Raw genomic sequence first — 57,671 nt, forward strand, 5'->3', positions numbered from 1 at the left:
TCCTCGTCAGGGGCATCCGGGTCGCCGAAGCGCAGGTTGTGCGCGATGGTTCCGGAGAACAGGTAGGGCCGCTGCGGCACAATCGCCACGCGCCGGGTGATCTCCTGGCGCGCAAGCTCGGTGACGGGAACGCCGTCGAGCAAGACCTCGCCGCTGCCGGCGTCGAACAGCCGCGGCAGCATGGAGACCAGCGTGCTCTTGCCGGAGCCGGTACTGCCCACAATTGCCGTCGTCTGGCCCGGCCGCGCGGTGAAGCTTACATTGCTCAGCACCGGAGCCTCGGCCCCGGGGTAGGCGAAGGAGACGTTGCGGAATTCGACCGCGCCGGCCGCCTCCGCGGGTACCGTCGGCCGCTCGGGTTCGTGGATCGAAGCGGCCGCCTTGAGCACCTCGCCGATCCGCTCCGCGCACACGGCGGCGCGCGGGATCATCATCGCCATGAAGGTGCCCATCATGACCGCCACCAGGATCTGCAGCAGGTACTGCAGGAACGCGGTCAGCGCGCCGACCTGCATCTGTCCGGCATCGACCCGCAGGCCGCCGAACCACAGCACGGCGGCCGTCGCCAGGTGCAGGATCATGCCGATCGCCGGGAACATCAGCACGAACAGCGCTCCGACCGCCAGGGACACGTCGGTCAGTTCACGGTTCGACTTGTCGAAGCGCCGGGCCTCGTACGGTTCCCGCACGAAAGCCCGGACCACGCGGATGCCGGTGATCTGTTCCCGCAGCACCCCGTTGATGCCGTCGATCTTGGTCTGCATGGTGCGGAACAGCGGCATCAGCTTCCAGACCAGGAAACCGACGACGACGAAAAGCGCCGGCACCGAGACCCAGACCAGCCAGGACAGCTGCAGGTCCTCGCGCACCGCCATAATGATGCCGCCCACGCACATGATCGGCGCCGACACCATGAAGTTCAGGCCCATCAGCACCAGCATCTGCACCTGCTGCACGTCATTGGTGCCGCGGGTGATCAGGCTCGGCGCGCCGAACTCGTTGACCTCGCGCGCGGAGAACCCGGCCACCTTGTGGAAGACGCCCTTGCGCAGGTCCCGGCCGACTGCCATGGCCGCCTTCGAACCGAAGTAGACGCCCGCGATGGCGGTGGCCACCTGGACGAAGGCGACCCCCAGCATCACCGCTCCGGTGTTCCAGATGTAGTCGGTATCGCCCCGTGAGACGCCCTCGTCGATGATCTGGGCGTTCAGGCTGGGCAGGTAGAGGGCCGCGATGGTGGACGCCAGCTGCAGCACCACCACCGCCAGGACATACGGAAGATAAGGCCGCGCATAATGGCGGACCAGTTTGATCAGCATGAGCCGCTTTCTGGGACGTTTCGGAAGACGATGTTCCCGAAGACAACAAGGTGGAGTGACGGCGCCCTCGGTGTGGCGTTCCGGCGCAGGAATCGGGCGCCGCTCGAAGAGACCGCAATTCAGATTAAGCCCCTGCCCGGGCCGCGTCTATCCGTCCAAAGGCGTATTCCGGACAGCTACCGCCCTGATCATGCGGCCCCCTCCCCGCGCGGCTCCTGCGCGGAGTACCCTGAGGGCAGCGTGGCCGCTTCCGGTATGGGGCAAGACCGGAGCAGCGTTCAGGGCGCGGCCAACGGGCATCTTGAGGCGGGGGTCGGATCATGGCATTCATCAAGGACCTGGCGGACGTCGGCCGGACGGATCTCGCCTCCGCGGGAGGGAAGGGCGCCAACCTGGGTGAACTCGTCCGGGCCGGCTTCCCGGTGCCGCCCGGCTTCATCGTGGAAACCGCGGCCTATGTTGCCTTCGTGGCGGCCAACGGCTTCGGCCCCCGGATCCTGGCCGCGGCCGACCTCCCGGCCGACGCGCCGCCACAGGCCTACGAGGAGGCCTCCGCCCGCATCCGCACCCTGTTCACCGGCGGCACCGTTCCCGCGGACATCGCTGCGGAGCTGGCCGAGGCACTCAGCCGGCTCGGCGCCGACACGGCGGTGGCGGTCCGGTCCTCCGCCACCGCCGAAGACCTGCCGGGCGCCAGCTTCGCCGGGCAGCAGGAGACCTACCTCAACGTGCGCGGGCAGCGGGAGGTGGCCGCCGCCGTCGTTAATTGCTGGAGCTCGCTCTGGACGCCGCGGGCGATGGCCTACCGTGCCCGCGAGCGCATTGCGCCGTCCGACGTCCGCCTGGCGGTGGTGGTGCAGAGCATGGTCGACGCCGACGCGAGCGGCGTGCTGTTCACCGCCAACCCGGCGGATGGGCGCCGCGACCGGCTTGCCATCAGCGCGGCCTGGGGACTGGGCGAGGCGGTCGTCGGGGGCACCGTGGGCACCGATGAACTGATTGTCGACGCCGGAACGCGGCGGGTGCTGTCGCGGCACGCGGGCGGGCAGCAGGCGAGGACCGTACCGGCCGGCAGCGGGGTGCGGAGCGAGGAGCTGCCGGAGGCGCTCCGCGGCAAGCCCGTGCTCGATGACGCAGCGGCGGCCGGGCTGGCGGACCTGGGGGCGCGCATCGCCGGGCTGTTCGGCCCGCCCCAGGACATTGAATGGTCGCTGGCCGGCGGCCAGCCGTGGATCCTGCAGGCACGGCCGATCACCGCCCTGCCGGAACCGGGCGCCGCACCGCCGACGGACTGGGGCGTCCCCTACCCCGGCGGCATGTACTTCCGGGCCAGCATCGTGGAGCAAATGCCGGATCCGCTCACGCCCTTGTTCGCGGACATGGTCGACGGTTCGGTGACCCGCTCGCTGGGAGCCCTGATGGAGCGGGTCATGGGGCGCCAGCTGCTGAACGACGGCGATGTCCGCTTTCCGACCGTGAACGGCTACGCCTATTACTACTACCGGAATTCGGCGATGCTGCGGATGACGGCCAGGACACTGCCGGCGATGCTGAAGCTGGCGCGCGGCGGGGCCAACATGGGCCTCAAGGGCTGGCACGAGTACGGCCACCCGCGCTACGTGGCGACGGTCCGGGACTGGGCCGGGAAGCGGCCGGAGGAGCTCGACGGCGGGGAGCTGCTGGACGGCGTCGGGACGCTGCTGGACGCCGGCACCGAGTACTACACGGCCGTGCAGTCCGTCATTCCGGCCGCCGCCTCCAGCGAGATGGCCTTCACCGCCTTCTATAACAAGCTGGTGCGCCGGGACGGGGATCCGCCCGCTTCCGCGTTCCTGCTGGGCTTCGACAGCGCCCCCATCCGGGCCGAGAAGTCGCTCTACGACCTGGCCGAGTGGTCGCACCGGCAGCCCGGGCTGGCCGAGGCACTCCTGGCGGTTCCAGTGTCCGAGCTGGCGCGGGCGCTGGCAGACGGGACCGCCCCTGCGGGCATTTCCGCGAACCTGTGGGATTCCTGGCAGGAGCGCTTCGCCGGGCACCTGGACCGCTTCGGGCATGCCGTCTATAACCTCGACTTCGCCGTGCCGGTGCCGGCAGACGACCCGGCCCCGCACCTGGAAACCGTGCGGTTCTACCTGGGCGGCCGGGGCCGGGACCCGCACCGGCGGCAGCAGCTCTCGGCCGCCCGGCGGGACGAGCTGACCGCCGCGGTGCTGGCCCGGCTCGGGTTGGCGCGACGCCGCAGTTTCCTAAGGCTGCTGCGCTGGGCCCAGGCGGCCGCCCCGGTGCGGGAGGACGCGCTGGCCGATGTCGGGCTGGCCTGGCCGCTGCTGCGCCGGATGCTGCGCGAGCTCGGCCGGCGCCTGGCCGCCTCCGGCGTGATCGCCGAAGCGGAAGATATTTTCTGGCTCCGCCACAGCGAGCTGCGCGCGGCGGTGGACTTCGGCCTGGCGGACGCGGCCGACAGCGGCGGACCCGCCATCACCGGGGCCGCAGTACCGGTCCGGGCGGGCGCCGTCGAACAGCGCAGGATGCTCTGGCGCGCCCGGCGGCGGGCCACCGCGCCCCAGATGCTTCCGCAACGGCCCTGGATGAACCGGCTCTTCGGCTCCATGATGCCCGCCGGCGCCCAGGACCAGCAGGGGGAAACCATCCGCGGCATCGGCGCCAGCCCCGGCCAGGTGACGGCCGCGGCCAACGTGCTGGGCGGCCCGGAGGACTTCGGCCGGATGCGCGCGGGGGACGTCCTCGTCGCGCGGATGACCACGCCGGCCTGGACCTCGCTGTTCGCCATGGCTTCTGCCGTGGTGACCGACGTCGGGGGTCCGCTCAGCCACAGCTCCATCGTCGCCCGCGAGTACGGCATCCCCGCTGTGCTCGCCACCGGCGTCGCCACGCAGCAGCTCGCCGTCGGCGACCTCGTCCGCGTGGACGGCGACGCCGGCACCGTCGCCGTCGTCAAACGCTCCGGCGAGTAGACCTCCCCTGCCCAGGCACCGCCTCCGGGAACCAAGCGAACCGGCCGCGGAAATGCGCCCCTCAAGCCGAAGCGCAAGCGGTCTCGGAAGCGTGGTTGGAAAAACGTTCTGACTGGCAAATATGTCCCGAATCACTTATATTTCTGCCTAAGTCCGGACGATGCCGGACGCGGGGCACGGAATTCACCGGATTGGCGCGGTGGCTGCCCTGCCTGCACAGCCAAGTTGGGGACAGGACTTCCACGTGACATCACGACTGCGCTCTGCGCTGCTCACCGGCACCGTTGCCGCCGCTCTCGCCCTCGGTGCCGCGCCGGCCCAGGCCATCGGCACGGATGCCGCCGGACAGCCGGCCCAGGCGGGCGAATCCGCGCCCGCAGCCACCTCGGACGTGAACGTCGCCGAGGCCCTTGCCCCGGAAGCAGCGCCCATCGACGCGGCCGCACCGGCTGACGCTTTGTCGGCTCCGGAATTGGTTCCCGCCGGGACCGAAGAGGCCGTCGCGGACGCCGTGATTCCCTTGCTGGTCGAGGACTCCCCTGCCGCCAGCAACGGCGAAGCACCGGACGAAACCGGTGGCGAGGCCGCAGGCGAGGTTATCGGCGAAGCCGCTGAAGAGGAAGCCCCGGCAGAAGACGGCAATGGGGGAGAATCCGTTCCCGCACCTGCCCCGGCCGTGCCCGGGACGGATCCGTCGTCCGGTGCCGGCACCGACCCCGCACCGGAGACCGGCGCCGCCGCTCCCGAGACCGCGCCGACCACCCCTGCAGAGGAGCCCACGGCGCAACCGGCGCCGACTCCCCCGGCCGCGAACCCCGGGATGGTCGAATCCGTCGTGGTGGGCGGACGCACTCTGACCCATGCCGACTTCAATATCCCCGATGACGTCGCCGCCGGCGACGAGGAAACGATCACCCGCTGGATGGAGGAGAACATCGAACTGGTGCTCGAGTCCGACGGCATGCAATACCTCGTTGACCTCATGCTCGGCTACCTCATGGCGGGCGACCTGAACGGCCTGGCCGACCTGATCCGCGAAATGAGCGTGTCCGACCCGGCCGCCGGCGAAGAACTGATCCAGTGGATGTACGAGCTGTTCCAGGACTTCGGTGAATGGCCGGTTGACTTTGAGGACTGGCCCGGTGACGCAGAGCCCGGATTCGCGCAGGCTCCGAGCAGCGAGCCCGCGCCAGTCGTCAGCCCGGCCAGCCTGGATGTAGCTCCGGCCGACGGCCTGGCGCCGGAAGCACCCGCTACGGACCTTGCGTTCGTGGGCGCCCCGGCCACCGAGTTGGCGCGGACCGGCACCTCCGGCGGCACCCTGTGGCTCGCCTCCGGCGGAGCAGGGCTCTTGCTGCTCGGCGGCGCCCTCCTCGGCTGGCGCCGCCGCAGCATCAGCGCTGCCGCGATTCGGTAATCGGCCCGGCCGGCCAGCAGGCAATAGCGCAGGGGCCCTCCCCTGCGCAGCCCGCTCGTGGTCAAATGGGAGGGTTAGACCCGGCTGTCCGAGTCCGACCACGGCCTCGGCCATATGGAAGGAAACTCATGACCGATCGCCAGGACCACCCCCCGATCCCCACTCCGGGTAGCGCCCAAGGCCTGGATCGCAAGGTCGAGGGCGGGTGCCCGGTCGCCCCCGAGAGTGTGACCTCGCACGGCAGCGAGAGCGAGAATCCGGCGATCGACTCGCCGCAGCCCAAGGCCCACCGCCCGCGGACCGTCGCGGACTGGTGGCCGAACCAGCTCGACCTCTCCGTGCTCCACGCCAACCACCCGGCAGGCAACCCGCTCGGCCCCGCGTTCAGTTACCGCGAGGAGTTCCAGAAGCTCGACGTCGAGGCGCTCAAGCAGGACATTATCCAAGTCCTGACCACTTCCCAGGACTGGTGGCCGGCGGACTTCAACCACTACGGCGGCCTGATGATCCGGATGAGCTGGCATGCTGCCGGCACCTACCGCGTCCACGACGGCCGCGGCGGCGCGGGGGACGGCACTCAGCGGTTCGCGCCGCTGAACAGCTGGCCCGACAACGCCAACCTGGACAAGGCCCGGCGGCTGCTGTGGCCGGTGAAGCAGAAATACGGCCAGAAGCTCTCCTGGGCCGACCTTCTCGTCCTCGCCGGCAACGTCGCCCTCGAGTCGATGGGCTTCAAGACCTTCGGCTTTGCCTTCGGCCGCGAGGACGTGTGGGAACCCGAGGAGATCTTCTGGGGCCCGGAGGACACGTGGCTGGGCGACGAACGCTACATCGGTGAGGGCACGATGGCCCCCGAAGTCGGCTCGACGGAAATGGGCCTGATCTACGTCAACCCCGAGGGTCCCATGGGCAACCCGGATCCCGAACTGGCAGCGTCGTTCATCCGCGAGACCTTCAAACGGATGGCGATGAACGACGAGGAGACCTTCGCACTCATCGCCGGGGGCCACACCTTCGGCAAGACGCACGGCGCAGCCGACGCCGACGAACACGTGGGCCCCGAGCCCGAGGCCGCGAACCTGGAAGACCAGGGTCTCGGCTGGCTCAGCACCTACGGGACGGGCAAGGGCAACGACACGATCACCTCCGGCCTCGAGGTCACCTGGACGGACCGGCCGACGGAGTGGAGCAACCGCTTCCTGGAGATCCTGTTCGAGCACGAGTGGGAGCTGGTCAAGAGCCCCGCCGGCGCCCACCAATGGGTTGCCAAGGATGCGCCGGAGATCATCCCGGATGCCCACGACCCGGAGAAGAAGCACCGCCCCACGATGCTCACCACGGACCTGTCGCTCCGCTTCGACCCGGTCTACGAACAGATCGGCAGGCGTTTCCTCGAGAACCCGGACGAGTTTGCGCTGGCATTCGCCAAAGCCTGGTACAAACTGCTGCACCGCGACATGGGTCCTGTGGGCCCGCACATGCTCGGCCCGTGGGTCCCGGAACCGCAGCTGTGGCAGGACCCGGTCCCCGCGGTGGACCACGACCTGATCGACGAGCAGGACATCTCCTCGCTCAAGACCCAGCTCCTGGATGCCCTCTCCGTCCCGGAGCTTGTCAGCACTGCCTGGGCATCGGCGTCCACCTTCCGCAAGACCGACAAGCGAGGCGGCGCCAACGGAGCCCGCATCCGGCTCGAGCCGCAGCGCGGCTGGGAAGTCAACCAGCCCGAGCAGCTGGCCGGCGCCCTGAAGGCGCTGGAGAGCGTGCAGCAGCAGTTCAATGCCGCACAGGCCGGGGGCACGAAGGTGTCGCTGGCGGACCTGATTGTCCTCGGCGGTTGCGCGGCGGTGGAGAAGGCAGCCCGGGACGCCGGCTTCGACGTCACGGTCCCCTTCCGCCCCGGCCGTACCGATGCATCGCAGGAGCAGACCGACGTCGAGTCTGTCCAGTACCTGGAGCCGCGGGCGGACGGATTCCGCAACTATGTCCGTCCGGGCGAGAAGCTCCAGCCGGAGACCCTTCTGGTCGACAAGGCGTACCTGCTGGACCTCTCCGCTCCGGAAATGACGGCGCTCGTCGGCGGCATGCGAGCCCTGGGCGCCAACGTCGGCGGTACCGCCCACGGCGTCCTGACGGACAGGCCCCAGGTCCTGACGAATGACTTCTTCGTCAATCTGCTCTCCCCGGGCACCCGGTGGAAGGCGTCGGAGGCCGAGAACGTCTACGAGATCAGCGACGTCGCCACCGGCGAGCTGAAGTGGACCGCCACGGCGGTCGACCTGGTCTTCGGCTCGAACTCCCAGCTCCGCGCTTTGGCCGAGGTTTACGCGAGCGAGGACGCCGGAGAGAAGTTCGCCAACGACTTCGTCGCGGCTTGGGTGAAGGTCATGGAGCTCGACCGCTTCGACCTGCGCTAAACCGGGCCTCCCGGTCCGGACGCCGCCGCGGCCGGACCGGGAGCACGCACTTCGCAACCGCGGCCCGGCACCGCCGCTTGTCTTCAAGTACTTGAAGTTCCTATCGTTAATGGAGTGAGTGCAACAAGCATCCAGCACACCTACTCGATCAAGGAGGCGTCGGCGCTGACCGGGCTGCCGGCCAGCACGCTGCGCTACTACGAATCCATCGGCGTCATCACCCCGATCCGCCGCGGCGCGAGCAGCAAGCACCGCGTCTACACCAACGAAGACCTGGACCTCCTGACCTGGGTATCGTGCCTCAGCGCGACAGGCATGTCGGTCGCCGATATGCGCCGCTACCTCGCGAACGGTGCCCTCGGTCCCGCCGCCGCCCCGGAGCAGATCGAGCTGCTCAAAGGGCAGCAGGAGCAACTGGCGGCGGAGGCAAAGGCCATCGCCCTGCGCGAACGGTACGTCGCACTGAAAATCGGCTACTGGCAAGCTGTCCACGCCGGCGACGGCGCTCGGGCCGAGCAGCTCTCGGACGAGGCACGCACGCTGGCCGACGATCTCAAGAAAACCAGGAAACAGTAAACAACACGTCCATCTGATCGCGGGCCCAATGGTCCGCCGGTCCGGCGTGCCCAAAAGCAGGAAGGAACAGCTGTGAAGTTCACCCAAAGCGGGGGCCAGACCGCCAGCGGCCCGGAATCATGGTTCACCGGCACCGTCTTTATCGACGGAATACGCAACCCAGACGGGCAGTCGGCTGTCGGCTGCGCGCATGTCCGCTTCACGCCGGGCGCCCGCACCGCCTGGCACACCCACCCCAAAGGCCAGACCCTGTACGTCACGGACGGCATCGGCTACGTCGCCAGCCGCGGCGGCCGGGTGCAGGAAATCCGGCCCGGCGACGTTATCTACATCGAACCCGGCGAGGAACACTGGCACGGCGCCACCGCAGACCGGTTCATGGCGCACATCGCCATCCAGGAAGCCGACGACCAGGGCCAGGTCGTGATGTGGGGCGAACACGTCACCGACCACGAATACGGCCAGCCCGCCACCGCGACCAACTGACCACCCCTAAAAGGAGACAAACACATGACCACCACCGTCCACGCCTACGCCTCCCCCTCGGCCGACGAGGACCTTGTCCCCACGACCATCGAACGCCGCGAAGTCGGCCCCCACGACGTCCTGATCGAGATCAAGTACGCCGGCATCTGCCACTCCGACATCCACACCGTCCGCGGTGACTGGGGGCCCCAGCCGTTCCCGCTGGTGCCGGGGCACGAGATCGCGGGCATCGTCGCCGAGGTCGGGTCCGCGGTGACCAAGCACGCCGTCGGTGACCGGGTCGGCGTCGGCTGCATGGTCAACTCGTGCGGGGAATGCAGGAACTGCAAGGCGGGCGACGAGCAGTACTGCCTCAACGGCATGGTGGGCACCTACGGCGCCACCGACCGCGACGGGACCATCACCCAGGGCGGGTACTCGACCCACGTCGTCGTCACCGAGGACTTCGTGCTCCGGATCCCCGAGGGCATCGACCTCGACGTCGCAGCTCCCCTCCTCTGTGCCGGCATCACCACCTATTCGCCCCTGAACCGCTGGGCCGCCGGGCCCGGCAAGAAGGTCGCCGTCGTGGGCCTCGGCGGCCTGGGCCACATGGCCGTCAAGATCGCACACGCCATGGGGGCCGAGGTCACCGTGCTCTCCCAGTCCCTCAAGAAGCGTGAGGACGGCCTGCGCCTGGGCGCCGACCACTACTACGCGACGAGCGACGAAGCCACGTTCACCGAACTGGCCGGTTCCTTCGACCTGATCATCAACACGGTCAGCGCCGCGATCGACGTCAGCGCCTTCCTGGGACTCGTGACGGTCGGCGGTGCCATGGTCAACGTGGGCGCGCCCGCGGAGCCGCTGCCGGTGAACGCGATGGCACTCATCGGCGGCCGCCGTTCATTCGCCGGATCGATGATCGGCGGCATCCCCGAGACCCAGCAGATGCTGGACTTCTGCGCCGAACACGGCATCGGCGCGGAGATCGAGGTCATTTCCGCCGGCAAGATCAACGATGCCTACGAACGCGTCCTCGCCTCGGACGTGCGCTACCGCTTCGTCATCGACACGGCCACCCTCAGCTAGCGGCCGGTAAAACCGGGGCGCGGCGGTTCCGTACCGCCACGCCCCGGTATGCCGTGCGGTTACGGCAGGCCGGGCCGGCTACCCGCGGTCCGCACCCCGGAAGGCGAGCACCGCCGTCGTCCCCGCAAGCACGGCCAGCGCGCCGGCGAAAACCGCCAGCCCGGTCCAGCCGAACTGCACGAAGAACAGCCCGCCGGCCCAGCCGAACAGGCTCGAGCCGGCGTAGTAGAAGAGGTTGTACAGGCTGGAGGCCTGGGACCGCCCCACCTCAGCCAGCCGTGGGGTCCAGCCGGAGGCCACCGAATGGGCCGCGAAGAAGCCGGCGGTGAACACCAGCAGGCCCAGCAGCACCACGGGCAGCCAGTCGGAGAGCGTGATGGCGAGCCCGCCGAGGATCACCGGGATACTGGCCAGCAGCACGCGCAGCCGCCCGAACCGCACGGTCAGGCCGCCGGCCAGGCGCGAGGAGACGGTGCCGGCGAGGTAGGCGAGGAACAGCAGGCTCGCCAGCGAGGGCGGCAGGTTGAACGGCGGCGCCTCCAGCCGGAAGCCGAGGTAGTTGTAGACGGCCACGAACCCGCCCATCAGCAGGAAGCCCTGCGCGTACAGCGCCAGTAGCCGCGGGGAGCGCAGGTTGGCGAGGATGCGGGCCGGCAGCCCGGGTCCCTCGCCGCGGACCAGCGGCCGGAAGCCGCGCGGCGCCGGGGCCAGCCGGACGAAGGCCAGCGCGGCCAGCGCGGCGAGGATGCTGACGGCGAGCACGCCGGCGCGCCAGTCCCAAAGTTCGGCCAGCGGCCCGGCCACCAGGCGCCCGGTCAGTCCGCCGATCGTGGTGCCGGCGACGTAGGTCCCGGCGGCCACCGCCGCGTGCAGGCGCTGGACCTCCTCGTTCAGGTACACCAGCGCCACGGCCGGAATCCCGCCGAGCGCGGCGCCTTCCAGGAACCGCAGCCCGAGCATCGCGGGGAACCCGGGCGCCAGCGGGAGCAGCAAACCGAGAACGACGGCGGCAGTGATCGCCCAGGTCATCGCGCGTTTGCGTCCGCACCGGTCCGCGATCGCCGACCATGGGATGACCGCGAGCGCCAAGCCGATGGTGGCGGCGGAGACACTGAGGGCGGCGTCCGCGGCGCTGATCCCGAATTCGCGCGCAATGCCCGGCAGCACGGCCTGCACGGAATACAGTTGGGCGAACGTCGCGAGCCCGCCGAACAGCAGCGCCAGCAGCATATTCCGGTAGCCCTGGCTGCCTTTGGGATGCCCCTGCCAGGGCCGCTGGTCTGCTGAAGTCACGCCTTCGATGCTAGCTTTCGCGGCGCCCGGCTCCTCAACGGCGCACAGCGCAGGCGGAACTTCGGCTGCGCGTCACACTACGCGGTGGCGGAGCGCTCGGGCAGGTCTGCACCGACCGGCCCGCTGCCGGCCGCGGTGTCCCAGCGTTGGGACCCGAGGGTATCGACCAGTTCGGTGAGGCTTTCCCGCAGCCCCTCGACGCCGATCCCGGCCTCGGCTTCCAGCTCGGCTTCGAGGCCTGCGGCCCGGGCGAAGGCGGCCTTGCCCTGGGCGCTCATGCTGACGAGGATCGTCCTGCCGTCGGAGGCGTCCTGCTCGCGGAGGACGAGCCCCTGCCCCTCCATCCTGTTCAGGGTGGATCCCAGGGTCTGCGGCTGCAGGCGGAGGTTCTTCGCGAGACCGGCCTGCGTCTTCCGGCCGAGCTGGTCCAAGGCGGCCAAAATCCGCATGCTGGCGTGCGTAAGGCCGAGTTCCCGCAATCGCTCGTTGTAGCGGTTCTCCATGAGGCGGGCGGCCGTCAGGAGCATCTCCGCACATGATCTGTCCAAACCGGACGTCGGGGCCATGACTGTCTTCGCTCCTTTACGCTGTTCGTCTGCTGAACTTTCTTCCATTATCCGCCACTCGTCCCCGCGATCGGGCAATTTGCCAAAAAATAAGACTACTTAGCTTCTCGGAGGGCAGGGATTGGCGGAGAACACGCACTGGACCTGCCCACCGGAGTCAGATACCGTTATGCAATAGTTTAATTCCGCATTACGAAAAAGGAGATATCGTGACCCAGCTTCGTCCCGGCGACCCCGCCCCCACCTTCACCCTCGAGGACGCCGCAGGCGGCAAGGTGTCGCTGGCGGACTACGCCGGCCGGAGCGTCGTCGTCTACTTCTATCCCAAGGCTGCGACCCCGGGCTGCACCACGGAGGCCTGCGACTTCCGCGACAACCTGAACTCGCTCCAGGCGGCCGGCTTCGACGTGGTCGGCATTTCGCCGGACGAGCCGGCGGCCCAGCAGGACTTCAGCGCGGCGGAATCCCTGACGTTCCCGCTGCTCTCGGACCCGGACTTTGCCGTCGCCACGGCGTACGGTTCCTACGGCGACAAGGAGTTCAACGGCAGGACCTTCACCGGGACGCTGCGCAGCACCGTCGTCGTCGATCCGGAAGGCAAGGTTCGCCTCGCGGAGTACAACGTGGACGCCAAGGGCCATGTGGCCCGCCTGCGCGAAGAGCTGAAAGTAACCGCGTAAACTAGTCAGCGCACTCGCACGCGTTTGAGGCCCCTCCCACTGTCGGGAGGGGCCTCATTCAGTTGGACGGGCGTGCCGATCCGGGTCCGCTTGAAACGATTGGGAAACGAGATGCCGCGGACTCTGGCCAGTCCGGGAGCGACGATCTAATCTTCTCTTTATCGACTCCAACTCGGCGAAGGAGGGGTGCGGGAATCCAGCGGCGGACAGGGGTGCGCCCGAAGCTCCCGACGCCGCCCTACGGTCGGGTGGGCACGATGCGCAGGCGGCCGCGGCATCTCCGCGCGACGGCATGATGAGCCTTTTTGCAAAGCCCGAACCGGTCCCCTTCTCTGTGCTGATGACCTCGGCGCGTCCCGACCGGAGCCGCGCCAGGCGCCGCAGCGTCTCCCGGCGGCTGAACTCCTGGATCGTGTGGGTGGCGACCGCCGCCCTTGGCGCCGGGCTGATCGTCGCGCCCGCCTCCGTCGGGCTCTCGTTCGTCGGCAGCGCCGCGCTGGACGCGTGGGAGGGCCTGCCGACCAGCCTGCCGATGAACGTCCCGCTGGCCCAGCAGACGGTGATGCTCGACAAGAACGGCAAAGAGTTCGCCCGCCTCTACAACGTGAACCGGATCGACGTCGAACTGAACCAGGTGTCCCCGGCGTTCCAGCAGACCCTGCTGTCCACCGAGGACGCGCGGTTCTACGAACACGGCGGGGTGGATCCCTACGGCATCACCCGGGCACTGATCCACAACGTGTCCAGCAGCGACGTCCAGGGCGCCTCCACCATTACCCAGCAGCTGGTCCAGAACATCCTGGTCAACAATGCCCGCGACGAGGTTGAGCTGTCCGTGGCCGCCGGGGACACCTACAACGCCAAGATCCGCGAGGCGAAGTACGCCGTCGCGCTCGAGAAGCAGCTGTCCAAGGACGAGATCCTCAAGCGGTACATGAATGCCGTCTACTTCGGCAACGGCGCCTACGGGGTCGAGGCCGCCGCCCGCGTCTACTTCAGCACCACCGCGGCCAAGCTGAACCACGTCCAGTCCGCGCTGCTGGTCGGCATGCTCAAGGCCCCGGTGAGCCTCGATCCCTTCACCCATCCCGAGGCAGCGACCGAGCGGCGGAACACGGTGCTCGGCATCCTCGAGCAGCGGAAGGTCCTGACTGCGCAGGAGGCCCAGTCCGCGCGGGAGTCCGGGCTGGGCGTGAAGCGCGGCTCCGTGCCCTCGAGCTGCGGCGGCTCGAAGTACCCGTTCTACTGCGAGGTGGTCCGCGAGGAGCTGCTGACCAACCCGGCGTTCGGCAAGACGGCCGAGGCGCGCCAGCAACGCTTCAACCAGGGCGGCCTGACGCTGACCACCGGGCTGGATCCGAAGGCGGCGGATGCTGCGCAGGCCGCCGTCGAGAAGGCGCTCGGCAACCGGAACCGCGTCGCGCTGGGGACCGCCGTCGTCGTGCCCGGAAAGGGCCACATCGCCGCCATCGCGGAGAACCGCGATTGGGGCAAGGGCGGCGGCAAGACCCAGGTGGTCTACGCGGAGAATGCCTTCCAGGTGGGCTCGGCCATGAAGCCGATCGTGCTGGCGACCGCGCTCAGCCAGGGCATTCGGCCGTCCCTGCGGCTGAGGGCGGACGGCCCGTACCGCACGGCGGCCCTGGACAACCCGCGCGGCGGCTACATCAACTACAACAACCGGAACTACGGCGTGATCAACGCCTACCAGGCGATCAGGAACTCGGTGAACATCTACTTCATCCGGCTGATCGAGCGCGTCGGCGTCGTCAACACCGCCAAGATGGCGGAGAAGCTGGGGATCACCACGATTCCGGCCGACCGGCTGACCGGGCGGGAGGCCTCGCTGGCACTGGGCGCCTACGAGGTCCCGCCGCTGCAGATGGCCAACGCCTACGCCGCCTTCATGAGCGGCGGCGTGGTCTGCAAGCCGGTGGCGATCATCAAGGCGCAGCGCACCGACACCAAGAAGAACCTTGCGGTGCCGGACCCCGACTGCCATAGGGCGATCGACAAGGACGTAGCCGACACCGTCGCCCACGCCCTGAAGGAGCCGTTCAAGTCGACCGGCACACTGGGCCAGCTGAAGGGACTCAAGGGCCGGGAGGCCGGCGCCAAGACCGGCACCACCAACAGCTTTGCCGCCAACTGGATCGTCGGCGGCACCCCGCAGCTGCTGGCCGCCGTCTGGCTGGGCGACCCGCGCGGCGGCGCCCAGCATCCGCTCAAGCGGGTCGAGGCGTACGGCCGGACCTTCAAGGACCTGACCGGCGCCGAGGTGGCCGGCCCGGTCTGGAAAGCGACCATGGAAGGCGCGCTCAAGGGGGTCAAGCCCGTCCGGCTGCCGGACGCCCCGTGAACCGTAACCCGGGGCGGGCTACGCGGCGCCGCGGCGCAGCAGCCGGCCGGTGGGTTCTGCGCCGTCGATCTCCCCGCCGCGCAGGAAGGTTTTGCGTACGACGCCGGAGAGCACCTTTCCGTCGTACGGCGTGATCGGGTTCTTGTGCTTGAGTTTCTTCGCGTCCACCACGAAGGACTCGTCCGCGGCGAAGATGGAGAAGTCCGCGTCGAAGCCGAGCGCCAGCTGGCCCTTGTGCGCCATGCCGGCGAGCTGTGCGGGCTTGCGGGACATCCAGTCCACCACCTGCTCCAGCTGCAGTCCGCGGCGGCGGCCCTCGGTCCAGATCAGCGACAGCCCCAGCTGCAGCGAGGCGACGCCGCCCCAGGCCACGCCGAAGTCGCCGTTCTCCAGGTCTTTGAGGTCCAGGGTGCTGGGCGAGTGGTCGGAGACGATGCAGTCGATCACGCCCGCCTCGAGGCCCTGCCAGAGCAGCTCGCGGTTGGAGGCCTCGCGGATCGGCGGGCAGCATTTGAATGCCGTCGCCCCGTTGGGAATCTCTTCGGCCAGCAGCGTCAGGTAGTGCGGGCAGGTTTCCACCGTGATCCGGACACCGTCGCGCTTGGCGCTGGCAAGCATCGGCAGCGCGTCCGATGACGACAGGTGCAGGATGTGCGCGCGGGCGCCGGTCCAGCGGGCCCGCTCGATCACCTCGGCGATCGCGACGTTTTCCGCGCCGCGCGGGCGGGAAGCCAGGAACCGGGCGTACTGGTCCCCCTCGGCGTGCGGCGCCCGCTCGATGGCCCGCGAGTCCTCGGCGTGGACAATCATCAGCGAGTCGAAGCCCTTCAGCTCCGCCATGTCCTTTTCCATCTCGTCCGCGTCCAGCGGCGGGAACTCGTCCACCCCGGAGTGCAGCAGGAAGCACTTGAAGCCGAACACGCCCTCGTCGTGCAGCGGCCTCAGGTCCCCGAGATTGCCGGGCACGGCACCGCCCCAGAAGCCGACGTCCACGAACGCCTGGTCCTGCGCGGCGGCGCGCTTCTCCTCCAGCGCGGGCACGTTGACCGTAGGCGGGATGCTGTTCAGCGGCATGTCGAGGATGGTGGTCACGCCGCCGGCCGCCGCGGCGCGGGTGGCCGAGGCAAAGCCTTCCCACTCGGTGCGGCCCGGCTCGTTGACGTGCACATGCGTGTCCACGAGCCCGGGAATCAGCGTCTCTTCCGCGGCGAGCTCGATGGTCCGCCGGCCGCGCAGCCCGTTGCCGAGCGGCTCGAGCGCACGGATGGTCCCGTCAATCACGCCCACCTCGCGGGCGGCGATTCCCGCCGTCGTCAGGATCCGCTCTCCGCGGATGACCAGGTCAAACTCAGGCTCGGCGGCCATGGTCAGGCTCCCTTCATGGTGCTCAGCAGGCCGGCCTCCGCGGGCCGGCGCTTCCCCGGCAGGGCCGCGGCGGCCGTGCCTTCCTTCAGTATTGCGGCGATCGCCGCTCCTGTCTGCTCCAGCAGCTCCGGCGCGGACGCCATGCACCGCTGCACGTCGGGCTCCAGCTCGAGCAGCTCGAACGTGGCGGAAATACCGGCCGCGCGGAGGCGGTCCTCGGTCAGCAGGTTCCGGCCGCAGACCGCGAAGACCTGCGCGCCGGCGGCAGCGGCGGCCTCGGCAACGCCCACCGGCGCCTTGCCCTCCAGCGACTGCGTATCCAGGCTGCCTTCGCCGGTGACCACCAGCCGGGCGCCGTCCAGTTTGCGGCGGAGCCCGGTCAGTCCCATGACGACGTCGATCCCGCGTTCGCGCCGTGCGTTGAGGACGGCGAGGGCGGCGAAGCCCACTCCCCCGGCGGCGCCGGCACCGGGGAACACGGCGGCGGCCCGGGTGCCCGGCCCCAGCTCCCCGGCCAGCACCTGGACGAAACGGCCCAGCGCGGCGTCCAGCAGCTCCACCTGCTCCGGCGAGGCGCCCTTCTGCGGGCCGAAGACTGCCGCGGCACCGTCGGATCCCAGCAGCGGGTTGTCCACATCGGACGCCAGCACGATGGATGCCCGGTCCAGCCGCCCGTCCAGGCCGGACAGGTCCACCGCGGCGAGCCGCACCAGCGCCTCGCCGCCGTGCGGAAGGTCGGCGCCGCCGTCGTCCAGCAATCTGGCGCCGAGCCCCTGCAGCAGCCCCGCACCGCCGTCGGTGCAGGCGCTGCCGCCCACGCCGAGGACGATCTCGGTGCAGCCGGTATCCAGCGCCGCCCGGATCAGCTCGCCGGTGCCGCGGCTGGTGGCGGCCAGCGGTTCCAGCCGGCCGCCGGGCAGCACATCCAGTCCGGACGCTGCCGCCAGCTCGACCACTGCCCGCAGGCCGTCCACCGCGAACGCGGCCTCGAGCGGCCTGCCGGTCGGACCGGTGACGATGGCCCGGTGCCGGCGGTAGCCCGCGCTGATGGCGGCTTCGACCGTGCCCTCGCCGCCGTCCGCCACCGGAACCTTCACGATCTCCAGGTCCGGGGCGGCGGCCAGCAGCCCGCGCTCGAGGGCCGCGGCGACTTCGGGTGCCGGCAGCGAGCCCTTGAACTTGTCCGGTGCGAGCACGACCTTCACGGCCGCCTCCTTGGTTGCCTCCATCGCCTAGTCCAGCAGGGCCGTAATGGCGGTCGGGGCATCGGCGCCGCGGGCCGCGAGCTCCTCGAACTCGGTCACGTTGTCCAGCTCGGTGCCCATCGAAATGTTGGTCACGCGCTCCAGGATGACCTCCACGATGACTGGCACCTTGTACTCGGCCATCAGCGCGCGGGCCTTCTCGAACGCCGCGGCCAGGTCCTCGGGGTCCTCCACCCGGATGGCCTTGCAGCCCAGGCCCTCGGCCACCTTGACGTGGTCCACGCCGTACCCGGCCGCGGTGGCGGACAGGCCGGTCGAGTTGACGTTCTCGAAGGCCAGCGACACGTGGTAGTCCATCTCGAAGCCGCGCTGGGACTGGCGGATCAGGCCCAGGTAGGAGTTGTTGACCACCACGTGGATGTAGGGCAGCTGGAACTGCGCGCCGACGGCCAGCTCCTCGATCATGAACTGGAAATCGTAGTCTCCGGAGAGCGCCACGACGGTCTGCTCCGGCTTGCCGCGGACCACGCCCAGCGCGGCGGGAGCGGTCCAGCCCAGCGGTCCGGCCTGGCCGGCGTTGATCCACTTGCGGGGCCCGAAGACGTGCAGCAGCTGGGCGCCGGCGATCTGCGACAGGCCGATGGTGGAGACGTAAGTGGTGTCTTCGCCGAAGGCCGCGTTCATTTCCTCGTAGACGCGCTGCGGCTTGATCGGCGCCTGGGTGAAGTGGGTCTTGCGCTGCAGCCGGCCCTTGCGGCGGGCACACTCCGCGGTCCAGGCACGATAGTCCGGCAGCCGGTCCGCGGCCTTGCGCTCCCGGGCGACCTCCAGCAGGACGTCCAGCGCGGCGCCGGCGTCCGAGGTGATGCCCAGGTCCGGCGCGAAAACGCGGCCGATCTGGGTGGGCTCGATGTCGATGTGCACGAACTTCCGCCCGGCGGTGTACTTCTCCACGGAGCCGGTGTGGCGGTTGGCCCAGCGGTTGCCGATGCCGATCACGAAGTCCGAGGCCAGCATCGTCTCGTTGCCGTAGCGGTGCGACGTCTGCAGGCCGACCATGCCGGCCATCAGCCGGTGGCTGTCCGGAATGGCGCCCCAGCCCATCAGGGTCGGGATGACCGGGACGTTCAGCAGCTCGGCCAGCTCCACCAGCCGGGCGGACGCGCCCGCGTTGATGATGCCGCCGCCGGCCACGATCAGCGGACGCTCCGCGGCGGTGAGCAGGTCCAGCGCCTTCTCGGCCTGCCTGCGGGTGGCCTTGGGCTTCTCGACCGGCAGCGGCTCGTAGGCGTCGATGTCGAACTCGATCTGCGCCTGCTGCACGTCGAACGGCAGGTCCAGCAGCACCGGTCCGGGCCGGCCGGAGCGCATCAGCTGGAACGCCTTCTGGAAGGCCCCGGGGACCTGGGCCGGCTCCAGCACGGTCATCGCCATCTTGGTCACCGGCTTGGCGATGGACTCGATGTCGACGGCCTGGAAGTCCTCCTTGTGCAGCTTCGCAACCGGCGCCTGCCCGGTGATGCAGAGGATCGGGACCGAATCGGCCCACGCGGCGTAGAGGCCGGTGATCATGTCGGTGCCCGCGGGGCCGGAGGTGCCCACGCAGATGCCGATGTTGCCGTCGGCCGCGCGGGAGTAGCCGTCCGCCATGTGCGAGGCGCCCTCGACGTGGCGGGCCAGCGTGTGCCGAATGCCACCGTGGGCGCGCATGGCGGAGTAGAACGGGTTGATGGCCGCGCCCGGCAGGCCGAACGCCTCGGTGGCGCCCTCCTTGGCCAGGATCGCGATGGCAGCGTCAACGGTGCGCATCTTAGGCATGGGAGTCTCCTTGGAAAGCTTCGAGTGCCCGCGGTGGGGCGGTTTTTGGGTGTGGCTGGCCGGGCCGGCGCCGTTGATTACGACGCCGGCCTGGCGGCTTATGGTGGTGTCCCGCCTTGGCGCGGGGGTGCTTGCCGGGCGGGTTGCCTTACTTGCGCCCGGAAAGCTGCAGGACCTGCTTGAACAGGCCGGAGTGGTCCAGCCCGCCGTCGCCCTGGTTGACGGTCGCGGCGACGAGCTGGGCTACGGCCGCGCCCAGCGTCACGGCGACGCCGGCTTCGCGGGCCGCGGCGGTGACGATGCCCAGGTCCTTGTGGTGAAGGGCCAGCCGGAAGCCCGGGTCGAAGTTGCGGTCCAGCATCTTCTGCCCCTTCTGGTCCAGCACCTTGGAGCCGGCGAGGCCGCCGCCAAGGACCTTCAGGGCGGCGTCGGTATCCACGCCGTAGGCCTCGAGGAAGGCGATGGCCTCGCTGAGCGCCTCGATGTTGACCGCGACGATCAGCTGGTTGGCTGCCTTCACGGTCTGCCCGGAACCGGACGGGCCGACGTGGACGATGGTCTTGCCCACGGCGTCCAGGACCTCACGGGCGGCCGCGAAGTCTTCGGCGGCGCCGCCGACCATGATGGAGAGGGCGCCGTCGATCGCGCCCTGCTCGCCGCCGGACACCGGGGCATCCAGCGGGCGGAGGCCGGCGGCACGGGCGTCTTCAGCGAGGCGCGAGGCTACGTCGGGGCGGATGCTGCTGGCATCGATCCACAGGGCGCCCTTCTTCGCGTTGGCGAAAACGCCGTCGTCCCCGGAAACCACGGCCTCGACGTCCGGCGAGTCCGGCACCATGGTGATGACGACGTCGGCCTCCTTCACGGCTGCCGCGACGCTCGCCGCCCCGCGGCCGCCGTCGGCGACAAGCTTGTCGATCTTCTCCTGGCTGCGGTTGAAGCCGGTGACGGCGTGGCCCGCCTTGACCAGGTTGACGGCCATCGGCAGGCCCATGATTCCGAGTCCGATTACTGCAACGTTCGTCATGATGAAGTCCTTCGTGCGTAGGTTCTGTAGGTCTTAGCGGATCAGCCAGCCGAAGGCCTCGGCCTGCGGCGCCTTGTACTCCAGGCCGATCGGGCCTGCATAGCCGAGCTCGCGGCTGCGGGAGATCCATTCGCCCAGCGGAAGCTCCCCGGTCCCCGGAGCCCCGCGGCCCGGATTGTCGGCGATCTGGATGTGGCCGAAATCCTTGGCGTGGTTTTCGATGACGGCCCCGACGTTGTCCCCGTTGACCGCCAGGTGGTAGAAGTCGGCGAGCAGCTTGATGTTCTGCGGGCCCTCGGCATGGACCTTGCCGATGACGTCCAGCGCGTCCTGCGCGGTCTTCAGCGGGTAGCGCTCGGCCCCCGACACCGGCTCCAGCAGGACGGTTCCGCCGATCCGGGCGACGCCCTCCGCCGCGGCCACGAGGTTCTTCAGCGCCAGCTCGTCCTGCGCTTCCGCGGAATGCTCGTCCATCCGGTTGCCGTAGAGCGCGTTGAAGGCCTTGCAGCCCAGCCGCTCCCCGATTCCGGCCACGACGTCGATGTTGTCCTTGAACTCGGAGCAGCGGCCCTTCCAGGACACCAGGCCCCTGTCACCGGCCGGCATGTCGCCGGCGTTGAAGTTGAGCCCGGTCAGCTGCACCCCGGCGTCCTTGATGGCGGTTTCGAAAGCGTCCACATCCTTGTCCGCGGGGACGGAGTCGGCAAACGGCCACCAGAACTCCACTGCGTCAAAACCGGCCGCGGCGGCGGCAGCGGGTCGCTCCAGCAGCGGCAGTTCAGTCAGGAGGATCGAGCAGTTCACGGTGTAGGTCATGACGGCTTTCCTTAGGCTCATTCCATATTGCGGAAGTTGGCTATTGCGTTACGAAAAGCGTAGTGGATCACCAATGGGGTGGTCAAGAGTTTTTTCGCTTTGTGGAATAAAGTTTTCAAGAAAGACAACAAGCCAGGCACAGCTCCGCCCCCGGGACTCTCGGACCGGGGGCGGAGGGTTTGCGGGCGGCGTGCGGCCGCGGTGCGGACTAGAGCAGCACCTGGCGGTTGACGTCCTTGTAGAGCAGGTAGCGGAAGTTGGACGGCCCGCCGGCGTAGCAGGCCTGGGGGCAGAAGGCGCGCAGGGACATGTAGTCGCCCTCCTGGACCTCGACCCAGTCACCGTTGAGCCGGTAGACGGCCTTGCCTTCCAGCACGTACAGGCCGTGTTCCATCACGTGGGTTTCGGCGAACGGGATGGAGGCGCCGGGTTCGAAGGTGACGACATTGATGTGCATGTCGTAGGCGAGGTCGTCGGCCGGAAGCATCCGGGTGGTGCGCCATTTGCCGTCGGTGTCGGGCATCGGGGAGGGTTCAAGGTCCTGCTCGTTGCCGAACACGGCCTTGGCGGTATACCCCTCCAGCGGCTGGTAGGCCTTCCGGATCCAGTGGAACTGGGCGGGAGCACCGCCGTCGTTCTTCACCTGCCACTGCGCCCCGGCCGGCGCGTATGCGAAGCCGCCGGGCGCCAGGACGCGGTTCTCGCCTTCGATGGTGACGCTCAGCTCGCCCTGGACCACGAAGACAAAGCCCTCGACGCTTTCCTGGGCCTCGGGCTTGTCCGAGCCTCCGCCCGGGGCCACCTCCATCAGGTACTGGGCGAACGTCGTCGCTCCCCCGGCCACCGGACGGTTCAGGACCCAGACGCGGGTATCGGACCAGTCCGGCAGCACGCTGGTGACGATGTCGCGCAGCACGCCGCGCGGGATGACCGTGTAGGCCTCGGTGACGATGGCGCGGTCCGTCAGCAGGTCCGTCTGCGGGGGCAGGCCAGCGGGATTGGTGTAGTAGTGCCGTGGATTCATCGTTGATCCTCAAGGGTGGGAGTGGAGTTGGGATGGGCGAGGGCCGCCAGCTGCCCGGTGCCGATGTCGGCGAGCCGGACGAACTCGGCTTCCTCGACGGCCCCGCAGGCCAGGCCGCGGTGGATGAACCGGGCCAGGGCGCGGGCGGTGGCGGGTTCGTCCAGGATGGTGCTGTCGATCTTGTGGACGTAGTTCTTCAGCCTGACGGCAGCGGCCTCGAAACCCTCCCGGTAGAAGGCATAGGTGGCCAGGAAGCGGGTGGGCAGCTGTGCCGGGTGCAGGTCCCAGCCCTGGTAGATGCCGCGTTCCAGGTGGCGCCGCACCAGGCGGGCGTGCAGTGCCCAGGCCGCCGCGACGTTGTCCGCGTCGCCGAGCGGCAGGATGTTGGTCGAGCCGTCCGAGAGGTGCACGCCCGTGCCGGCGACGGCGACCTGCATGACTGACTTCGCGTAGTCCGCGGCCGGGTGTTCCATCGACTGGTAGGCCGCGGCGATGCCGAGCGAGGCGCTGTAGTCGTACGTGCCGTAGTGCAGCGACGAGACTCGACCGGCTCCCGCGTGGATCAGCTGCGCCACCGGGACCGTGCCGTCCGCGGCCAGGATCAGCTGGGGCGTTTCCATCTGCACCTCGAAGCGCAGCCGGTCGGCGGGGAGCCCGTGGACGCGCTCGAGCTGCTCGCAGGCCGCCACCATGGCGCCGACCTGTGCGACGGTGCTGACCTTGGGCAGCGTCAGCACCAGCCCCTCGGGCAGGCCCCGTGCCCCGGAGTGCTCGAGGAGCGAGGAGAGGAAGAGGTCCAGCGTGCGCAGGCCGCGGGCCCGGGTGGGCGCTTCGAAGCACTTGAAGCGGATGCCGATGAACGGCGGTGCGGTTCCGGCGGCCACGGCCTCGGCGACCAGCCGGCCGGCCGATTCCGCGGCGGCATCCTCCTCGTCCTCCGGGCGGTTGCCGTAGCCGTCTTCGAAATCCAGCCGCAGGTCCTCGATCGGCTCGCTTTCCAGCTTGCGGCGCGCGAGTTCCGCCAGCTGCTCCGGCTGGCCCAGGCCCAGCGTTGCGGCCAGCTGCTCCAGGCCGCCGTGTTCCTTCACCGCGGCCAGAGCTTCGGCGCCCCAGCGCGCGGCCAGGTCCGCGGTGAACGAATCCGCGGGCACGTAGACCGTGTGGACGGGCTGCCGGCCGGCGCCCTCGCCGGGATAGGCGGTGGCCAGCAGCTCGTCGGTGGCGGCGAGTTCCGCGTCGATCCGGGCGAGGGTGTCCGCCCCAAGTGCGAGCTCACGCATCAGGGCACCAGCTCGTAGGCGGGCACGGTCAGGAATTCGACGAAGTCTCCCTCGCCCAGGGTCAGGTCGGCGATGAGCTTTGCCGCCGGAACGTAGAACCGGTTGAAGCGGTCGTCGTCGCCGACTTCGCCGCGCAGCCGCTGGGTCTCCTCGTCCAGCAGATGCCGCACGAGTTCGGGGGTGACGGTATGGCCGGTGTCCGCGAGCTTGACCTGGTTGTGCAGCTGCTGCCAGACCTGCGTCCGGGAGATCTCCGCGGTCGCGGCGTCTTCCATAAGGTTGTGGATGGCGACCGCGCCGTTGCCGGAGAGCCAGACCGCGGTGTAGGCCACGGCCACGTACAGGTTCAGCCGGAGCCCGGCCTCGGTCACTTCGCCCTGGGCCGAGGAGATGTCGAGCAGCTGTTCGGGCGTCACCTCGACCTCCTCGCGGAGCCGGTCCACCTGGTTCGGCTTGTCCCCGAGCACGGAATCGAAGACTTCGCGGCAGGTGTCCACCAGGTCCGGGTGCGCCACCCAGGACCCGTCGAAGCCGTCGTTTGCCTCGCGTGTCTTGTCCGCGCGGACCTTCTCGAAAGCGGCGGCGGTGACTTCCGGCTCGCGCCGGTTGGGAATGACGGCGGCCATCCCGCCCATCGCGAACGCTCTGCGCCGGTGGCAGGTCTTGACCAGCAGCTCGGTGTAGGCGCGCATGAACGGCGCGGTCATCGCCACGGACGCCCGGTCCGGCATGATGAACGAGTCCCCGGCTTCGCGGAAGTACTTGATGATGCTGAACAGATAGTCCCAGCGGCCGGCATTCAGGCCGGAGGCATGGTCGCGCAGTTCGTAGAGGATCTCCTCCATCTGGAAGGCCGCCGGAATGGTCTCGATCAGCACCGTGGCCCGCACCGAACCCTGCGGCAGCCCGAGCTCATCCTGAGCGAATACGAACACGTCGTTCCAGAGGCGTGCCTCCAGGTAGCTCTCCATCTTCGGCAGGTAGTAGAACGGGCCGTCGCCGCGCTCGAGCAGGTACTTGCCGTTATGGAAGAAGTGCAGGCCGAAGTCCACCAGCGCACCCACGGCGGGAGCTCCGTCGAACAAGATGTGCTTCTCCGGCAGGTGCCAGCCGCGCGGACGCACCACCACCGTGGCCAGCGGCGCGTCCGTGCGCAGCGCGTACTCCTTGCCCTCCGGCGAGGTGTAGGAGAGCTTGCCGCGGGCCGCGGCGGTCAGGTTGACGAGCGAGTCGACCACGTTGTTCCACGACGGCGAGCTGGCGTCCTCCAGGTCAGCCAGCCAGACCTTGGCGCCGGAGTTGAGCGCGTTGATGGCCATCTTCACCGGCGAGGCGGGGCCGGTCATTTCCACCCGGCGGTCGCGCAGCTTCTCCGGCGCCGGGGCCACCTTCCAGTCGCCCTCGCGGATCTCGCGGGTCTCGTCCAGGAAGTGGAGGCCGCCGGTTTCGGCGGCGCGGCGCCGGGCGGCCACCCGGTCGGCCAGCAGCCCGTCCCGGGGAGCGGCAAATTTGCGGTGGAGCTTCTCCACGAAGTCCAGCGCCTCGGGGGTCAGGATGCGGTCGGCGCCGGGGACCGGCGAGCTGTGGGTCACGGTGAGAGTCATGGTGTTCGCCTTCCGTTTAGCGGGTTGCTGCAGCGTTGACGACGGCGGACGCAACGTCCGCTGCCACGTGCGGGTCAAAAACACTGGGGATGATGAAGCTGGGGTTGAGTTCTTCGTCCGAAACGCGCTCGGCGATGGCGGTCGCCGCTGCTACCAGCATCTCATCGGTGATCTCGGATGTCCCGGCATCGAGGAGCCCGCGGAAGAAGCCCGGGAACGCCAGCACGTTGTTGATCTGGTTCGGGAAGTCGCTGCGTCCGGTGGCGACGACCGCGGCATATTTGGCCGCGATGCCGGGCTCCACTTCCGGATCCGGGTTGGCCATGGCGAAGATGATGGAATCCGGCGCCATGGTGCGCACCTGCGCCTCACCCAGGACGTTCGGCCCGCTGACGCCGATGAACACATCGGCCCCGGCCACGGCGTCGTGCAGGCTGCCGGTGAAGTTCTCCGGGTTGGTGTTCTCGGCCAGCCAGGCGCGGTGCGGATCGCTGTACGACTCGCCGCGGTTGATGGCGCCGCTGCGGCCGCAGGCCACAATGTTGAGCGCACCCTGCGCCTGGAGCAGCTGGATGATGGCGTTGCCCGCGGCACCGACGCCGGCGACGACAATCTTCACGTCGTCGATTTTCTTGTTGACGACCTTCAGCGCGTTCTGCAGGGCCGCGAGCGTCACGATCGCGGTGCCGTGCTGGTCATCGTGGAACACCGGGATGTCCAGTTCCTCGCGCAGCCGCCGCTCGATCTCGAAGCAGCGCGGGGCGGCGATGTCCTCCAGGTTCACGCCGCCGTAGACCGGCGCCAGCGCCTTGACGATGCTGATGATCTCCTCGGTGTCCTGCGTATCGAGGCAGACCGGCCAGGCGTCCACGCCGGCGAACTGCTTGAACAGCGCCGCCTTGCCCTCCATCACGGGCAGCGCGGCGGCCGGCCCGATGTTGCCCAGCCCCAGCACCGCGGAGCCGTCGGTCACCACGGCAACGGTGTTCCGCTTGACCGTCAGACGGCGGGCGTCGTCCGGGTTCTCCGCGATCGCCTTGCAGACGCGTGCGACGCCGGGGGTATAGGCGCGGGAGAGATCGTCGCGGTTGCGCAGGGGCACCTTGGGGACGACTTCGAGCTTGCCGCCCAGGTGCATCAGGAAGGTGCGGTCGCTGAGCTTGCGCACGGCTACGCCTTGCAGCGCGTCAAGCGCCGCGCGGACCCGCTCGCCGTGGTCGGCGTCCGTGGTGTCGCAGCTGACGTCGACCACCAGGCGGTCGTGGTGGGATTCCGTGACGTCCAGCGCCGTGACCGAGGCGCCGGCGCCTGCGACGGCGGCGGCCAGTTCGCTGGTCGCGGTGAAGTTCGCGGGGGTTTCCACACGCAAGGTGATCGAATACCCGGGGCTCGGAGTCGCCATTGATTCTCCTCCTGTCGGGGCCCCGCCGCCCTCCTGCGCCGGCCGCACCGGCCGGCGAGGACGAAACGGCCGGGCCATCGTCTTTTCCGTATTATGGATATTATTCTTTGCTGAATGGAAATACAAGGCTTCTACGGCCTCGTATTCCGAACCGCGGAAATTTTCTTCGTTCCAGCGATATTCTGGGAGGGAGAGCAGCGCCGTTCCGGCGCCGCGGGAAACCCGCGCAACCTTCGAGGAGCACATCATGCCCGCAAAGCCCGCCGGCGGCGTCCAGTCCGTGGAGCGCGCCTTCGACCTGCTGGAACTCATCGCCCGGGCCGGCGGCGAAGTCGCCCTGACCGAGCTCGCCGCGGAGACCCCGCTTCCGCTCCCCACCATCCACCGCCTGCTGCGCACCCTGGTCGGCATCGGCTATGTGCGGCAGCTGCCCAATCGCCGCTATGCCCTGGGGCCGCGCCTGATCCGGCTTGGCGAAGTGGCGAACCGCCAGCTCGGGGCCCTGGCCATGCCGCTGCTCAAGGACCTGGTCACCAATCTGGGCGAAACGGCCAACATGGCAGTGCTCGACGGCGACATGGTCACCTACCTCGCGCAGGTCCCGTCGCCCCACGCGATGCGCATGTTCACCGAGGTCGGCCGCCAGGCCAACCTCCACGACAGCGGGGTCGGCAAGGCGATTCTGTCCGTGCTGGATGACGAACGCGTCACCCGCCTGGTCAAGCAGGCGGGCATGCCGACGCCTACCGCCAAGTCCATCTCCACCCTGGACGACCTTTTCGCCGACCTCGCGCGCATCCGCAAGGACGGCTACGCCATCGACGATGAAGAGCAGGAAACCGGAGTGCGCTGCTTCGCGATGGCGGTCCCGGGCGCCCCGACGCCGATGGCGCTGTCCATCTCCGGCCCCGTTTCCCGTGTGGATGACGCCTTCCGCGACCGCGCCGTACCGGAACTGCGGAAGGCCACGGACGCCATTGCCGCCGCCCTGACCCTCGCGGGGGACTGAACCCGGCAGCGGCGCAGATTCCCGCAAGCCGGAAATTCCCTTCCGAAAGGGGTGGCGGGCATCACATTCTGCTGCTAACGTTCTTCTTGCCAATGGCGGGCTCCGCTTCCGGAGCTATCTACCGGGCGCTACTAACCTAATCAGCCATCGTTGAAGCTGAGGTCATGCCGCCCGCGCCTTGAGCGTCCCTGGTCCGTGGCCAGCTTCCCCGATCACAGGAAGTCGCCGACCATGAAACCCTCCCTCGCCAGCACTGAGTGCACGCAATACCTGGCCATGGCAATCGACCTGGCCTCCGCCAATGTCCGCAACTCCGGCGGACCGTTCGGCGCCGTCGTCGTTTCCGCCGACGGCCGGATCTTCGAAGGCGCCAACCGGGTCACCGCCACCAACGACCCCACCGCCCATGCCGAAGTCACCGCGATCCGCACGGCCGCGGCAGCCCTCGGCACGTTCGACCTGTCCGGCGCCGTGCTCTACACCAGCTGCGAGCCTTGCCCCATGTGCCTGGCTTCCTCGCTCTGGGCCCGGATCAGCCGGGTTGTCTACGCGGCAGACCGCCATGACGCCGCGCGCTCCGGCTTCGACGACGCGGTGTTCTACAACTACTTCGACGCCGCGGGAGACCGGCAGCTGATGCCCGTGGTCCGCGACGGCCACCAGGACACCGACTACCTGCAGCCGTTCCAGCTCTGGGACCGGCTGGACGCCAGGATCGACTACTGAGGCGGCAGCCATGGCTATTTCGATCCTTCCCAAGGGCGGCCCGCGCCTGTCCAGCGGCCTGCTGGACCGGTACTTCCAGATCACCGAGCGCGGCTCGAGCGTGGGCCGCGAGTTCCGCGGCGGCCTGGTCACCTTCTTCACGATGGCTTACATCGTCATCCTCAATCCGCTCATCCTCGGTGGTTTCGGCCAGGACTCGGCCCCGGTCGACGTCGCCGGCAACTGGCTACCCGCCGCGCAGGTCGGAGCGGTCACCGGGCTGACCGCCGGCGTGATGACCATCCTCTTCGGGCTGGTCGCCAACCTGCCGTTCGGCCTGGCCGCGGGCCTGGGCATCAACTCCTTCCTCGCGGTTTCGGTGATCCAGGACGTCACGTGGCCCGAGGCGATGGGCCTGGTGGTGATCAACGGCATCCTGATCGTCGTCTTCGGCATGACCGGCGCGCGGACCGCGATCTTCCGGGCCATTCCACAGGACCTGAAGGCCGCCATCACGGTGGGCATCGGCCTGTTCATCACGTTCATCGGCTTCGTGGACTCCGGCTTCGTCCGCCGCACCGAGGGCGGTCCGCCGGTCCAGCTGGGCAACGACGGCTCCATCACGTCGCTGCCCACGGTCGTGTTCGTCGCAGGGCTGCTGGTCATGGGCGCCCTGGTGGCCCGGAAGGTCCAGGGCGGGCTGCTCATCGGCATCGTTGCCACCACGGTGCTGGCCGCAGTGCTGGAGGCGGTCCTGAAGCTCGGTCCCGCGTCCGACGGCAATCCCGGCGGCTGGCACCTGAACACCCCGGTGCTCGAGGGACACATCGTCTCGGTTCCCGACCTCAGCCTGGTCGGCCAGTTCGACCTGTTCGGCTCCTTCGGCCGGATCGGCGCGCTGGCGGCGACCATGCTGGTGTTCACCCTGGTCTTCACCAACTTCTTCGACGCGATGGGCACCATGACCGGGCTGGCCAAGAGCGCCGGAGTCGCGCACGCCGACGGAACCTTTCCGCGCCTGAAGTCCGCCTTCATCATCGAGGGTTTCGGCGCGGTGGCCGGCGGCGTCTCTTCCGGATCCTCCAACACGGTCTACGTCGACTCGGCCGCCGGCATCGGCGAGGGCGCCCGCACGGGCCTGGCCTCGGTGGTCACCGGCGCCCTGTTCCTCGGGGCCATGTTCCTGACGCCGCTGACCTCGGTAGTGCCCATCGAAGTGGCCGCCGCGGCGCTCGTCGTCGTCGGTACCCTCATGGCTGCGCAGATCCGCGAAATCGATTTCAGCCGGTTCTCCATCGGCATGCCGGCCTTCCTGACCATGATCACCATGCCGCTGACCTACTCGATCGCCAACGGGATCGGCGTCGGCTTCATCGTCTGGGTGCTCGTGCATTCCGCGACCGGCAAGGCCCGCAGCATCCACCCGCTGATGTGGCTGGTCGCCGCGGGCTTCCTCGTGTATTTCGCCCGGGGACCGATCAGCACCCTGCTCGGCGGCTAGCACTTCCCGGTGGCGCCCGCAGTACAACGGGCGCCACCGCCCGGAAAGGACAAGCATCATGTTGAATTTTGGATCCGAGCTGCGCCCGTGGCTCGATTCCGGCCGGCAGTTGGCAGTGGCCACGGTGGTTGCCGCCAGCGGCTCGGTGCCGCGCCCGGTGGGCACGTCCATGCTGGTCGCGTCCGACGGCGCGGTGCTCGGCTCGCTGTCCGGCGGCTGCGTCGAGGGAGCGGTGATCGAGTCCGCGCTGGACGCCCTTGCCACGGGGCGTCCCCGCCGCGAGCACTTCGGCTTCAGCCGCGAGGACGCCTTCGCCGCGGGCCTCACCTGCGGCGGCGAGCTGGAGGTGCACATCGCGCCGGCCGGCGGGGACGGCGACGACGGCGGCCTGCCGCCCGCGCTGCTGTCCCGCCTTGCGGCCATCGGACCGCAGGAACCGGTGGCCCTGGTGCGCCGCATCGATGAAGGCGGCTGGGGGACGCTGCTGGTTCCCGACCCGCAGCAGTTCCACGCCGCCGGCTGGCTGCCCGAACTGTGCCGCCTGGCCGGTTCCGGCGCGGCTGCCCGGTCGGCGGCGGCACAGCTTTCGGTCCTGCTGCCCTCCGGCGGCAGCGGCGTGCTGCGCCTTCCCTCGGACGTGGACGGCTGCACCGGTGAACCGCCGACCCTGCTGGTCGAAACCCGGCTGCCCGCGCCGAGGCTGCTGGTGTTCGGCGCCAACGATTTCGGCGCGGCGCTGCTGCCGCAGGCCAGGCTGCTCGGCTACCACGTGACGCTGTGCGACGCCCGGCCCGTGTTCGCCCGCCAGCCGCGCTTCGCCGCAGCGGACGAGGTGGCCATCGACTGGCCGCACCGCTACCTGGCAGCGGAGGCAGCCGCGGGCCGGATCGACAGCCGCACCGTGGTCTGCATCCTCACGCACGATCCCAAGTTCGACCTCCCGCTGCTGCGCACGGCACTGGACCTCGAGCTGGCGTACCTGGGCGCCATGGGCTCGCAGCGCAGCCACCGCCAGCGCGTCCGGGACCTGCTGGCCGAAGGCGTCCGCCCGGAGGACCTCGAGCGGCTGCATGCGCCGATCGGCCTGGACCTGCAGGCGGCCACCCCCGCCGAGGTCGGGGTCTCGATCATCGCCCAGGTCATCGCGTCCCGGAACAGCGCCGCCACCGGCCAGCCGCTGTCCGCGCGGAGCGGACCGATCCACACTCCCGCGGCCGGTGCGGCTGCACACCGCAGCCGGCCACCCGCCGTCGTACTTTCCCGCCCGGCCGGCGAAAACCTGGCCCTCACCCGCGCATAGGAGGCACCCATGGACATGAACACCATCGAAGCCGTGCTGCCGACCGCCGACCCCGCACACTGGCAGCCCGGCGATGCCTGGCTGGGCGGCGGCACCGTCCTGTTCTCGTACGGCAGCACCACGCTGCGCCGGCTCCTCGACCTCGGACCGGCGGGCTGGGAGCCCGTGGCCGTCTACGGCGACGGCCTCGAGCTCGCCGCCACCTGCACCATCGCCACCCTCTACCGGGTGCCGGACTCCCCCGGCCTCGCCGCGCTGTGGCCCGCGCTGGAGCTCGTGCGGCCCTGCTGCGATGCGTTCGTCGCGTCCTTCAAGATCTGGAACATGTCCACGGTGGGCGGGAACATCTGCACCTCGCTGCCGGCCGGACCGATGACCTCGCTCTGCGCCGCGCTGGATGGGGTGGCGGCCATCCTCTCCCCCGACGGCGGCAGCCGGACCCTGCCCGTGGCCGAACTCGTCACCGGGGACGGCACCAACGCGCTGGCGCCCGGAGAGCTGCTGCGCAGTGTCCATCTGCCGGCGCATGCGCTGTCCGCCCGAACCGCGTTCCGCCGCCTGTCGCTGAGCAACCTGGGCCGTTCCGGGGTCCTGCTCATCGGCCGCCAGGATGTGGACGGGGCCTTCGTGCTCACCGTGACCGCGGCGACCAAGCGCCCGGTCCAGCTGCGCTTCGACGCCGCCGGCCTGCCCGGCCCGCGGGAGCTGCAGGAGGCCCTGGACGCGGCCATCGAACCCGGACTGTACCACGACGACATCCACGGCCTGCCCGAGTGGCGCCGCGACATGACCTACCGGCTGGCGGAGGAGATCCGCGCCGAACTGCTGGCTGAGCCGGCGGAAAGGAGCGCCTGACATGGCGATCGAGATCAACGGCGAACTGCATGCCAACGCACCCCGGCCGGGCCAGTGCCTGCGCACCTTCCTGCGCGCGGAGGGCATGCTCGGCGTGAAGAAAGGGTGCGACGGCGGCGACTGCGGCGCCTGCACCGTGCACGTCGACGGCGAGCCCGTGCACAGCTGCATCTACCCCGCGGTGCGCGCCGAGGGCCGTTCCGTGACGACGATCGAGGGCCTGGCCGGCGAGGACGCGCTGCACCCGATGCAGCAGCAGTTCCTCGACGCCCAGGGCTTCCAGTGCGGCTTTTGCTCCGCCGGGATGATCATGACCGCGGCGACGCTCAGCGCGGAGCAGAAGCAGGACCTGCCGCGGAACCTGAAGGGCAACCTCTGCCGCTGCACCGGCTACCGGGCGATCGAGGACGCCGTCCTGGGCCGCGACGGCGGCGGCTGCTCCCATCCGGCCGAGGCCGCCTGCGCACTGGACGCGCCGGAGACGGACCCCGCTCCCAAAGCCGTGCAGCCGGCGCTCGGAGCGAATTCGGGCCCCTCGCGGCCCGCACCCGCAGCCGCCCCGGGCACTGCCCGCCGGGCAGCGGACGCCCCCCGCGCCGTCGGCGCGGACACCCCCGCACCCGCCGGCCCCGCCGTCGTCACCGGCACCGCCCGCTACACCCTGGACGTTCCGGCGGAGCAGCTGCCCGGCCTACTGCACCTCAAGCTGGCCCGCTCGCCGCACGCGCACGCACGGATCCTTGGCATCCGCACCGAGGGCGCTCTGGCCGTGCCGGGCGTCGTCGCCGTCTTCACGCACGAGGACGCCCCTGCGCAGCTGTTCTCCACGGCCCAGCACGAGCTTCACTCGGACGACCCGGACGACACCCGCGTGCTGGACGACGTGGTCCGGTTCAAGGGCCAGCGGGTCGCCGCCGTCGTCGCCGATTCCGTCGCCGCGGCCGAGGCGGGGGTGCGTGCCCTCGAGGTGGATTACGAGCTGCTGCCCGCGGTCTTCGACCCGGCCGCCGCGCTGGCGCCCGGCGCGCCGCTGCTGCATGCGGACAAGCCGGCGGAGTCGCGCATTGCCTCACCGGAGCGCAACACCGTGGCCGAGGTGCACACGGAGATCGGCGATACCGCAGCAGCCCTGGCCGCCGCGGACGCGGTCCACGAGGAAACCTACCGGACCCACCGCGTGCAGCACGTGGCGCTGGAGACGCACGCTGCCATCGCCTGGACCGAACCGGACGGCTCCCTCGCGGTGCGCTCCTCGACCCAGGTGCCGTTCCTGGTCCGCCGCACGCTCGCACGGATCTTCGCCCTGGACGAGGACCGGGTCCGGGTCACCGCCGGGCGGGTCGGCGGCGGATTCGGCGGGAAGCAGGAGGTCCTGGCCGAAGACGTCGTGGCGCTGGCCGCGCTGAAGCTGGGCCGGCCGGTGCAGCTGGAACTGACCCGAAGCGAGCAGTTCACCGCCACCACCACCCGGCATCCGTTCAGCATCGCCGTGCGGGCCGGTGCCCGGAAGGACGGCACGCTCACCGCGCTGGCGGTCGACGTCACCACGGATACCGGGGCCTACGGCAACCACGCGCCGGGCGTGATGTTCCACGGCTGCAGCGAATCCATCGCGGTCTACCGGTGCGCCGCGAAGAAGGTGGACGCCCGCGCCGTCTACACCAACACTGTGCCGGCCGGCGCTTTCCGCGGCTACGGCCTGAGCCAGATGATCTTCGCCGTCGAGTCCGCGATGGACGAACTCGCCCGCATGCTGGGGCTGGATCCGCTGGAGTTCAAACGCCGGAACATGGTTTCCGAGGGTGACGAACTGCTCTCGCTGCACGCGGAACCGGAAGAGGATGTCATCTGCGGCAGCTACGGGCTGGACCAGTGCGTCGAGCTGGTCCGCAGCGCGCTGGACCGCGGCCGCGAGCGCGGAGCCAGCGGGCATGACCTCGGCCCGGAGTGGCTGGTCGGCGAGGGCACCGCGCTGTCCATGATCGCCACGGTCCCTCCGCGCGGCCACTTCGCGCACAGCGTCATCCGGCTGGAGGCGGACGGCTACTTGCTGGACGTCGGCACCGCCGAGTTCGGCAACGGCACCACCACCGTGCACACCCAGCTGGCCGCCGAGGCGCTCGGGGTGGCGCCGTCCGCCGTGCGGATCCGGCAATCTGACACGGCCTTGACCGATCACGACACGGGCGCGTTCGGCTCCACCGGCACCGTCGTGGCCGGCAAGGCGACCCTCGCCGCGGCGCAGGAGCTGACCGCACGGCTGCGCACCCTCGCCGCCGAGCTGACCGGCATGCCGGCCCGGCACTGCGTCCCGGGTCCCGAGGGCGTGGACTGCGGGGACCGGGTTGTCGGCTTCGCGGAGCTGGCCGCGGCCGCCGCCCGGCAGGGCGTACCGCTGCAGGCCGAGGGCCGCTGGGGCGGCACTCCTCGCTCGATCGCCTTCAACGTCCAGGGCTTCCGGGTCGCCGTGCACTCCGGCACCGGGGAACTCGCGATCCTGCAAAGCGTGCAGGCGGCCGACGCCGGCGTCGTCGTCAATCCCCGCCAGTGCCGCGGCCAGATCGAAGGCGGCATCGCGCAGGCCCTCGGCGCCGCGCTCTACGAAGAAGTGAGGATAGACGACGGCGGCGCCGTCACCACGGATATCCTGCGGCAGTACCACATCCCTACCTTCGCGGACGTCCCGCGCAGCGAGGTCTACTTCGCCACGACCTCGGACAGCCTGGGCCCGCTCGGGGCGAAGTCGATGAGCGAAAGCCCGTACAACCCCATCGCTCCCGCGTTGGCCAACGCCTTACGGGACGCTACCGGCCTCCGCGTCACCTCGCTGCCGCTCGCCCGCGACCGCATCTACCTGGCACTCAAAGCCGCCGGCCGCGTCCCGGCAGTCAGCGCGATCGATTCGTTCTCGATGTCCGGATCGATGATAGCCGGCGCCGGATAACCGCTGCCGCCCACCAGGCGAAACAACCTGGGGTGCACTCCGATCGACTCCGGCCCGTCACGCCTCCCGGATTGTGTGGAGGGGCTGAAGAGACCGGATGCCCCGGGTTCCAAGCTCTTCGATGACTTGGCCGATCTCAAACCGGAAGAACGCGCAGATGCCGATCACGAGTAGCGGGGCGATAAACAAAACGACGACCATGGCCCGTTGCCCGAGGGAGATCATGTCCCCTGTTGGCTCGCCAGTAGGAGCTAACAAGGAGGCATACTGCATGGGGGAAAGCATGGCCGATCCGCCGGCGGCCGGTTGCGCACTAGCTCCGGCCGCCGGAGTTGCTCCGTCACTACCGTGGGAACGTTGAGTTCCATGCTGAAGAATCTTCTCCATCTCTGCGCTGCGCCCGGCCAGGTGCCAGCACTCTGGCGGTGCTCTGAATTTGCTGGGAAGCACATCCATTCTCCCAGTCCTTCCTGTCGTGGTCCGCTGCTACGGTGAAGGGGCTGCGGAAGGGGCACGGCTTGGTCTCACGGCGATCGAGCACCGCCTGCGCCACTGCGGAGTGCTCATGAGAGAAGCCTTTCCAGCGTGGCGGGGGATGTCGCGGCGGCTCGGGCTTCTTCGGCCGGGTTGCCGCCCCAGAGGGATCCCCGGGTGAGGGTCGTCCCCTTCATCACGAAGGAGTCCGTGGCTACAACGGCGCCATCTTCGACAGTGACGCCGTAGTGGACGAAGGCACCGACTCCGAGCGTGACGTCGTCGCCGATGACGTCGTAGTCGGACTTGAACATGCCGTCCTCCTGAGAATGGGACTGGATCGTGGTGCCGTTGTTCAGCGTGCAGCGTGAGCCGATCGTCACCAGGGTCCGCTCGATGATCCCGCAGCCGTCGTCGAAGACCCGGGAGCCGATCCGCACACCCAGCAGACGCCACACCAGCGGCTTGAACGGCGTCCCGTTGAAGACTGTCGCGTACCGGTGCTGCAGCGACATCTTCCAGTACCGCTCATGCCACCAGAAGTATGGGTGGTAGATGGAGCAGAGCTGGGGCTTCAGCCGCCGGAACCCGGTGGTGAGTCGCTCGATGCCGATGGGGACCAGCGAGCCAACCACAAGCGTCACGACGAAGCCCGCGCTGAGCGCAAGGAAACCTAGCAGGTCGGACAGCTCGAGGGCGGCAAACATGACCAGCATGGCCAGCGAGACGTTCAGCCATCGCACGAGCATCAGGAGGGCCATCGTGCGCAGATTGTGCCTGTTCTTGGCCGCGAGGTCACGGCGGAGCTTGGCCGGGTCGGCATGCTCCTCGGGAAGGGCGTCGCGCAGGACCGTGCGCGGAATCTCGAATGGCGGCGAACCGAGCAGGCCCACGTCGTGCCGGACCGGTCCGTCGAGGGGAACCATTACCTTGGTCGCGAGCAGGCAGTTGTCCCCGGTCCTGGCTTCCGCGGGGTATAGAACGGCATTGCCCAGGAAATTGCGCGCGCCGATCGCCACCCGGCTGACCTTGAACGACGTTGGCGAGTAGTCCGTGTTCATGAAGGAGACCCCGTCAGCGATCATCGTGCCGGTGCCGATCTCCGACAGGTACGGGTTGTCGTGCTTGAAGCCGGTACCAAGATTCGAGCCGGTCTGCTCGACCTGCGGCTGCTTGTAGCCAATGGCCGCTACGTAATCGACAACATACGAGCTGTCGCCGAACAACCCGGTCAACATGGGCCTGTTGGTCATCTTCGATATTGCCTGCTCCGCCGCGTGCCGCAGCCCGAACAGCGGATACACCGTGTCGGGTTTGACGGCGAGCTGGAGCACCCGCGGCACGGTAGTGACGATGAGCAATGACACGACCGTCCCGCCGAGGACGGAAAGGCCGGCGTAGAAGAGTGCGTCGCCGTAGAAGATCCAGCTGCCGAACGCCCACGCCTGCGGCTCCAGCAGCGCGGCCACGTTCGGGTCCGCGAGAACGAACAGGATGACGGCCTGACCCACCAGGATCCGGCCCAGTCCGAGCGTGGTGATGAGCTGGGTCGTAGCAAACACGGCCCGCCGCCAGGGACGGTAGGGGGTCCGTTCGACCCTGCTGTAGTCCACGTCGGTCCGCCTGCCCGGGGAGCCGTGCCAATGTTCGCCCGCGGGCACGGCCTGGCCGGTGTACAGGGTGGACCGGTGGCCCAGCTGTGAGCCGTCGCCCATCGAGGTGTTGATGTCCAGCACGCTGCCCTCACTGACCGTGACGTCGCGGCCCAGCGTCACCGCACCGATCTGGATGACGCCGCCGTGGGCGCGGTAGCCGTTGGCGAGCACGTCCTTGCGGATCACCGTCCCCTCCCCGATGGTCAGCAGGTCGGTGCAGATCGGCAGCCGGGTGGTCAGGATCGTGACGTTGCGGCCCACCTTGGCGCCCATCGCCCGCAGATAGAAAGTCATCACCGGGGAACCGGCCATCAGCGCAAGCGGCGAGGTGCGCATCAGCGTCTTGACCAGCCAGAAGCGGAAATAGGCCAGGCTCCAGATACGGATCTCCTGGGGACGGAAGCGCCCGACGATGATCCACTTCGCCGCCACCGGCAGGATGCACAGGCCCAGGAACGCCGCCGCCGCGTACGCGGTCGAGCGCAGGTAGATCTCCAGGAAGCTCAGGCCATGTTCCATCCATTGATGGTTGCCTGGTCCCGACTCCGGGAACACCCACTGATACCACACGACTGTCAGCAGGCCGCCGACCACGCAGTAGCCGAGGTAGACCAGCGTCTGCAACACGCCGCACAGAAAGTACTCCCACGTCCGTGCGTCCATGGGCGGTGGCGTCTCCGGGACGGAGGCTTGGGCCGGCGAGGGCGTCTGCGATGTGTTGTGCTGCAGGGGGGTTTCCAGAGCCGCCGCCAGGGCGGTGATGTTCGGGCTGCCGTAGATGTCCTTCATGGACACTTTGGGCAGGTCCGGTTGCTTGCGCACCCGGGCGCAGAACTGCGCCATCACCAGCGAATCCGCGCCCAGGTCCTGGAAGAAATCGCTGTCCGCCGGGACGTGATCGATGCCCAGCACGCCAGCCAGCACATCGGCCAGCCTGTCCTGCATCTGCGCGGACACCGGCGCCGTCGCCTCTTGCGCCGGTGCCAGGGCGGCGGCCAGCGCCGAGATCGAAGGGTACCGGTAGATGTCCTTGATCGACACGGCAGGCAGGTCCGGCTGCTTGCGCACCCGCGCGCAGAACTGCGCCATCACCAGCGAGTCAGCTCCCAACTCCTGGAAAAAGTCACTTTCCACCGAGACCTGATCAACGCCGAGTATTCCGGCCAGTACCTCGGCCAGCCGGTCCTGCATCTGCGCAGCCGCCGGCGCCGTCGTCTCTTGCGGCGGCGCCAGGGCGGCGGCCAGCGCCGAGATCGAAGGGTGCTGGTAGATGTCCTTGATCGACACGGCAGGCAGGTCCGGCTGCTTGCGCACCCGCGCGCAGAACTGCGCCATCACCAGCGAGTCGGCTCCCAACTCCTGGAAGAAGTCGGCGTCCAAGGGGACATCATCCTTTTTCACCACCAACGCGAGGACATTGGCCAGCCGGCGCTCAAGGTCACCGACAACACCTGTGGCCGGCAGGCCTGAAGAACCGTCGCCCGCCGGGGCCTCGGGAGCCGGGGGACGATGGTGGAAAGGGGGGTCAAGTCTTTCAAGGTTAGTTGTCATGTCCCCACCGTCCGGTCTGACCGTTGGCCCGTACTGTGGCGGAAGCCCGGTGCCGCACTTCACTGGTCTCGACGACGCGGCGGCCAACTCTCCTTATCGGTCCGGGGTCGGCAACGGATGACCCTCCGAATTTCTGCACAGCCATTCCCGGGTCGGCAAATCTGCGATGTGATTCCCCCGAGCTCGCCTGTTCTCCCAGGCCCATCGGAAGAGCCGCCAATTGCCGACGGCGAACAGGGCGACGGCCCATGATTCCCCCTCATTAGATGCGACACCTACAAGTGAATTTCCCTGTTACCGCCCTGCTTACTACCCCGTCATCGGGTACTACCGCTACCGAGATAATCCACGGACTTCTTGTAGGAACCTTGAGTCGGCCGAAAAGATGCTTGACACTGCCAGCGAGTGCGAAATGGTGAAACACATGGGATGAAGCGGGTTGGGGCTATCCGATGCGATCCATGACGATTACGGGTGCCGCAACGGGATTCAAGGGGGGCCGGGAACTACACCCTTCCCGGTCATCATTCCGGGGGAACGGGGTGGCAGTGTGCCGAGCCCGCCTGACCGCAACAACGGCATCCAGCACTTGCTGGACTCGCGAAGAAGGCGGAGGGCGCCCAAAGGATCATGCCTTCGGCAGGCCGTAGCAGGACATTAGGCCGGGTCCGAGGTCATGCCTGGCCTCGCAGGCCGAAGCACCTTCACGAGACCTGAACGCGCAAGCCGGCCATCAGCCAGCCCTGTGAGCAAAAATGACGTACAACCGCTGCAATTGTGGAACGCCGCGAATTGCCATGACGTCCGTTATCAGCGGGAAAGAAGCGGTTGGCCGGGACCATTCCCGGCCTGTGCAGGTGCAAGACAACCCGGACAGTGAAGGCACAGGGAGGCGTCGTCGCGGCCGTCACCGCACGGCCTGAAGAGATGACTGAAGTCCTAACTGGAGGTCCGGACGCTCAGGGTCGTTCCTGAGCGTCCGGTCCACTCACTTTATGGGGCTCAAGGCCGCCCCTGACAGCCCGGAGGCCACAGGCTGCTCTTCGCACGATTGTGCCTCAAGCAGGGTCGCTTCGAGGTCCACCCCTTCCCGCTGCGCCGCCTCGAGGGCGTTCGGGTCGTCGAGCGGCAGCTGCGCCGCCGCGCCGTCGCGCCTCACGGCGACGGGAACGTCGGTGAGCGGCATGCTCTCGAGATCGATGCGCGGGTCGTCCTCCTGATGGGCGACGATGGCGCGTGCCTCGTCGAGCGTGTCGACGCTCGGCATCGACCCGGGGAGGTGGCGACCCGCTGACTCGCGCAGGAACAGCACTGCGACGGCGCCGACCAGCGAGGTGCCCATGAGGTAGTACGCCGGCATCATGTCGTTGCCCGTGGCCTGGATGAGGACATCAATGATCAGCGGGGTCGTGCCGCCGAAGACCGCCACAGCAAGGTTGTACGCGATGCCCATGCTGAAGTACCGGCAGCCGGTCGGGAACTGGGCCGGCAGTGTCGAGGCGAGGATGGGCACGTAGAACGCCACGGGGAACGCCAGCATCGCCAGCCCCGTGAGCGTGGCCGGAACGGTGCCGATGCCCACCAGCAGGAAGGCCGGCATCGCGAGGACGACCGTGCTTAGGGCGCCAATCCACAGAGCGGGCCGGCGTCCGATCCGGTCAGAGAGCCTGCCCGCGAACGGGATGCACAGGCTCATGGCAAGGAGGACCGGGATGGTCAGGAGGGTACCGTGAACCTCGTCGTAGCCTTTTGACTCGGTCAGGTAGGTAGGCATGTAGGACGTCAGAGCATAGCCGACGGTGTTCGCGGCCGCCACGACGATGATCGCTACCAGGATCGGCTTCCAGGTGGCGCGCAGGACGGCGAGCGGCCCCCGCGCCGCGGTCTCATCCTTGGCAATGCGCTCGTTCGCCAGCCGCTCCTGGGCGTCGAGGGCCGCTTGGAAGGTAGGGCTCTCCTCGATCCGGAGGCGGAAGTAGATGGCAATCGCTCCCAACGGTCCCGCCACGAGGAACGGGATGCGCCAGCCGAACTCTTCCATTGCAGCCTGGTCGAGCGTGAGCTGGAGGACCGAGACGAGGGCGGCACCGGCCGCGAATCCCAGGTACGAGCCCATGTCGAGGAAGCTCGTGAAGTAGCCCCGGCGCTTGTCCGCGGCGTACTCACTCACGAAGGTCGTGGCCCCGGCGTACTCGCCGCCCGCCGAGAAACCCTGGAGGAGCTTGATCGCGATCAGCAGCACCGCGGCCCAAACTCCGATCGTCGCGTAGCTAGGCAGGAGGCCGAGGAAGAACGTCGCGGCGGACATCAAGGTGAGCGTCGCTACGAGGACCTTTTGCCGGCCTACCCGGTCGCCGAGCCATCCGAAGAAGATGCCTCCGAGGGGCCGCGCAACGAACGTCGCGGCGAAGGTCCCGAACAGGAAGAGGGTCTGGACCACTCTGTCCGCCTCCGGCAGGAAGACCGGGCCCATCGTGGTGATGAGGTAGCCGAAGATACCCACGTCGTACCACTCCATCGTGTTGCCGACGACGGTTCCCCCGACCGCCCGACGCAGCATGGGCTTGTCCACGACGTTGACGTCGCCGACCCTTAGGCGGCGCTTTCGAAACGTGATGCGGGTGCGGCCGGAGGCCGCTCCCTGGGCGTTGGGCTCGGCCACTTCCTGTCCAGGTTCAGCGTTCATAGTTTTCGCTCCTGTTCAGGCGCGGCCGTCCACCGTGTTGCCAGGCAGGAGGTTCGACGTATGCCGAGCCCGGCAGGGTCGCGATGAAGCTGTCGAAGATCTGCACTCCGCCCTTGGCGGCCTCGGTCTTCCTAGGTGCAGTGGTCATTTCTTCTCCTATTCGGGTGGGGATGAAAGGGGAAAGGTCAGGATGGTGGCGAGGGCAGCGCCTAGTTCAGGGGCGCGCCGTGTGTCTCCGTGCCGCGGGCGCACTGGGAGCGCTCGACATCGCGGCGCCGCTTGGCGAAGAGCCTCGCCGGGGCGCCGTTGACCATCCCCACGGGGCCGTCCCCGCGGTGGTAGACGGTGAAGCTGTGGCCCTCGGCGAACTTTCCGTTCAGGAAATCTTTGCTCAGCGGGAGGCTGCCGCAGGGACGGTGGGGCTCGTCGGCGGCCAGGACGAGTGTGCCTTCTAACCTCTCGAAGCGGGCCCCGCGGGCGGCTGAGAGGACCGCAAGGGACGAACCGACAAAGGCAAAGGTCTTCATCATGCTCCTGACATGAACTGGCGGCTCGAGGGGGCAGTTGCGCTTGGCGCAACACGATTCGCCCTACACAACGGTGAGCCACGCCACAGAGTGATGTCAAGCGTGTGAAGACCGGGCGCATGAACCGGCGGCCCGGAAAAGTCCGGTGCAGCGGCACTTATCGGCGCCTAATTTTTCGGACAGATACGGCATCGCAAAGGCAAGATAGGTTTACACATTCCCTCGCGTCCAAACTGCCGGAGAGCAATGCCGCGAAAAAACCGTTGACAGCTAGAGGGCGGAACACTACCGTCCCTTATATATCAGTTGTATGTTCAGTCGGACCGGACCGCCGGGCTCCACTATGGCTGGCGCCTCGCTGCCGGGCAACAACGCCGTCACGACTTCGCCCTGATCCCCAAGGAGGAACCACACGCCATGAGCACTTCCCTCACCCTCCCCCGCCCGGCCGCACAGGCGGCCGGCAGCCCGCCCCGGCCGGCGGGGGTTCTGACCCTGTCCTGCCTGCAGCGCAGCGGTATTGTCCACGCCGTCTCCCGCTTCCTGGTGGAACACGGCTTCGACATCACCGAACACCAGCAGTTCGACGACACCGTGGACGGACGGCTGTTCCTGCGCACGGCTTTCTCCGCCGGGGAAGCGGTAGACGCCGGCGTCCTGGCGGATGAATTCGCGCCCGTCGCGGCCGAGTTCGGCATGGACTACACGTTCCATGACGGCACCCGGCCACGGGTCCTGGTCATGGTCTCGAAATTCGGGCACTGCCTGCACGATCTGATCTACCGCTGGCAGACCGGAAGCCTGGCCGCGGACCTGGTCGCAGTGGTTTCCAACCACGAAGACCTGCGCCCCATGGCCGAAGCGGCGGGCCTGCCCTTCGTCCACGTGCCGATCAGCGCGCAGACCAAGCCGGCCGCCGAAGCGCGGCTGCTCGAACTCGTCGGGGCGTACCAGGCCGACCTGGTGGTGCTGGCCCGCTACATGCAGGTACTCTCCGACGACCTGTGCCGCAAGCTCGCCGGGCGGGCAATCAACATCCACCATTCCTTCCTGCCCGGCTTCAAGGGCGCCCGCCCGTACCACCAGGCGTACGAGCGCGGGGTCAAGCAGATCGGCGCCACCGCGCACTACGTGACCGCGGACCTGGACGAAGGCCCGATCATTGAGCAGGAAGTCATCCGGGTGGACCACCGGCTCAGCCCCGATCAATTGGCCACCATCGGCCGGGATGCCGAGGCGCTGGCCCTGGCCCGGGCCGTGCGCTGGCACGCCGAAAAGCGCGTCCTGCTCAACGGCCACCGAACTATCCTCTTCACCTAACCATCCGCCCCGGCCCGTCCCGCCGCCAGCGGCTCTCGGGAACCCACGTACCCTCGAAAGGCCCCATCATGCAATCACCCCGCGTCGTGATCATCGGAGCCGGCATCGTCGGCGCCAACCTCGCCGACGAGCTGACCGAACGAGGCTGGACGGACATCACCGTCCTCGACCAAGGCCCTATCCCGCTGACCGGCGGTTCCACGTCGCACGCCCCTGGCCTGGTCTTCCAGACCAACGCGTCCAAAACCATGACTGAGCTGGCTGCCTACACCGGCAGCAAGCTGGCCTCACTGACCCGCGGCGGCGCCAGCGCCTTCAACCCGGTCGGCGGCCTGGAAGTTGCCACCAGTCCCGAACGCCTGGCCGAGCTCCATCGCCGCCGCGGCTTCGCCACTTCGTGGGGGCTGGACGCCCGGGTTGTGGATGCCGCCGAAGCCAAGGCCATGCACCCGCTCATCAACGAAGACCTCGTCCTCGGCGCCCTGTACGTTCCCACCGACGGACTCGCCTCGTCCCTGCTCGCCGTGGAGCTGCTGCGCGAACGAGCCGAGTCCCGCGGCGCCCGGTTCATCGGCGGCACCCCGGTCACCGGCGTCGAACGCGCCGCGGGCCGGGTCACCGGCGTGCGGTCCGGCGACACCGTGTTCCCCGCTGACATTGTCGTCTCGGCCGCCGGATTCTGGGGTCCGGCCGTCGGCGATCTGATCGGGATGCCCGTCCCGCTGGTGCCGCTGGCCCACCAGTACGTGACCACGACGCCGGTGCATGGACTGACCTGGGAATCCGGCCCGGTCCCCGGCACCGGCAACAACGCGTCGCTGCCCCTCCTGCGCCACCAGGATGAAGACCTCTACTTCCGCCAGCACGGCACGCAGCTCGGCATCGGCTCCTACGCCCACCGGCCCATTCCCGTCAGCTACGACGAACTTCCCTCAGCCGACCGGATCACCGAACACGCCATGCCCTCCCGGCTGGCTTTCACCGCCGAAGACTTCGAGCAGCCGTGGAAGGCCTGCCGCCAGCTGCTGCCGGCCCTGAACAACACGGAGATCGACGACGCGTTCAACGGCATCTTCTCCTTCACCCCCGACGGCGGATCGCTGGTCGGCGAGTCGCGGGACCTGAAGGGTTTCTTCATCGCCGAGGCCGTCTGGGTCACCCATTCGGCCGGCGTCGCCAAGTCCGTGGCCGAACTGCTGGTCACCGGCCGCTCCGAGACCGACCTGCACGAGCTCGACGTCGCCCGCTTCGAGGAGATCCAGGTGCAGGACGACTACGTGCTCGAGACCTCGCAGCAGAACTTCGTCGAAATCTACGACATCCGCCACCCGCTCGAACCCCGCCAGTCGCCGCGGAACCTGCGGGTCTCGCCGTTCCACCGGCGCCAGACCGAACTTGAGGCGTTCTTCCTGGAAAGCGGCGGGTGGGAGCGTCCGCACTGGTACGAAGCGAACGCACGCCTGTTGGACACGCTGCCGCAGGAGTGGCAGGCCCCGGCCCGGGACGCCTGGTCGGCGAAGTTCGATTCCCCGATCGCCGCGGTGGAGGCCTACGCGACCCGCACCAACGTGGCGATGTACGACATGACGGCGCTCAAACGGCTGGAGGTTTCCGGCCCCGGCGCGCTACCGCTGCTGCAGCGCCTGACAACCGGCCAGCTGGACAAGAGCATCGGGTCGGTCACCTACACCCTGATGCTGGACGATGCCGGCGGCATCAAGAGCGACCTGACCGTGGCCCGGATCGAGGACTCCCTCTTCCAGATCGGGGCCAACGGCGGACTGGACCTGGACTACATCACCCGGCAGGCAGCCGCGCAGGCCGAGGCGGACCCGCAGCAGTGGGTCCAGGTTCGGGACACCACCGGCGGCACCTGCTGCATCGGGGTCTGGGGCCCGCGCGCCCGCGACCTGGTCCAGCCGCTCACCCCGCAGGACCTGTCCAACGACGGCCTGAAATACTTCCGCGCCGCCAGCACAACGATCGCCGGCATCCCCGTTCGGGTGATGCGTCTGTCTTACGTGGGCGAGCTCGGCTGGGAAATCTACACCAGCGCCGAGTACGGCCAGCGGCTCTGGGACGCGCTGTGGGACGCCGGCGAACCACTGAACGTTATCGCGGCCGGGCGCAGCGCGTTCAACAGCCTGCGGCTGGAGAAGGGCTACCGCTCCTGGGGCACCGACATGGACACCGAACACGACCCGGTCCAGGCCGGCCTCGGCTTCGCCGTCCGGGCCAACAAGGAGGACTTTGTCGGCAAGCAGGCCCTGGAACAGCGCAGCGCCCAGCCCCCGGCCACCCGGCTGCGCTGCCTGACCGTCGACGACGGCACCTCCATGGTGCTGGGCAAGGAACCGGTGTACGTGGAGGGGCAGCCGGCCGGCTACATCACCAGCGCCGCCTATGGACACACCGTCCGCAAGCCGGTGGCCTACGCCTGGCTGCCCGGCACCGTGGCCGAGGGCGACACCGTGCAGATCGAGTACTTCGGCCGGCATATCGACGCCACCGTGGTGCCCGAGCCCCTGGTCGATCCGGAAATGAAGAAGATCCGCGCCTAAGCGGTGCAGCGGCTGCTTCCTTGGACCTGTGGTCCTGAGGCCGCAGCCGTTGCGGGGCTGGTACGCAGGCTACAGAGCGCTGCGTACCAGCCCTTCGAAGTGCGTGACGTGTTCCTCGGCCAAGGACGCGGCCCGATCCGCGTCGCCGTCGATGATGGCCTGCAGCAGCGCCTCGTGTTCCCGCACGTGCCCGGTGATGGGCGCCAGCCCGGCGAGGACGAAATTCCACATCCGCTGCGAGAGGCTGAAGTACTGGATCAGCGTCGCTTCCACATAGCTGTTGCGCATGACCGCATACACGGTGCGGTGGATCTGCTCGTCCAGGTGGATCGAGGTCCGGTTGGATTCCTCCGCGGTTGCCGCCAGCTCCCGCAGGCATTCCTTCAAGCGCTGCCGGTCCTCGTCCGTGGCGAGTTCGGCTGCCCGGCGCGCGGCGAAGGCCTCTAGCACCCGGCGGGCGTCCGAAATCGCCTTCAGGTCCCGGATGTTCACGTCGGCAATGATGGTGCCCCGGCGCGGGTAGACCGTGAGCATGCGATCGGACTCCAGCCGTTTGACGGCCTCGCGCATCGGCGTCCGTCCCACGCCCAGCTCGGTCATCAGGGCTTCTTCGTCCAAGGCCGCCCCCGGCGGCAGACGCATGTCGATAATCCGCTGGCGCAGTTCGAGATACGCATGTTCCGCCCGGGTCCGGCCGACGGTACTCATCGCTTCCACAGTGCCGGGCCTTTCCCTCAATCCAGCGGGCCGGTGACCGGTCGCATCCTAGATATATCAGACGTAGCACGAGTCCGCCCTCCCCGTGCCTTGGTCACGCGGTTGTGGAACCCAGCGCGTTCCTCCGCGCTCCGAGACTCAGCCTGGACGGCGGTGAGCTGCCGCTGCTTGGCGGAATCGCCATAACCTGAGTCCCTCTGATGGGGAGGGAAGTTGCGCCATTTAGCGTCCCATACTGTCGCACCTGCGCACACTGCAAAGTCAGGTATCTATCCGGCCTCGGAGCGCGTCATTAAAACCCTTGACACCTACCCGTGGGATACGTCACGCTGTTGCACATCATGATTGTCGTTGCGTAATACGCGTATGGAGGGTTGAGCATGGAGACGCTTGCGGTGAGAGCATCCCTGGGCGATGTTTCGGCAGCTATGCAGGCTGACCCCAAGTCTTCACCGCCCGCCTGCTCATACACCGGTTACCTCCGCTAATTCCGCAATCCCCACAAATCGCACACTTCCAGTCCTCCCGGGAGAAAAAATGTCCGCTCCAGTGAACGTGCCCCTCAACTCACGTGGAAAACTCGCTTCATCATTGCCTGCCGACCAGCTGGCTGAGATCACCGAATTGTTTGAGTTCCGCCGCACGGGGTATTCCCTCGACGCCCCCTTCTACACCGACCCGACGATTTTCAAGATCGACATGGAGGCCATTTTTGGCCAGCACTGGATCTTTGCCGCCAGCGTCGCGGAACTGCCGGAGCCGGGCGACTACGTCACCGTCGACTACGGACCCTACTCCCTGATCGTGCTGCGCAACGACGACGGCGACGTCAACGTCCTGCACAACGTGTGCCGCCACCGCGGCGCCCGCGTCCTGACTGAGTCCGCCGGCTCAACCGGAAACCTGGTGTGCGGCTACCACTCCTGGACCTACTCGCCCAGCGGCGACTTGATCCACGCCTCGTCACCGGGAGAAGCGAAGTTCGACAAGAACTGTTTCGCCCTCAAGCGCGCCCACAGCCGCATGGTCGCCGGACTCATCTTTGTCTGCATTGCGGACGAACCGCCGGCGGACTTCGACGAAACCTCAAAGATCTTTGAGCCCTACCTCGCCCCCCACGATCTGTCGAAGACGAAAATCGCCTACCAGCAGAACATCATCGAAGAGGGCAACTGGAAGCTCGTCATGGAGAACAACCGTGAGTGCTACCACTGCGACGGCCACCCCGAACTCGCCTGCTCCCTCTTCCCGACGTGGGGCCTGACCGAGGGCCTGATTCCGCCCCACCTTGAGGAAGTGTGGGACCGCAACAAGGACGCCCAGTCCTCCCTTGAGGAGCGCTGCCGCCGCTATGGCCTGCCCTACGAGGTGGTCGAGGAGCTTGACACGCGCATCGCGGGAATCCGCATCTCACGTGAATCACTGGACGGAGAGGGCGAATCATTCTCGGCCGACGGGCGCCGGCTTTCCAAGAAGTTGCTCGGCGACCTGCCGGACTTCCGCCTTGGCCGCTGCTCGATGCACCTGCAGCCCAACAGCTGGTTCCATTTTCTCGGGGACCACGTCATCACGTTCGGCGTCTTCCCGATCAACGAACACCAGTCGCTGGTACGCACCACCTGGCTGGTGGCTGACGACGCCGAGGAAGGCGTCGATTACGACCTGGAGAAACTCACCTACACCTGGAAGCAGACAAACCTGCAGGACAAGGCGTTCGTGGAGCTGTGCCAGAAGGGTGCCGGCAGCCCCGCCTACGAGCCCGGCCCGTACATGAAGAGCGAATACCAGGTCGAGGCGTTCATCAACTGGTACGTGCAGCGCGTACAGGAGCACTTGGCATGACTGAGCTTCTCACCGAGACGGTAATCCCGGAACCACAGCGCATCCGTGGTCTTGAGATGCCGTGGAACAGGGTGATGGGCAGCACGGAAGGGCCTGCCAGCGCCGCCCGCGCCTTGGGTCCCTGGTATCCGCAGGAGTTCATGGCTGAGTGTGTCGAGACCGTTCCCGAGGCGGGCGGCATGATGACCTTCATATTCCGGCGCTGCGACGGTGCGCCCCTGGCGTTCCGTGCGGGCCAGTACGTGAACATCGCCTTTCCTGTGAGCGGCGAGGACAAGGATCCGGTGGACCGCAGCTACTCGCTGTCCAGTTCGCCCACGGAGCCGTGGACCTTCAACGTCACCGTGAAACGCGACCCCAGCGGGCTCGTCTCCCCGTGGGTTCATGAGAACGTCAAACCCGGCACGGTCCTGGACATGCTGGGGCCGGTCGGGGCTTTCCACCTGCCGGACGCCGACCGGCGGGCACGGTACCTCTTCCTGGCCGCCGGCGCCGGCATTACCCCTATCATGTCGATGCTGCGTACCATCCACTCCCTGCCCGGACACGCCGACGTGGTGGTGCTCTACCACGGAGCGGAGGCCGGAGGCTTTGCCTTCCACCGGGAGCTGGCCTACATCGCTTCCGTGGACTCGCGCGTCAAGGTTTTCTACTCACTGGGCGACCGCAGCAAACCCCAAGGGTGGGAAGGACTCAGCGGAAGGCTGACGGCAGCCATGATCGACGAGGTGGCTCCCGACGCCAATGGCCGCCAGGTTTATGCCTGCGGTCCGGAGGGTTACCTGAACAGCGCCACCGAGCTCCTCAAGAACGTCGGCGTCGACGACACCTCCATCTACATGGAGTTCTTCTCGGGAGATCGCCAGACACTTCTTGAGTACCAGGAAGAGATCGCGCTTGCAGCGGACATTGCCGAGGAAATCGCGGAGGAAATTGAAGATTCCGCCGAGGATTACTATGAAAGCCAGCCCAGCGCGTTCGGGCTCTACGAACCCGGCTACGACGCCGACGGAACCCTGAAGGCCACGGGGCTGCCGCTGGAAACCTTCGACCCGGACGCGCCCGGCTCCCAAGACGGCAGTTCGGATGCGGGAGAAGAGCCCGGTTCTTCTGATGCCTCGAGTTTTGACACCGTGGGAACGGGAAGCCTGACCCTGTCCTTCATGCGTACCGGCATCAATGTTCGGATTGACCCCGACGAGCACATCCTCGAGGTGGCCCAGCGCGCGGGCGTCAGGATCGGTGCGAACTGCAAGGAAGGCATGTGCGGCTCTTGCAAGGTCGTCAAGCTTTCCGGGGAAGTCGACATGAACCACCAGGGCGGAATCCGGGCACGCGAAATCGATGCGGGCAAGTTCCTGCCCTGCTGCTCGACCGCGCGCACCGATATGGTGATCGATGCCTAGCCGTTTGTAGCTGCTCTGGATCGAACAGCTAAGGAAAGGTTTCCACGGCGAGGAGGCAGGGGCCTGCGGGAATACAGCACGCGGTATTCCCGCAGGCCCCTGTCGGTCGTCCCCGACCACGTCGTACGTGCGGCTTGGCCCGCCGGAGCCGTACGGTAGCCGGATGGAACGCTTTACAGGGTTCATCGCGGGTCTGGGCACCGGCGCGGGTCGCCGGCTGGTGGTCGGGCACTGGATGGACTCGCCGCTCGGCGCCTTCACGGACGTCATGGCCGAGGACCGCGACGGGCTGAGGACGCTGCTGGCCCCCAATCGGGCGGTCGCCGACTATGTCTCCGCTACCTACCGCTTCGACGAGGTGGTGGTGGCGCCGCTGGACGCCAGCCTGGGCCCGGCCGGGGAACGGAGCGCGGAACCGGGGAACGAACCCGGGACCGCCGCACTGGTCCTCCGCGTATCCGGCGGCCCGCTGGAGCTGCGCGCCGACCTGGGCCCCGTGACAGCGCTGGGCTGGATGCTGCAGCTGGTCCCCGCCCGGATCGCCGTCCACCCGGCGTGGCTGACGGCCGTGAACCGCGCCGCGGGGATCGTGCTCCCGGGGGTGGCCACCGCCGGCTCCGCCGGAGGCGGACGTCGGGAGTACTATGGCGTGCGCTCCATCCGTGGCGTCGAGCGCGCCACGGCGAGCTGGAACGGGGCCGGCCTCGGGCCCCTCGCGCCGGTGGATCCGCCCGTGCACTTCGGCTTCAGTTCCGTCCCCCGCACGCCGCAGGCCGTGGCCGTCACGACGACGATCCTCCCCGCCCGCCGCTGAGGCGGGACCCGCTCGGTGCACGGCCACCAGCAGCGCACATGGGCCGCGTCCCGGGTGTCCCCGGAGCGCGGTCCTTCAGCAGTTGCTCCTGACACCGTCGCCGGCGCGACAACCGCCCACCGGGCTTCCAGAGAACACAAGGCCCGCCGGTCAGTTGGTGGCAATCATGAAGACGATCGTGGCCACGCCGACGGTAATGATCAAGGTGCGCAGGAGCCGCGGGGACAGCCGTTTGGCGAACCGCCCGCCGACCAGCCCGCCGCACGCTGCGCCGGCGGCGATGAGCCCTGCCAGCACCCAGTCGATCATGCCCGGCGAAACGATGGTGAACACGACCGCGGCGATCAGGTTGACGGCAAGGACAACCAGGTTCTTGATCCCGTTGAGCTCCTGGAGGTCGAGCTGCGAGAGCACTCCGAGTAGCCCGATCAACAGGATGCCCTGCGCCGCACCGAAGTAGCCGCCGTAGATGCCCAGCAGAAACGCACCAAAGACGGCAACGAGTAGAGCGGCCTTCGTCGCGAACACGGCGTGGAGCGGGCCGGCGACGGTTGTCCGTCTTGTATCCATCGCCTGTACAACCGGTCCCGCTCCGGGAGACGTGGGCAAAACGGACGCACGGACACCGGCCGGGGCGGGGTCGGTGACGGCGCGCTTCAGGGCCGGGCCAAGCAGCACGAGCCCGACGCCGATGCCGATCAGCCACGGGACGACGGCGGAAAACACCCCGGCGGGCAGGACCAGCAGGACAAGCGCACCGGCAATGCCTCCCACCGCAGAGGCGGGCAGCAGCACTCGGATCACGGCACTCCTCCTCAGAAGCTCTCTGCGGTAGGCGATCACGCCCGAGATGCTGCCCGGCACCAGACCGATCGTATTGGACATATTTGCCACCACCGGCGGATAGCCCAGCAGCACCAGCACCGGAAAAGACACCAGGGTGCCCGATCCCACCACGACGTTGATGGCGCCGGCAAAGAAACCGGCACCGAAGATGGCCAGCCATTCCCCGCCCTGCGTCATCAGGTCATCGAAGCCCACCGCAGCCCGCCTTTCCACTCACTGCCGTCCCAACAAGTCCGGCCATTCCTTCAATCATGTAGAAGCTACGGGGTCGATACTGACAGGAAACAGCGGACAGTGGGCTTGTAGAATCGAAAGAAACCTTCCAAAAATCCGAAGGCAGGGAACTGATGGCCGGAGACCTGGGCGACCTCGCGCTGTTCGTGGAAGTCATCGACTCGGGCTCGATCACGGCCGGGGCCCTCCGCCGCAATCTCTCCCTGCCGGCCGCCAGTACCCGGATCAGCGCTCTGGAACGCTGGCACGGCGTGGAGCTGCTGCACCGCAGCCGACGCGGAGTCTCCCCCACCGCCGCAGGGGAAGTACTGGCCGAGCATGCCCGGCGCGTGCTCGCCGAAGCGCGCGAGCTGGAACAAAGGATGGCCGCGCACAGCCGAGGGCTACGCCACGAAATCCGCCTGGCCAGCAACAGCTCGGCCGTGGACACCCTCACCGAGTTCCTGGCCGCCGCGCTAGCCCGCTTTCCCGACACCACCGTGGTCCTCACCGAGACCAGCAGCAACGCCGCCCTCGGACAGGTCGCCGCCGGCACGGCGGATATCGCCGTCGTCTCGGCAACGCCCCAGCGTGACAGATACCAGACACGCGAACTCTGGGACGACCGCCTCGTCGTCATCGGAGCCCCGACCCCCGGCACAAACAGCGACGACGGCGGGAATGCTAGCGGCCCGCACCTTGAGGAAGTGCTCCGCAGCCCGCTCATCGGGCTCACAGAAGGAAACCCGCTGCAGACCCTCATCGAAAGCCAAGCTTCCCGGCTGGACCTGGTTCCGTCCTACCGGGTCCGGCTGCCGTCCCTGGCTGCGGTCTGCGCCGTGGCAAGCACAGGCGCCGGACCGGCCATCGTTCCCAGCGGCACGGCACGGCGTCTGGGCATACCGGCCTCCGGAACACTTCCCCTCAACGAACCATGGGCTCAGCGCCAGGCCCTGCTCGTGGCCCGGGAATTCGACGCACTAAGCCAGCCGGCCGCGGATTTTGCCGAAGCGCTGATGCGCTATCGCCTGGAAATCACCGAGTAGCCGCCCCGTCCTGCTAAGGCAGATATTGCGAGAAGGCCAAGGAGTCCTCGAAGCAGCGAGGTATTAGAAGCGCCCGTCTGTCTAGCTGAATGTCAGCGCGAGGCCGAGCATGGCCAGGGCGAGTATCGGGAACAGCCAGTTTGTCACCTGCAGCATTACCGCCGCACTTCTTCCGGTGCTGTCCGTCGTCCCGGAGAGCGGATCGGTGATGTCGTTGTCGTCTTCCGAGTGGGACGACCGGATCGTATTCATGATTGAAAGAACGACCATGACCAGGGCGCTGCCGACGAGCCACGGCAGCGGGTCGATCGCCAGCCATGCTTCGGCCCGGCTGGCAGGGGTCGCGACGGCGGAGAGGAGGCCTGCCAGCGCGCAGACGGCACTGATTCCGATGCAGACCCAAATGCGCCGGATGACCGCCTCCAGATAAAGCGGGAGGAAGGCCACGAGCACGGCGGGGGTAGCGAGGAGGACCAGCTGCGCAGGTGAGACCAGCAGCGGTTCGGATCGCACCCAGGACACCACCGCCTGGTTGAAGAGCAAGAAGGCCAGAAGTCCAAGCAGGGACGGCCAGAGTGCTTTTCGTACCCAGTCACGTTTTGGTGCCGACGCGAGGTCAAGCGCGGCAGCGTAGTCCCGGGCGGGCCCGAACGCTTCCTCGGCCTGTTGGCCGGTATCACCGAGGAGCTCGCGGGCACTGGCGACGGCGTCACCGATGGCGCTCCCGTGCACTTGGCGCAGGCGAAGCTCCATGACGAGTTCATCGAACCACTTCTTATCGCTGGTTTGCTGCATCATGCGGAGATCTCCTTCGTGGGCCGTTTGGCGTCGAGGTAGCGGGTGCTGGTGTCGGCGAAACGGAGCCAGTCAGCGCTCAGACGGGTGAGTTCGGCGCGGCCCCCATCGGTCAGTGCGAAGTACTTGCGGCCCGGACCGCCGTCCCCGGCCCGCCATTCCGTGGTCACCAGGCCGGCAGTCTCGTAACGGGTGAGGAGCGGGTACAAGGTCCCGCCCTTGATGGTGCCGAACCCATGGCGCTCGAGTTCGCTGATGATCGCGTATCCATAGGAAGGCCCGGCGGAGAGCGCGCGGAGGGCAAGGAACCCGAGTGTGGCCCGGAGCCAGTCGCTTGGCCAGTCCGCTCTTGTAGAGGTTGGCGGATCAGAAGCCGAAATATTCATAACTAGATTGTCTATCTAAGTAGTTAGCCTGTAAAGACCCTCTACAAAATGGGCGTTGCTATGGATCCGACGCGACACGGGTGTGCGACCGCATAAGCCGGTGCCGTAACGCGACGGCAAAACCGGAGAACTTACGCATGGGCCCGCACGAGGTACTGGGCCCCTGAGTTCCAGTCGTACCGCATCTCGTTGCTGTCCCCTTTGAGTATTCCCGAACGCTCCGCCCCGCCACCCATGTTGGTGCGGCCAGGAATTACCCGGGTCGACATAGTCACAATTATCGGCTTTTGAATGTGACTAGCCGCAGCAGCCGTCTCAAATAAGAGCCTGCGCGTCTGAGAAAGTTCTGGCCCTCCGGGTACGCATCTCACAGAGGCCGGCCGTTGCGGCCTCGTAGGTCTTGTTTCATTCCCCTTGTAGTTTCCGAGCGCCCGCACAGCACGTACAGACTTCCAGAGTTCGGAAGCCTGTACGTTTGCGCTTGCTCCGCGAGTTCGACTTTCCAGGTCGATCACTGCCCTACGACGGATGGTCGGGCTTTAGAGGGCCTCCGCCGGTTGATTTCGTAGCCGACGGTGATGGCGGCCAGCAGGATCGCGGTTCCGGTCAGGCTCAGCCACCAGGTTTCACTGCTGCCGGGCAGCACCATGGACAGGAAGACGGCGGCTAAGGCGAGGATGCCGATCCAGGATGTCAGTGGAGCGCCTGGCATTCGGAAGTCCACGGAGGGCAGCCTGCCGGTGTCCTGGTGTTGCCGCAATCGCAACTGGCAGGCGAAGATGGTGATCCACAGGATAAGGATGCACACCGCGCAGGCGCCGAGCGCCAGTTCGAAGACGGAGGCACCGCCAAAGAGTGCTGTCATGAGCACACCAAGGAAGTAAAAACCGCCGATGCCGGCGAGAGCGCCGACAGGAACTCCCCTGCGGTTGACCTTCTCCGCAAAGCGCGGGGCCTCGCCGTTGGCAGCCAACGTCCGCAAGGCACGAACGGTCGCATATAGCGTGGCGTTGATGCCGGAGACCGCGGCGGTGAGGACGACGAAATTCATCACGGCTCCCAGCCAGGGGATGTCGAACGCGGCCAGCGCGGTAACGAACGGCGACTCCTCGGCGCTGTACCTGCTGGTCGGCAGCAGCATGGACAGGACCAGTACGGATCCCAGGTAGAACACGACGATGCGGAAGACGATGCTGCGGATGGCCTTGGGCATCACCTTGCGGGCGTCCTTGGCCTCGCCGGCGGCTACAGCCGAGAGTTCGACTCCGGAGTAGGAGAAGACGACGCCCTGACTGACCAGGGCTACGACCAGTACGCCATTGGTAAAGAACCCGTCGTTGAACAGGTTCGTGACGCTGGCCTCGGTCGGCAGGCCCATGGGTCCGCCGACGAGAACGAGCAGGATTCCTGCGCCAATGAAGAGGAGGAGCGCAATGATTTTGATGGAGCTCGCGCCGACCTCGATGAAACCGAACATCCGGGCGGAGAAGAGGTTGGATCCGACAATGAGGCACCAGGCCACCAGCGCGGGGATCCAGGCGGGAATTTCCGGCCACCAGTACTGGACGTAGACGGAGACGGCGGCGACCTCCACGATGCCGAGCAGCGAGCCGAGGATCACCATGATCCAACCTGTCAGGTGGGCCAGGCGGTCCCCGAAGAACTCCCGTGCCCAGGATACGAAGGATCCGGTGGTGGGCCGGTGCATGACCAGTTCCCCGATGGCGCGCATCAGCAGGTAGGCCACGGCGCCCGTGGCCGCGTAGGCCAGCAACAGCGCCGGCCCCGCGGCGTGAAGCCGTGACCCCAGGCCCAGGAACAGGCCGGTTCCGATGGCGCCGCCGATCGAGATCATTTGGATCTGGAAGTTGGACATGGTCTTGCGGTAGCCGTCGTCACCGCGCTCGACGTAGGCAGTGGTTTGCGTCGCTGCGGGCTTCACGGCGGTTGCGGGCTGGTTTTCGGATTGGCTCATGGAGGTCTCCTGGTGAGCTAGGGCTGACTGCTAGTTGAGGCTGATGCCCTTGGTTTCAGGCAGGCGGATGATGACGAGCAGAGAGATCACCAGCAGGATCACGGTGTAGATACCGAAGGCCGCGGGCATCGCCAGGCTGGCGAAGAGTGTCTGCAGGTAGGGAGCGGTGCCGCCGAAGATCGCGACGACGAAGGCGTAGGGAACCGCGACGCCCAGGGTCCGCACGCTGGTGGGAAACAGTTCTGCGTAGACAGCCGGGCTGATGGCGGCGCCGGCGGCCAGGAAGACCAGCTCGATGAGGGAGGGCACGAACAGCGACCAGAAGTCACCGGCGATCATCGCCTGCATCGGGAAGTGCAGCACCGCCGGGGCGATCGCGCCCATGATCAGGACCGGCTTGCGTCCGATCCGGTCCGACAGCTTTCCCCAGAGCGGCAGGACGGCGATGAATACGACATTTGCTGCCAGACTCGCCCACAGGGCGGTGCCGCGGTCCATCCCGTGCAGCGTGACGGCCTGCAGCGGGGCGGTGACGGCCCAGGAGTAGTAGCAGACGGTGAGGCCCACGGTAAGGCCGATGATCTGCAGCGATTGACGGCGGACGCGGACCATCTGCTGCCACAAGGATTCGTGCCGGACGCCGGATGCCGCTTCCTGTGCCTGGGCCTGTTCGAAGGCCGGGGTTTCACGCATGCGGATCCGCATAATGAGCGCGTACAGGCCGAACACTGCGCCAAGGGCGAACGGGATGCGCCAGCCCCACGCGAGCATGTCCTGCTGGGACAGGACTAGGGTGAGGACGGCGCCGAGCAGCATGCCAAAGAGGATGCCGGTGGTGCCGGAGAAATAGATCAGGCTGGACCACAGGCCGCGGTGCTGCCGCGGTGCTGCTTCGGAGACGTAGGTCTGGGCGGCGGGCATCTCGCCGCCGTGGGCGAGGCCCTGGATCAGGCGGGTCATCAGCAGCATTACGGACGCGAAGATTCCGACGGCGGCGAAGGTCGGTGCAAGCGCCAGCATCAGGCTGCCGAGCGAGGCCAGGCCGACGGACAGCGTCATTGCGAGTTTGCGACCCCTGCGGTCGGCCAGCCAGCCGAAGAAGAACCCGCCGACGGGCCGGGCGACGAATCCGACGGCGAAGACAGCCAGTGTCGCCAGCATCGCGGACACCGGGTTCGAGTTGTCGAAGATCTGCCCGGCGAAGAAGGGCGCGAAGGAGGCATAGATGGCCCAGTCGTACCATTCCAGGGCGTTGCCGACGCCGATGCCGAAGAGGGTGCGGGCCGGGCTGGATTTGGTCTGGACCGCCTGAGCGGCGGAGGTAGTAGAGCTGTGTGCGGGCATGGGTGAGCCTCGTTCCTTCGGTGAGAGGAATGCGGAGGGAGTTGGTGAAGACGAAGAAGGTCAGCGCGCCAGCAGCCGGTTGCGCTGCTGCGGGTCGGTTGCCAGGTCGATGCAGGTGAAGGCCATGGACAGGGCGCCGTCGCGGACTGCCAGGTCGCCGGAGGGTGAGGCGGCGAAGCGGGCGAAGGCCTCGTTATGGATGGGTGGACATCCGTCGCCGAGGCTGATCATCGGGTGGATGGAGGGAAAGGCGTGGGAGACGTTGGCCATGTCGGTGGATCCGGCACGCTTGTTGTTGTGTCGCATCGTCCGGCCCAGCCGGGCTGCGTTGGCCGTGAACAGGTCGACCATGGCGGGGTCGTTGCGCATGTCGGCATAGGTGCGGCCCACCTGTTCCATCTTCAGTGTGGCCCCGGTGGCGACTGCCCCGGCGTCCAGGCACCGGTGCAGCACGGCGGTGACCCTCTGAAGCGAAGCCACGTCGTGTGCGCGTACCATC

General features: G+C 68.1%; 44 protein-coding genes (2 of these 44 cut by a window edge). 20 read left to right on the forward strand and 24 right to left on the reverse strand.

From position 1 onward, the window contains the following. Nucleotides 1–1,319, reverse strand: the 5' portion of a protein-coding gene (locus WFH44_RS11980) for an ABC transporter ATP-binding protein (protein ID WP_336714091.1). 412 nt of this gene lie to the left of the window's left edge; the window shows 1,319 of its 1,731 coding nt (coding positions 1–1,319); its start codon is at nt 1,317–1,319; its stop codon lies beyond the left edge, outside the window. A gap of 320 nt (nt 1,320–1,639) precedes the next feature. Here WFH44_RS11980 and WFH44_RS11985 point away from each other — a divergent pair, with 320 nt between their 5' ends. From WFH44_RS11985 to WFH44_RS12010, 6 genes are all read left to right on the forward strand, one after another. Continuing rightward, nucleotides 1,640–4,294, forward strand: a complete 2,655-nt coding sequence (locus WFH44_RS11985; protein WP_336714092.1) for a PEP/pyruvate-binding domain-containing protein — start codon at nt 1,640–1,642, stop codon at nt 4,292–4,294. 244 nt (nt 4,295–4,538) lie between these two features. Continuing rightward, nucleotides 4,539–5,711, forward strand: a complete 1,173-nt coding sequence (locus WFH44_RS11990) for an LPXTG cell wall anchor domain-containing protein (RefSeq protein WP_336714093.1) — start codon at nt 4,539–4,541, stop codon at nt 5,709–5,711. A gap of 128 nt (nt 5,712–5,839) precedes the next feature. Beyond that, nucleotides 5,840–8,128, forward strand: a complete 2,289-nt coding sequence (gene katG, locus WFH44_RS11995; RefSeq protein ID WP_336714094.1) for a catalase/peroxidase HPI — start codon at nt 5,840–5,842, stop codon at nt 8,126–8,128. 114 nt (nt 8,129–8,242) lie between these two features. Next, complete coding sequence (locus WFH44_RS12000; protein WP_336714095.1) at nt 8,243–8,704, forward strand: MerR family transcriptional regulator; 462 nt, start codon at nt 8,243–8,245, stop codon at nt 8,702–8,704. A gap of 72 nt (nt 8,705–8,776) precedes the next feature. Continuing rightward, on the forward strand, nt 8,777–9,190 hold the full coding sequence (locus WFH44_RS12005; protein WP_336714096.1) for a (R)-mandelonitrile lyase: 414 nt from the start codon (nt 8,777–8,779) through the stop codon (nt 9,188–9,190). A gap of 24 nt (nt 9,191–9,214) precedes the next feature. Beyond that, complete coding sequence (locus tag WFH44_RS12010) at nt 9,215–10,261, forward strand: NAD(P)-dependent alcohol dehydrogenase (RefSeq protein ID WP_336714097.1); 1,047 nt, start codon at nt 9,215–9,217, stop codon at nt 10,259–10,261. Nucleotides 10,262–10,339: 78 nt separating this feature from the next. Here WFH44_RS12010 and WFH44_RS12015 read toward each other — a convergent pair whose 3' ends face one another. Together WFH44_RS12015 and WFH44_RS12020 are read right to left on the reverse strand one after the other, a co-directional pair. Beyond that, nucleotides 10,340–11,491: an MFS transporter gene (locus WFH44_RS12015; RefSeq protein ID WP_442892905.1), complete on the reverse strand. Its 1,152-nt coding sequence runs from the start codon at nt 11,489–11,491 to the stop codon at nt 10,340–10,342. A 140-nt stretch (nt 11,492–11,631) separates the two neighbouring features. Continuing rightward, a complete protein-coding gene (locus WFH44_RS12020) occupies nt 11,632–12,120 on the reverse strand; it encodes a MarR family winged helix-turn-helix transcriptional regulator (protein WP_336714098.1) in 489 nt (162 codons plus the stop codon). Between the two features lie 209 nt (nt 12,121–12,329). Here WFH44_RS12020 and bcp point away from each other — a divergent pair, with 209 nt between their 5' ends. Next, a complete protein-coding gene (bcp, locus tag WFH44_RS12025; protein WP_442892903.1) occupies nt 12,330–12,800 on the forward strand; it encodes a thioredoxin-dependent thiol peroxidase in 471 nt (156 codons plus the stop codon). A 340-nt stretch (nt 12,801–13,140) separates the two neighbouring features. Further along, nucleotides 13,141–15,159, forward strand: coding sequence for a transglycosylase domain-containing protein (locus WFH44_RS12030; RefSeq protein WP_336714099.1), 2,019 nt, complete (start codon nt 13,141–13,143; stop codon nt 15,157–15,159). Nucleotides 15,160–15,177: 18 nt separating this feature from the next. Here the strand turns inward: WFH44_RS12030 and allB are convergent, their stop codons facing one another. The 9 genes from allB to WFH44_RS12075 all read right to left on the reverse strand — a co-directional run bounded on the left by allB (nt 15,178) and on the right by WFH44_RS12075 (nt 26,700). Further along, nucleotides 15,178–16,524 carry an allantoinase AllB gene (gene allB / locus WFH44_RS12035; protein ID WP_336714100.1) on the reverse strand — a complete coding sequence of 449 codons (1,347 nt, stop codon included), beginning with the start codon at nt 16,522–16,524 and terminating at the stop codon, nt 15,178–15,180. Between the two features lie 2 nt (nt 16,525–16,526). Beyond that, the gene (locus WFH44_RS12040; protein ID WP_336714165.1) at nt 16,527–17,729 is read right to left on the reverse strand and encodes a glycerate kinase; all 1,203 of its coding nucleotides are present in this window, start codon (nt 17,727–17,729) and stop codon (nt 16,527–16,529) included. A gap of 27 nt (nt 17,730–17,756) precedes the next feature. Continuing rightward, nucleotides 17,757–19,547: a glyoxylate carboligase gene (gene gcl / locus WFH44_RS12045; RefSeq protein WP_336714101.1), complete on the reverse strand. Its 1,791-nt coding sequence runs from the start codon at nt 19,545–19,547 to the stop codon at nt 17,757–17,759. A 148-nt stretch (nt 19,548–19,695) separates the two neighbouring features. Next, entirely contained in the window at nt 19,696–20,574 is an 879-nt protein-coding gene (locus tag WFH44_RS12050; RefSeq protein WP_336714102.1) for a 2-hydroxy-3-oxopropionate reductase, read from the reverse strand. A 33-nt stretch (nt 20,575–20,607) separates the two neighbouring features. Further along, nucleotides 20,608–21,390 carry a hydroxypyruvate isomerase family protein gene (locus WFH44_RS12055; protein WP_336714103.1) on the reverse strand — a complete coding sequence of 261 codons (783 nt, stop codon included), beginning with the start codon at nt 21,388–21,390 and terminating at the stop codon, nt 20,608–20,610. A gap of 208 nt (nt 21,391–21,598) precedes the next feature. Next, a complete protein-coding gene (locus tag WFH44_RS12060; RefSeq protein WP_336714104.1) occupies nt 21,599–22,414 on the reverse strand; it encodes a bifunctional allantoicase/(S)-ureidoglycine aminohydrolase in 816 nt (271 codons plus the stop codon). After that, entirely contained in the window at nt 22,411–23,694 is a 1,284-nt protein-coding gene (locus tag WFH44_RS12065; RefSeq protein ID WP_336714105.1) for a DUF6986 family protein, read from the reverse strand. The genes WFH44_RS12060 and WFH44_RS12065 overlap by 4 nt, the downstream gene beginning before the upstream one ends. Next, nucleotides 23,694–25,298, reverse strand: coding sequence for a malate synthase A (gene aceB, locus WFH44_RS12070; protein WP_336714106.1), 1,605 nt, complete (start codon nt 25,296–25,298; stop codon nt 23,694–23,696). The genes WFH44_RS12065 and aceB overlap by 1 nt, the downstream gene beginning before the upstream one ends. Before the next feature lie 16 nt (nt 25,299–25,314). After that, nucleotides 25,315–26,700 carry an NAD-dependent malic enzyme gene (locus WFH44_RS12075; protein ID WP_336714107.1) on the reverse strand — a complete coding sequence of 462 codons (1,386 nt, stop codon included), beginning with the start codon at nt 26,698–26,700 and terminating at the stop codon, nt 25,315–25,317. A 247-nt stretch (nt 26,701–26,947) separates the two neighbouring features. Here WFH44_RS12075 and WFH44_RS12080 point away from each other — a divergent pair, with 247 nt between their 5' ends. The 6 genes from WFH44_RS12080 to WFH44_RS12105 all read left to right on the forward strand — a co-directional run bounded on the left by WFH44_RS12080 (nt 26,948) and on the right by WFH44_RS12105 (nt 35,014). Beyond that, nucleotides 26,948–27,709 carry an IclR family transcriptional regulator gene (locus tag WFH44_RS12080; RefSeq protein ID WP_336714108.1) on the forward strand — a complete coding sequence of 254 codons (762 nt, stop codon included), beginning with the start codon at nt 26,948–26,950 and terminating at the stop codon, nt 27,707–27,709. A 231-nt stretch (nt 27,710–27,940) separates the two neighbouring features. Beyond that, on the forward strand, nt 27,941–28,435 hold the full coding sequence (locus WFH44_RS12085) for a nucleoside deaminase (RefSeq protein WP_336714109.1): 495 nt from the start codon (nt 27,941–27,943) through the stop codon (nt 28,433–28,435). 10 nt (nt 28,436–28,445) lie between these two features. After that, nucleotides 28,446–29,915, forward strand: coding sequence for an NCS2 family permease (locus WFH44_RS12090; protein ID WP_336714110.1), 1,470 nt, complete (start codon nt 28,446–28,448; stop codon nt 29,913–29,915). Nucleotides 29,916–29,973: 58 nt separating this feature from the next. Next, nucleotides 29,974–31,215, forward strand: coding sequence for an XdhC family protein (locus WFH44_RS12095; RefSeq protein WP_336714111.1), 1,242 nt, complete (start codon nt 29,974–29,976; stop codon nt 31,213–31,215). 9 nt (nt 31,216–31,224) lie between these two features. After that, nucleotides 31,225–32,070 (forward strand): FAD binding domain-containing protein, encoded by an 846-nt coding sequence (locus WFH44_RS12100; RefSeq protein ID WP_336714112.1) that lies wholly within the window; start codon nt 31,225–31,227, stop codon nt 32,068–32,070. 1 nt (nt 32,071) lies between these two features. Continuing rightward, nucleotides 32,072–35,014: a molybdopterin-dependent oxidoreductase gene (locus WFH44_RS12105; RefSeq protein ID WP_336714113.1), complete on the forward strand. Its 2,943-nt coding sequence runs from the start codon at nt 32,072–32,074 to the stop codon at nt 35,012–35,014. 563 nt (nt 35,015–35,577) lie between these two features. Here WFH44_RS12105 and WFH44_RS12110 read toward each other — a convergent pair. From WFH44_RS12110 to WFH44_RS12125, 4 genes are all read right to left on the reverse strand, one after another. Further along, the gene (locus WFH44_RS12110; RefSeq protein ID WP_336714114.1) at nt 35,578–38,694 is read right to left on the reverse strand and encodes a Pls/PosA family non-ribosomal peptide synthetase; all 3,117 of its coding nucleotides are present in this window, start codon (nt 38,692–38,694) and stop codon (nt 35,578–35,580) included. A gap of 988 nt (nt 38,695–39,682) precedes the next feature. Next, the gene (locus WFH44_RS12115) at nt 39,683–41,380 is read right to left on the reverse strand and encodes an MFS transporter (protein ID WP_336714115.1); all 1,698 of its coding nucleotides are present in this window, start codon (nt 41,378–41,380) and stop codon (nt 39,683–39,685) included. Next, the gene (locus WFH44_RS12120) at nt 41,370–41,528 is read right to left on the reverse strand and encodes a hypothetical protein (protein ID WP_336714116.1); all 159 of its coding nucleotides are present in this window, start codon (nt 41,526–41,528) and stop codon (nt 41,370–41,372) included. The genes WFH44_RS12115 and WFH44_RS12120 overlap by 11 nt, the downstream gene beginning before the upstream one ends. 61 nt (nt 41,529–41,589) lie before the next feature. After that, a complete protein-coding gene (locus tag WFH44_RS12125) occupies nt 41,590–41,910 on the reverse strand; it encodes a hypothetical protein (protein ID WP_336714117.1) in 321 nt (106 codons plus the stop codon). 414 nt (nt 41,911–42,324) lie between these two features. Here WFH44_RS12125 and purU point away from each other — a divergent pair, with 414 nt between their 5' ends. Beyond that, nucleotides 42,325–43,227 carry a formyltetrahydrofolate deformylase gene (gene purU / locus WFH44_RS12130; RefSeq protein ID WP_336714118.1) on the forward strand — a complete coding sequence of 301 codons (903 nt, stop codon included), beginning with the start codon at nt 42,325–42,327 and terminating at the stop codon, nt 43,225–43,227. Nucleotides 43,228–43,292: 65 nt separating this feature from the next. After that, on the forward strand, nt 43,293–45,788 hold the full coding sequence (locus WFH44_RS12135; RefSeq protein ID WP_336714166.1) for a GcvT family protein: 2,496 nt from the start codon (nt 43,293–43,295) through the stop codon (nt 45,786–45,788). A 69-nt stretch (nt 45,789–45,857) separates the two neighbouring features. Here the strand turns inward: WFH44_RS12135 and WFH44_RS12140 are convergent, their stop codons facing one another. Beyond that, a complete protein-coding gene (locus WFH44_RS12140) occupies nt 45,858–46,496 on the reverse strand; it encodes a GntR family transcriptional regulator (RefSeq protein ID WP_336714119.1) in 639 nt (212 codons plus the stop codon). A 546-nt stretch (nt 46,497–47,042) separates the two neighbouring features. Between WFH44_RS12140 and WFH44_RS12145 the strand changes: the two genes are divergently transcribed. From WFH44_RS12145 to WFH44_RS12155, 3 genes are all read left to right on the forward strand, one after another. Beyond that, entirely contained in the window at nt 47,043–48,347 is a 1,305-nt protein-coding gene (locus WFH44_RS12145; protein WP_336714120.1) for an aromatic ring-hydroxylating oxygenase subunit alpha, read from the forward strand. Then, entirely contained in the window at nt 48,344–49,753 is a 1,410-nt protein-coding gene (locus tag WFH44_RS12150; RefSeq protein ID WP_336714121.1) for a ferredoxin reductase, read from the forward strand. The genes WFH44_RS12145 and WFH44_RS12150 overlap by 4 nt, the downstream gene beginning before the upstream one ends. 163 nt (nt 49,754–49,916) lie before the next feature. After that, a complete protein-coding gene (locus tag WFH44_RS12155) occupies nt 49,917–50,567 on the forward strand; it encodes a hypothetical protein (RefSeq protein WP_336714122.1) in 651 nt (216 codons plus the stop codon). Between the two features lie 150 nt (nt 50,568–50,717). On the opposite strand, the gene WFH44_RS12160 is transcribed toward WFH44_RS12155, so the two are convergent. Beyond that, nucleotides 50,718–51,608: a sulfite exporter TauE/SafE family protein gene (locus WFH44_RS12160; RefSeq protein ID WP_336714123.1), complete on the reverse strand. Its 891-nt coding sequence runs from the start codon at nt 51,606–51,608 to the stop codon at nt 50,718–50,720. A gap of 152 nt (nt 51,609–51,760) precedes the next feature. Between WFH44_RS12160 and WFH44_RS12165 the strand changes: the two genes are divergently transcribed. Next, complete coding sequence (locus tag WFH44_RS12165) at nt 51,761–52,672, forward strand: LysR family transcriptional regulator (protein ID WP_336714124.1); 912 nt, start codon at nt 51,761–51,763, stop codon at nt 52,670–52,672. An 81-nt stretch (nt 52,673–52,753) separates the two neighbouring features. Here the strand turns inward: WFH44_RS12165 and WFH44_RS12170 are convergent, their stop codons facing one another. The 6 genes from WFH44_RS12170 to WFH44_RS12195 all read right to left on the reverse strand — a co-directional run. Then, nucleotides 52,754–53,470 carry a hypothetical protein gene (locus tag WFH44_RS12170; protein WP_336714125.1) on the reverse strand — a complete coding sequence of 239 codons (717 nt, stop codon included), beginning with the start codon at nt 53,468–53,470 and terminating at the stop codon, nt 52,754–52,756. Beyond that, nucleotides 53,467–53,853 carry a PadR family transcriptional regulator gene (locus WFH44_RS12175; protein ID WP_336714126.1) on the reverse strand — a complete coding sequence of 129 codons (387 nt, stop codon included), beginning with the start codon at nt 53,851–53,853 and terminating at the stop codon, nt 53,467–53,469. The genes WFH44_RS12170 and WFH44_RS12175 overlap by 4 nt, the downstream gene beginning before the upstream one ends. Before the next feature lie 131 nt (nt 53,854–53,984). Continuing rightward, entirely contained in the window at nt 53,985–54,122 is a 138-nt protein-coding gene (locus tag WFH44_RS12180) for a hypothetical protein (protein WP_336714127.1), read from the reverse strand. Between the two features lie 242 nt (nt 54,123–54,364). Then, nucleotides 54,365–55,828: an amino acid permease gene (locus WFH44_RS12185; protein ID WP_336714128.1), complete on the reverse strand. Its 1,464-nt coding sequence runs from the start codon at nt 55,826–55,828 to the stop codon at nt 54,365–54,367. Nucleotides 55,829–55,858: 30 nt separating this feature from the next. Further along, entirely contained in the window at nt 55,859–57,172 is a 1,314-nt protein-coding gene (locus WFH44_RS12190) for an MFS transporter (protein ID WP_336714129.1), read from the reverse strand. A gap of 60 nt (nt 57,173–57,232) precedes the next feature. Then, nucleotides 57,233–57,671: the end of an amidohydrolase gene (locus WFH44_RS12195; RefSeq protein WP_336714130.1), read on the reverse strand. 710 nt of this gene lie beyond the right edge of the window; the window shows 439 of its 1,149 coding nt (coding positions 711–1,149); its start codon lies off the right edge, out of view — the gene reads right to left on this strand; its stop codon occupies nt 57,233–57,235.

This window comes from Arthrobacter sp. USHLN218 (genome assembly GCF_037144715.1).
Taxonomy (GTDB): Bacteria; Actinomycetota; Actinomycetes; order Actinomycetales; family Micrococcaceae; genus Crystallibacter.

Bases quoted from the DNA above. Each gene is read 5' to 3' on its own strand.
- WFH44_RS12065 (WP_336714105.1), bottom strand. From the start codon at position 23,694: ATGCGTGAGCTCGCACTTGGGGCGGACACCCTCGCCCGGATCGACGCG.
- WFH44_RS12120 (WP_336714116.1), bottom strand. From the start codon at position 41,528: ATGACCACTGCACCTAGGAAGACCGAGGCCGCCAAGGGCGGAGTGCAG.
- gcl (WP_336714101.1), bottom strand. From the start codon at position 19,547: ATGCCTAAGATGCGCACCGTTGACGCTGCCATCGCGATCCTGGCCAAG.
- WFH44_RS12030 (WP_336714099.1), top strand. From the start codon at position 13,141: ATGACCTCGGCGCGTCCCGACCGGAGCCGCGCCAGGCGCCGCAGCGTC.
- WFH44_RS12080 (WP_336714108.1), top strand. From the start codon at position 26,948: ATGCCCGCAAAGCCCGCCGGCGGCGTCCAGTCCGTGGAGCGCGCCTTC.
- WFH44_RS12145 (WP_336714120.1), top strand. From the start codon at position 47,043: ATGTCCGCTCCAGTGAACGTGCCCCTCAACTCACGTGGAAAACTCGCT.
- WFH44_RS12170 (WP_336714125.1), bottom strand. From the start codon at position 53,470: ATGATGCAGCAAACCAGCGATAAGAAGTGGTTCGATGAACTCGTCATG.
- WFH44_RS12190 (WP_336714129.1), bottom strand. From the start codon at position 57,172: ATGCCCGCACACAGCTCTACTACCTCCGCCGCTCAGGCGGTCCAGACC.
- WFH44_RS12165 (WP_336714124.1), top strand. From the start codon at position 51,761: ATGGCCGGAGACCTGGGCGACCTCGCGCTGTTCGTGGAAGTCATCGAC.
- WFH44_RS12150 (WP_336714121.1), top strand. From the start codon at position 48,344: ATGACTGAGCTTCTCACCGAGACGGTAATCCCGGAACCACAGCGCATC.
- WFH44_RS12015 (WP_442892905.1), bottom strand. From the start codon at position 11,491: ATGCTGCTGGCGCTGCTGTTCGGCGGGCTCGCGACGTTCGCCCAACTG.
- WFH44_RS12055 (WP_336714103.1), bottom strand. From the start codon at position 21,390: ATGACCTACACCGTGAACTGCTCGATCCTCCTGACTGAACTGCCGCTG.
- purU (WP_336714118.1), top strand. From the start codon at position 42,325: ATGAGCACTTCCCTCACCCTCCCCCGCCCGGCCGCACAGGCGGCCGGC.
- WFH44_RS12105 (WP_336714113.1), top strand. From the start codon at position 32,072: ATGGCGATCGAGATCAACGGCGAACTGCATGCCAACGCACCCCGGCCG.
- WFH44_RS12010 (WP_336714097.1), top strand. From the start codon at position 9,215: ATGACCACCACCGTCCACGCCTACGCCTCCCCCTCGGCCGACGAGGAC.
- WFH44_RS12060 (WP_336714104.1), bottom strand. From the start codon at position 22,414: ATGAATCCACGGCACTACTACACCAATCCCGCTGGCCTGCCCCCGCAG.
- WFH44_RS12185 (WP_336714128.1), bottom strand. From the start codon at position 55,828: ATGAGCCAATCCGAAAACCAGCCCGCAACCGCCGTGAAGCCCGCAGCG.
- aceB (WP_336714106.1), bottom strand. From the start codon at position 25,298: ATGACTCTCACCGTGACCCACAGCTCGCCGGTCCCCGGCGCCGACCGC.
- allB (WP_336714100.1), bottom strand. From the start codon at position 16,524: ATGGCCGCCGAGCCTGAGTTTGACCTGGTCATCCGCGGAGAGCGGATC.
- WFH44_RS12075 (WP_336714107.1), bottom strand. From the start codon at position 26,700: ATGGCGACTCCGAGCCCCGGGTATTCGATCACCTTGCGTGTGGAAACC.
- WFH44_RS12095 (WP_336714111.1), top strand. From the start codon at position 29,974: ATGTTGAATTTTGGATCCGAGCTGCGCCCGTGGCTCGATTCCGGCCGG.
- WFH44_RS12125 (WP_336714117.1), bottom strand. From the start codon at position 41,910: ATGATGAAGACCTTTGCCTTTGTCGGTTCGTCCCTTGCGGTCCTCTCA.
- WFH44_RS12085 (WP_336714109.1), top strand. From the start codon at position 27,941: ATGAAACCCTCCCTCGCCAGCACTGAGTGCACGCAATACCTGGCCATG.
- WFH44_RS12175 (WP_336714126.1), bottom strand. From the start codon at position 53,853: ATGAATATTTCGGCTTCTGATCCGCCAACCTCTACAAGAGCGGACTGG.
- katG (WP_336714094.1), top strand. From the start codon at position 5,840: ATGACCGATCGCCAGGACCACCCCCCGATCCCCACTCCGGGTAGCGCC.
- WFH44_RS12115 (WP_336714115.1), bottom strand. From the start codon at position 41,380: ATGAACGCTGAACCTGGACAGGAAGTGGCCGAGCCCAACGCCCAGGGA.
- WFH44_RS12110 (WP_336714114.1), bottom strand. From the start codon at position 38,694: ATGACAACTAACCTTGAAAGACTTGACCCCCCTTTCCACCATCGTCCC.
- WFH44_RS12140 (WP_336714119.1), bottom strand. From the start codon at position 46,496: ATGAGTACCGTCGGCCGGACCCGGGCGGAACATGCGTATCTCGAACTG.
- WFH44_RS12155 (WP_336714122.1), top strand. From the start codon at position 49,917: ATGGAACGCTTTACAGGGTTCATCGCGGGTCTGGGCACCGGCGCGGGT.
- WFH44_RS12180 (WP_336714127.1), bottom strand. From the start codon at position 54,122: ATGTCGACCCGGGTAATTCCTGGCCGCACCAACATGGGTGGCGGGGCG.
- WFH44_RS12020 (WP_336714098.1), bottom strand. From the start codon at position 12,120: ATGGCCCCGACGTCCGGTTTGGACAGATCATGTGCGGAGATGCTCCTG.
- WFH44_RS12050 (WP_336714102.1), bottom strand. From the start codon at position 20,574: ATGACGAACGTTGCAGTAATCGGACTCGGAATCATGGGCCTGCCGATG.
- WFH44_RS12100 (WP_336714112.1), top strand. From the start codon at position 31,225: ATGGACATGAACACCATCGAAGCCGTGCTGCCGACCGCCGACCCCGCA.
- WFH44_RS11985 (WP_336714092.1), top strand. From the start codon at position 1,640: ATGGCATTCATCAAGGACCTGGCGGACGTCGGCCGGACGGATCTCGCC.
- WFH44_RS12090 (WP_336714110.1), top strand. From the start codon at position 28,446: ATGGCTATTTCGATCCTTCCCAAGGGCGGCCCGCGCCTGTCCAGCGGC.